Here is a 57,671-nt window from a genome sequence, read left to right on the forward strand (position 1 = left end):
GACCATGGAGTTGCATGAACGCCTGGAAGGCCACGTGGCCGAGCGCAAGTCGAATGCGGTGTATGCCATGTTCTGGCCGATTGTTGCGCAAATTGTCGTGCTGGACGCGGTGTTCTCCCTCGATGCCGTGATTACAGCGGTGGGCATGGTTGAGCACTTGTCGGTCATGATGATTGCTGTGGTGATCTCCATCGGCCTGATGATCATCGCTAGTAAGCCGTTGACCAAATTCGTCAATAGCCATCCGACCGTCATCATGCTTTGCCTGGGCTTTTTGATGATGATCGGCTTCAGCCTCACGGCGGAAGGTTTGGGTTTCCACATTCCCAAAGGCTATCTGTATGCGGCAATTGGCTTCTCGATTCTCATCGAACTGTTCAACCAGATTGCCCGCTCACGTCGCAAACGCAGCTTGCAAGGCCTGCGCCCCATGCGTGAGCGCACGGCACATGCGGTGATGCGTCTGTTGGGCGGCCGTAAGCTGAACGAGGATGAAGTGGGTGAGGAAATTGCCGACATGCTCGAAGGCGGGGAGGCTGAAGAAGTCTTCCATCGACGTGAACGGATCATGATCAGCGGTGTGCTGCAATTGGCAGAGCGCCCGATTCGCAAGGTGATGACTCCGCGTGCCGAGATTGATCATATTGACCTGACAGATTCTGAGGAACAGATCCGCACCAAGCTGATGCATTCTTCGTACTCACGATTGCCATTGATCAGGGGAGGGCGCATCGATGAGCCGTTGGGCTTCGTGCATAAAAAAGAGCTGTTGAAGGAACTCTTAGCCGGTCATCAACCTGACCTTGAAGCGATGGCCCGCAAGACCATCAACTTGCTCGACAGCTTTACCATCCTCAATGCCCTGGAGCAGATGCGCAAAGAGTCGACCCATATTGCGTTTGTGATCAACGAGTTTGGCGACTTTATCGGCATCCTGACCATGACCGACATTCTTGAGTCGATCGCCGGTGAGCTACCGGATGCCAGTGAAATTGCAGGCCCGAATATTCAGGCCGAGGCGGGTGGTTTTCGGGTGAGTGGCGGTTTGAACCTGAGCCAGATCAGCCAGCACACGGGTTTTCCTGCCAGGGCAACGGATGACTACCAGACATTGGCCGGCATGGTCATGAGTTTGCTGGATCGTTTGCCGGTGATTGGCGACACACTGTCGTGGAATGGCTGGCGCCTGACCGTGGTTGAAGTCGAGGAGCGGCGGGTGACGCGGGTGTTGTTGACGAAGGAGGGGTGATTACCCCGTTACGTGCTTTTGAATAAAAAGACCCGCCTGATCAGGCGGGTCTTTTTTTAGCGGCTTACTCGTTGTCAGGCAACGCGTAGGCAATCACGTAGTCGCCGCGATCAGGGGACTGACGCGCGCCCCCAGCGGTGATGACCACGTACTGCTTGCCGGTCTTGGGCGATACAAAGGTCATCGGCCCCCCTTGGCTGCCCACGGGCAGGCGAGCTTTCCAGGCCTCCTCACCGTTGGCCGAATTGAAGGCGCGCAGGTAGTAGTCCTGTGTGCCGGCGATAAACACCAGGCCGCCTTGAGTGGACAGCGTGCCACCGAGGGTTGGCATACCGATCGGCAGTGGCAGCTTCATCTTGATGCCCAGAGGGCCGGTGTCTTGCACAGTACCGACTGGCACCTGCCAGGCGATTTTGCGAGTTTTCATGTCGATGGCAGTCAGAGTGCCAAACGGCGGAGCCTGGCAAGGGATACCGGCTACAGACAGGAAGCGGTTTTTGTTCACTGCATACGGTGTGCCCTTGAGCGGAACCGCGCCCATACCAGTGTTAAGGGCTTCACCGCCTGATGATGCTTTGGCGTCTTTATCCTGAGGCACCATCTGGCTCCACAAGCCCAGGCGCATGTCGTTCACAAAGATGAAGTCGTGTACCGGATCAGTCGACAGGCTGCCCCAGTTCATGCCACCGAGCGATCCCGGGAAGCTCAACGAAACATCAGTACCCGGCGCGGTGTACAGGCCGTCATACCGCATTTTCTTGAAGGCGATACGGCACAGCATCTGGTCAAACGGGGTGGCGCCCCACATGTCTGACTCAGTCAGTGTTTGCGCGCCGATCTGCGGCATGCCCACCGATTTTGGCTGAGTTGGCGAGTACGGTTCGTTCGGGATGTTCGAGGCCTTGACCGGAACTTCCTTCACTTCTGTCAGTGGCTGACCGGTGTGGCGGTCCAGCACATAGATCTGCCCGGCCTTGGTGCCGATCACCACGGCAGGTACTTTGGAGCCGTCGGCCTTAGTGAAGTCGATAAGGCTTGGCTGCATCGGCAGGTCAAAGTCCCATAAGTCATTGTGGACGGTTTGATACACCCATTTTTCATCGCCAGTGGTGGCGTTCAGGGCCAGGATAGAGGCGCCGTAGGTGTGGTCCAGTGCTGTACGCTCGACACCATAAATGTCGGTCGACGAACTGCCCATTGGCAAGAACACGGTGTTCATCAGCGGGTCATAAGACATCGGCGCCCAGCTGTTAGGCGTGCTGCGAACGTAGGTTTTGCCGTCAGCCGGGGCTTGTTTGTCCTGCGGATTGCCCGGGTCGAACGCCCAGCGCATAGCGCCGGTGACCACGTCGAAACCACGAATCACGCCGCCGGGCATGTCGGTCTGAACGTTGTCGGCAACACGGCCGCCAACCACCACTGTGGTACCCGCCATTAACGGTGCGGACGACAATTGATAGTAGGAGTCGGGCACATCGCCCAGGCCGGCCTTTAGATCTACCTGGCCGTTGTTGCCAAAGTCTTCACAGAGTTTGCCGGTATCGGCGTCGACGGCAATCAGGCGGGCATCAATAGTGTTGGTCAACAAGCGACGCTGGCAAGCGGCCCCCGGAGCAACATTGACGGCTGCGGCCGGGGTGCTGCCATCGGTCGGTGCTGCAATGGGAGCCGTGGCATCAAAGTAAGCCAGGCCACGGCAACGCTGCCACACCGCTGACTTGGCGTTGATTTCGTTCTTCCACAGCTCTTTGCCGGTGTCGGCATCCAACGCAATGATGTTGTTATGCGGGGTGCAGATGAAAACCTTGTCGCCCACTTGCAGCGGGGTCATCTGGTCCTCAGCGCCGTTGCCGTCACTGAACGCGATGTCACCGGTGTGGTAGGTCCAGGCCGGAACCAGTTTGGACACGTTGCTGCGGTTTATCTGATCAAGCGCAGCAAAGCGGCTGCCGCCTTCATCGTTCCCGTAGTGTTCCCAGTTTTTCTGCGCTTTGGCCGGATCAACCTTGGTCAAGCCAGGACCGTCGCCGGTTGGAGCAACCGAAGCGTGGGGCAGAAACATCCCCCAGAAGCCGGCAACAATGGCCACCGCGAGAGCAGCGCTCAACGCATAGCCACCGTTGCCATGCAGGCCATTAGCCTTGCGCAGCGTCGGGTAAGCCAACGCCACCACCAGACTCAGCACGGCCAAGGCAAACAGACGTGATACCAGCGGCCAGAACACCAGCCCGGCATCCGCCACCGCCCAGATAACCGATGCCACCATCACCGCTGCAAACAGCCAGGCACCGACCACACGGCGTTTGAACATCAGCACCGAAGCGACGAGCATCCCGATACCCGCGAGCACGAAGTACAGACTGCCGCCGAGAGTGGCCAAATAACCGCCGCCGGCGATAAACAGCAAACCGAAAACCAGCACGCCCAAAGCGGCGACCCAAATGGGCCAACGGCGCACAGAGGCCGTAGGTTGAGATGTATTCATGGTGCTTGACCCTATTGATGCATGAAATGGCGAGGAGATACGAAGTGATCAGCCTTCAAACACTAGCTCTGATTCCCGAAACAGAGGCTCAACGTTGAGACGCAATGTCTGATCGGGAGCAGAGCTATGTATGTTTGAACTAGATAGTTAATTAACAATAAGATACCAAAAAAAATCATCCTGCGACAAATTGTCAGCGACCGTGAGCAAGAAACACTCTTGTGGCAGGCGTAATAATCGGATGGGAGAGCAGGGGGCGTAGGCGGGGAAAACAGCGTAACGCTAGGGTATTTTCCCGCTGACAGTATCAATCGATGCACGCGTACAGCGAGCTGTGGAGGCAGGTAAGGTGCAGGGGGCTGATCTTAAAGGTGGGCATTGGCTGCACACAGCGTTGAAATCTTCAAGCGATTGGCACATGTAAATCCGCAAGGTATCTGCATGGGCGAAGACACCATAGGAAGCCAACAGCATCAAAATCAACCATCCCGAGCGAAGTAGCTTAGACATTGACAGTGCACACCACTGGGGGCAAGTGTGGCAAATAGCCGGAGGAGTTTTTAGAAATAGTAGTGCTCGAACAGGGGGGGAAGATGCCGGGAAATGTTCGGTGTTTATAGGTTGCTATTAATAACTCAACTAAACAGACATTTAGTTGAGTTATAACCATAGAGAATAACAAAGAAGGGGTTATCTGCTTGTCCGCCCAACTACTAGAAGAGCATTGAAGGCAATCTCAGCACCTGTCTCGGCCTCCTTGATTTGGTTGAGTACGGCCATTAAATGTACGTCAATCAGCTCTTGTGTCTCTTGATCTGCCAGATCCCCTAACAAGCCTACCATTTGTTTCAGGCGATTTACTTGAGAGAAAGCGTAGGCCAAACTGCTGCTCAAACTTTCACTGAATAAATCTGCTTTGTCCAAGAACTGAGGTGGAAGCTCGATTGTAATAGCCGATACTTTTTCGACTAATTGCTTTCGAGCAGATTCGTCTTCTCGCAAAGTTGCTATCAGCTTATCGCTGCCATTTGGAACAATATCGCTCCTGAATTTAGTAATTTGGATATGTGCAGCACCCACTGGAGTCGTCATGATCTGGGCTAAGAGCCTAGCGCTAGCATTGCGCTCCAGCTTTCGTTGATGCTTATCGAAAAGCCATACGGAAATTGCAGTTAATGCCGCTGCAGCAGTGGCAACTGCGCTGATTGCGTTCCAGTCAATGTTCCAATCCGTACAAAGCCACATTCTATTTCTCCGGCGCCGAATGAAGGCAATAGCATTGCTAATGGCTGGCATTCAATCATGCAGCAAAGGTATCGCCAAGCATTGCCAGTCTGCCTGTTGAAAAGCAGCCCCCACTGACCCTGACGCTCCAATACGAAGGTTCGCATAATGTATATTATGTTAAATCATGTGCTATATCAGATACGTTCATGAGCGTGTTAAACCACTGATTCGACAAACCTGCTTCTGCACCAATCGCGTTTTGAGTGGAAAGTCCCCCTCCACCCCCTCAAGCCCTTATATCCAGGGGGCTCCAGCACATCATCCCCCCTGATTTAGCCGGATTTTTAACGAAATAAGTGGAAAAATTCCTCGACCATGAAATAGTAACTCCTTGATTTACAAGGATTTTGTAGAAGCCACCCCAAATGGAATAGCTCCCTTGGCCAAGGAGAAATTAGTGGAATCCGTGTTCACGCTGCGAAACCCCACCAACCCTGGAGCCCTTGTAACACAAGGCCTCCAGGGCTTTTTGAAGAAATAAGTGGAAATTCCAAGCTACCAACTCCTGAGACGAAATTAGTGGACATTCCATGCAAACACCGACCCTCTCAATATTTTCCATCCGGCTCCCAATGGCCTTGTGCCGAGGTTAAAAAGAGCGCCCTGAACACCCGTCATCTACTGCAGCGAAATCCCCTCAGAGCCCCGTACTCCCTGGCCCGAAGCCTATCCGGCTGATCGCGAACACAGCTGCTCGCCGTCGATCCCGCCAACCGAAAACACACTCAACGACACGCGAATCGTCACGATGGCGTTGTACAGCCCGATCTCCGTTTCCTCAGATTTTCCGGCCATCCTTTAAAACAATTAGTGGAAAAACCATACGCCCATTCCCCCCAAAACGCCCTGAACTCCCCCGAAAACCGGGCACTTCCCAAAATTTAAAGGAATTAGTGGAAAATCCGAGTGGCTTTTCCATTTAAATCTTTGAGTGGAAAAACCATTCGTGATTTTCCACTCAATTTTTAAAATGTGTCCTCGAGGTGACCTTCAGCCAATCGCGCGAGTTAACCAACAATTGCCACCGAGCGACTGCGTCGAGCCGGTGCTAACAGCACCCTCAGCCCACACCAACCATCATCAATACCCGGAACCCCGGTCAAACCGGTACCTCCCACCAGGCCTGAGGCATCGGCCAAAATTTGAAAGCAAACCATACCCTGACAGCAGGCAATATTTAATTAAATGCTTATCAACTGAAATGCAGGCCTATCGACCAAAGTTGAGTAGACATTGCAAAATGGTGGCCGCAGTCATGCACGCTTACAAATATTTCGACCAGAGCCGCACTTACTCGACGAATAGCCCGGAAACATGGCTAGCCGAGCTATTCACCGTGTAGTAGCTTTCAGCCATTATACTTTCCATTTCTTACGGCAGTGCGCTCCCTCAGCACAGGGCAAACGACCTCCACTGCCTGTATTAGAGCTGCCCACCACTCCCTCTTTCTGATACGGAAGTCAAATGCCTAATCCGATTTTCACCGTCGAAGTCGATGACGCCCTGATTGATCAATTCTCAGCCGAAGGCACTGGGTTCCCTGACCAGACAATCCTGAATCCCCAGACAGGAAAGCCAGACATCTCGGTGCTCGAAAAAATGATTGGCATTAGCCGTGCGATCCGCCGATTGGAGTCGAAATTAAAGCCAGGCTCACGCTTGTCGGATTTTCAAAAGACATCCGCTGGACGCTTCAAGCTTCTACTCAACGACCTCCACAACCTCCATGTGCTTTCCCAAAAGAAGGCCAAGAGAGTAGTCGGTGTGCGCAGCTGGGAAGGCGTCATATTCAGCGCGATCGACTCAACTTGGCTTGAGCCCACAAGCGCAGTCGCTCAACGGTTCAATGCATTCACCCAGGAGGATCGAGAAGCGCTTGAGGCCATGCTCTCCAAACGGCTGGAGTGGGCGGAGTCGGCTAAAACCCTGGAAAGCGAAAAACGTGAATACGTCAAGCGCCGTGAGTACTTCAAGCCTCTGGGTGGGATGGTAGGTGTTCTACTGGATCAGCTGGAAGGATGGGACTCGCTTAACGATAGTCAGAGACAACTGCTGGCAGACGGTGCCTATGCTGCAGCGACGCCATTTGGCAATGAGTTGCTGGGGATATTCGTGACTCGTCAGCCAGGCTTGATGAAGTATTACTCCATCATGCTGGAAAATGAGCGCCTAGCAAGGACGGCGGATCAAGCGGGGGAGGCCACCATAGAGGCGACCGAAGACTCGCGGGCATGTTCAGAAACGACTGCCAAGCCCCTTAGCCTCTACGATCTCTACAGCGAACTTTTCCAGCTCGCGCAGCAAGCGAAAAGCGATTCCGGCAACCTGCTGTATGCCGAGCAGATCGAGGCGCTGATCACTTCAAATCTGCCTCGCCTGAGGCAGGAGTATTCACTCAGCGAGGACGCCGTTCGCAAAATTCTCAACGAGTGCGTCGACGTTCTGATCGGAATCGGGCGCGATCTCTCCTTGCAGATTTTCGCTGATGAAGAATTCCTGGTGGCTTTCAGAACGGCCTGGCTGGAATACCTCGACGAGTGCTTGCAGGAAGAGGTCACTGAGACGCTTCTTGGCGACCTGACCGAGCAGCGAGAGTCTGAGTCGCTGAGCGTCAAAGCCCGGCTCGTGGAAACAGAAGCGCTTCGCGGCCAAATCGAAAGTGAGCTAGTTGATCTTGGCGAGAAGCTTAACGCTGCCAATTTCCGTGAAAAGAGCGAGATCCGCAATAGCATCACAGCTACTGAGGAAGCGCGGGTAAAGACCAGAAAACAGCTGCAAGAGGTTGAACAGGAAGGTTGCAGTTTACTGTTGCCGCCCGGTTACGATATTGACACCCTGGCTACTGACGGCCATGAAGCCCTCCTCACTGTCACCGCCTATCACCCATCCGCAAAGGCGGCGATCCAGGCATGGTCAACACCTAGTGCCACCGAGGAGGAAGTCGTACAGCACACCGTCGCTCACGAGACCGATACGGAACTCGAACCGGAGACACAGTCGACGGCTGAGGTTGATGAGGTAGCTGACCCGGACAACATTGAAGACTGCACCACTCCACTCGACCAGCCTGAGGAATCGCAAACGCTTGCCCTCATAGAGCCCGAAAGCCCGAATGAATCAGAAGCCGATGACCACCTCGAATCTGAAATGGAAGCAAGACTTGAGCCTGAGCTCACGCACACTGCAGAGACTCTAGAGCCGCAAGATATTGTCCTATCAGGCACCATGGACGACTACGTAATCCAGCTCGATCAATCAGACACCCCCGCTTCCCCTGAACCAGCAGATGAGGAAGTCAACGTCTCCGAATTTTTGAGCGCTCCAGATAAGGCTCGTGAACGCCTGGAGCACTGCCAGCAGACCATGGATGTCATGCCCGCGATCGCGGTGGAAAACATAGCCCTGCTGTGGATCAAGCAAGGACAGCTTCCGCTGGCGAGTAAGATGCTGGAGCTGGCCGGGCGAATAGGCGTCGCAGGTGATTTGCTGTCGCTCCCACTGGTTCAAGCAGCCTATCAGGGCATGCACGTGTGGCGCGGCGACTCAGCAACCGTCACCCGGGTTCAGCAAAGCATGAACCAGCTTTCCTCCGAGATTATCGAGAGCTGGATGGATCGACGTCGGGGTGGACGTGTCGCCCCCTACCTGGTGTTTGCCGCCACACTGCAGCCGACGCTTTTCTGCGGCACGATGACCAACGCACCGCGTTTGCTTTCATCCGTCCTCCACTACTTCGACGGCGCGACCGCCAAGCTCATCGAAGAAGTGGTCAACTTTGCCAGCCACAATACACGTCTCGACCTCGACACATTGCGTGAGCAACCGACGAGCCATGACAAAGAGGCGCGCAGCAAGCTGGCGGGTCGCCTCGTGGAATGGCATGACCGCATTCTAAACAAGCAGACTGGCTGGGCTCCGGCGCGCAAGGCGATGAAGGAGTGCCTGGCACGCGATGACTTTGAGCTAACCTACCAAAGCATCACCAGAGATGACGCCAGTCGAGTAGATGAAGTACGGGCTTTTGCTGACTTCTATCGTGAGAAGGAAGAGCAGAATCGCCTCATGTCATCTGAGATCCACAAGGTGATGAACGAGAGCACTTCCGTCCCGCAGATCGAGGGCAACGCTCGAAATTGGTTCCTGCGATCCATGGATGAAATTGTGGGGATTGCAGACCTATGGGTAGACGGTCACAACCTTCAAGGTCGGCGCAGCAGCGAAGTCAGCAAATTCGCCCCGCGCCTACTTACCATGCTCTGCGCAGCTGCCAACCACCTGACAGAACGCGCAGGCCGCACGGCAGACCTAGAGCATCACGCCGGCCTACGAATTGCCATCAGCGCACTGGAGCGCATCACCAAAGTTGCGGAGCGGCACGACGATACCGTTTGGGACATCTCACGGGTCAGTGGCTGGCTTCAGTGGCCGACTGAGTGGTTGGCGACGTCAACGGACGATGACGCACAGCATCAACTCGCCTCCCTCACGGGAATGCTTGAGAACGGTATCGACAACTTGGTGCTCGCCGAGCAGGCGCTGGAACGCAAGAATTTTCGACACGCCCTGCTCTTGACCCTCAATCACCAGGATGAACACAAAGGGTCGGTGACAGACAACATCAAGGCGATCAAGCGCTTGTTCTCGGAAGAAGTCTATCAATGCAACACCCGCAGCGTAGAGATGCGCGGTCTACTTGATGACGCGAACATCGCCTCCCTGATTGATGATGAACGTCACTATCAACTCACCGGTGAGCTCGAACACCTGCAAGATCAGCTCAAGAACCTTCGGATGCTGGACGACCTGAGCGAGATTCACGCAAGCCTCGATGAGCTGCAATCCAGCATCATTGCCAAATTCAGCTTCAAAAGGGAGGAGCTTGAAAGATCGTTGGAGGCTCTGACCAAGCAGGCGCTGGTCGACCGAGGCGTCGATTGGGTGCCTGCCGCCTGGCTGGCTCAAATCCGCTCAGCGCTGAGCACACACGACACCACAGTCGCCGAGGAGATGCTTGGCCATCTCAAGTACTCCCTGGAATCGGGATCCGCCTTGGAGAGCGACACCGAAAGTGGATCCGAGCTGCTCAAGCGCTTCCTGACACTCGAACCCAAGCTGCACTCGGTACTTGCCGAGAGTCGAAACAAGCGAGAAGTCGTCCGACACCTTGCAAGCGAACACATCGATGGACTGTCCTTGGAGTCGCTGCCCTCCTACTTCAAATCGGCTATTGAAGATCTGGTTGGTCTGCGCCGCCGAGTCAAAGCGCTGGACAAATCGACCTACGAAGAACTGGTGAAGATCTTCTACGCTCTGGGTTTGGAGGCTGTTCACCCTACCTTTACTAGCGACACGCCGAGGCGCACAGGGTTTACCTCCCACGGGAGGATCTCACACCTGAGCATGACCGTAAAACCACGCGACACTGGGCGCGGGATCGTGTTCTTCAACGAAAAATCGGAAGCCCAGGCCGTCAATATCCTGCTGGCAACGACGGATTGGACGATCGAAGAGCTTCGCGCGTTGGTTACAGAGCAAACCCACTTCCTCTACGACCGCACGATTCTCATCTCCGGGCGGGAGCTTTCCAACGAGGAGCGAAACGGGCTGGCAAAATTCTCCAAGCAGCAGAAGCATACGCTGCTGCATGTCGACCCCGTTTTGCTGGCCATGCTTGCCGGTCTTGGGGTACCCGAACAATTCCGTCTCAAGACGTTCTTGCAACTGAGTTTACCGTGGACATTCAGCAACCCGTACACCGGAAACCAGATGCAGCCTGCGCCTCCTGAAATGCGCTACGGTCGCCAAAGTGACATCAAGTCGCTCATAACCATGCGCAACGGTGCTGCCATGATCTTTGGGGGCCGTCAGCTAGGCAAGACCACCCTTCTGAACGAGACGCGACGGTGCTTCCACAACCCTGAGCAGCATCGCCATGCGTTCTTGCACCAGATGGATGGCAACCTCGACCGGGCGAATCTGTCGGGCGATGAGCTGGACAAGCACCGCAAGCATGTCTGGGGCAAGATCTACAATGACGCCGTTTCGAGCGGGCTGATCAAGGCTTCTTACGGGCTCGATACGGCGGCAATGGTGACTGCGCTTTCGGATTATTTCCGCAAGGACAATCCCGACTCTCTGATGGTGTGCCTGGATGAAATCGACCCCATCCTAGGTCTTGATGCCGCCAACGGTTTCCGGATCTTCCGCGAGCTGAGCGGCTTGGTTAACAACAGCAATGGCCGCTTCAAAGTCGTCATTGCCGGACTTGAGAACGTTCGCCGATTCGCGGATGCACCGAACTATCCGCTGCATCAACTTGGCAGTGCGATCCAGGTCTCAATTATGAGCCCAGCGGAAGCCCTGCAGCTCATCCGCGAGCCGCTTGGCTACCTGGGCTATGAATTTGATTCGCCCTTGTTGATGAACCGGATCCTTGTCGAAACAAACCGTCACCCTGGATTGATTCACATCGTCTGCCATGAGCTGATCCATATGCTCAGCGCTCGACACGATCGACGGATTGGCTCGACCACTATCACAGCTGACGATATTGAGCAGATTCGCAAGGATCCACTCATCCGTCAGCTGATTTGCGACCGGTTCGACATCACCCTTAACCTCGACCTGCGCTACAAGCTGATCGCCTACAGCTTGATCGCACAGAGCACGAGCAGCTTCTCACCGAGCCGAGCGAAGGCAATCGTTGAAGAGTGGGCACCTCAACTGTTTGAACCCATGACCGAAGCCCAGTTCGAGGCCTTCCTCGATGAGCTTTGCGGCCTGGGTGTTTTGCAGCACATGCGACGCGCTGAGGGCGGTAAGGAATATGCGCTGCGTAACGCCAACATCATGAACCTCGTAGGCGGGCCCCAGAAGATCGCTGACAAGCTCTTTGCAGCCGTAGACGCGATTCACGAAAACGATCCCCTGTCAGCTCACGCTTATCCTGAAAACGCCACCCGCCCCTCTCCGCTCACGCTGCGAGATGAGAAGCTGCTCATCAGTGAAGATGCGCGAGAGAAGCCTCTGGCAGGAGTGATCGAGGCACGCTCCTCGAATTACTCGGTAGGCGTTATCACAGGCTCTGAAGCCTTGGGCTTAAACCCACAGTGGATGGAAGAATCGTTGCTGGCGATCGGTGAGGAAGAGCCCGTCATCAACAACAATAACTACGGTCGCTATCACGCATTTCAGAAGAAAGACACGGAGCTGGGATCGTCCAGCGACTTCAAGAAGCTGTTACATGAAAGCGTGCTTAACGTTCAGTCCGCTCACAAGCACATCATGCTGTTCGTGGAGCTTACGGGTGATCGTCCTCTGACCAACACTCTGGACTTGCTTGATGTTGCGCATGAGGCAAGGCTGCACAGCAATGCCAAACGCAACCGAGTCCGGCTGGTGTTCCTGATGACGCCGCGCGCGCTTTGGCAATGGGAGTCGCACCCAGAGCTGATCGCCGGGCGAGAGTCCCAGCAGCCGTTCATCGCACTGGATGTGTGGAAGACAACGGCCCTGGCGCACCTGCTCAACAAGCTTGAGCTAGAGAACACCTCCACATCGGTGGCGACCCTGGAGAAGTACAGCCAAGGTTGGTACTTCTCGCTGGACAAATTGCTCACGGCCAAGGACAAAAAATCCGATGTGGTGCGTATCAGCTCATTTGGCCAGGCCTACACCTCTTTACTGAATGCCAAGCCCAAAAGCATGGAGGAATTCCTGCAGAAGGCCGGTGTTTATGCAGTGGAATGGGCAAAGCCTGTCCTGAGCGCGCTATGCGAAGAGGAGCGATTCGACGAGGACGATCTTGAGCTTCAACTCATGGAGTCCTATGATCACGTCAACCCGCAGCAAGCTCGTCATTGGCTGTCTCGTTTGCGCTTGATTGTGCCCTGTAAAAGTAGCTCGAAGAAGAGCCTCTACTGCGTTCCGGAGAGCATCAAGGCCGCCCTTCTCGTTAAGTCACCTCAGGAAGCCAGGGCATGAACATGTCCAAAGCGATTGCAGGCCAAGGAGACTGGGTTCAGGCAATGAAAGATGCCTGGGGCTCTGTCCCGGCCAGTGACCTGCTCAATCCGGATTCCAAGTATTGGGGCGTGATTAACCTGTCCGCACCGGACAGCGCCGAGTGCGCAAGTTTCGCCATGGCCGGCAGAGCACTCAAATATGGCCGTTCAATGGCTATAGCGCTCCCGGTGCTGGGTGGGGAAGCCCTGACCCGACTGATGGTGTACCTTCACCGCATCCGTATGGACGCCCTGCAGGGAGGCATTCGCTCGCCTTGGCTGAACCCCTCGAACATGGAGCAATCGCCACACGTCGTGTTCATCTCACGCCCTCGGGCCGGATTCCATGACATTTCACGAGTGGCTGATTTGCGTGCTCGCGTGCTGCGAGGCTCGGATACCAAACGCACCAAGGCATCGACATCTCAGACCCTCGTAGTCGATGGTTCATCCGGCGTGATGGATCTGGTTGAAACCATAGGCAGAGGTAGCAAGCCTTTCATATTCGTCATTGACGGCACCCGAGGGGGCAATGACAACGCTGCTGCCGTTGATAGCGCGCTAGAAGAGAGCTTTCCGCAGGTTCCCAGAATTACTCTGCTCTCCCTGGGGGACAACGAGTCCCTGGGCAAGATGCGTACAAACGGATCACGTAGTCACCTTTGGCTCATGAGGATGGGTGACAAGCATTTGCTGCACCCTCCTGCCATACCTGGATGCCATTTTGCGTTGACGGTAATTCAGGATGCCAGAGCCAACGCTGAGCTGGGACAGATAGCTGATCGTTTCTTTGGACTAAGGCGAGAGCTTGAACGGCAAGACGTGGTGCTGAAAAACCGCCTGGCTGTCATCGGAAAAGTCTTCCGCAGCTTCAATGAGTTGCCCGTCCCACTGCGGTATCTGGAAAGCACTTTGCAAGCGGCGACACGCCCGGGCCTCTATCCCATTCGCTGCCTGGAGCGATGGCTGGAAATCGCGGGACAAGGAAGCACGCTGTACGCGCAGTCGGACATGAACTCCCGCAACCTGATTAACCAAATGACGGGTGTGCATCAACTCTTTGGGGAGTCCACCACTGGAAAAGCGGCATGGCTGCTGAAGCATCTCCAGGGGGCCTTTGCTGAGCAGCGTGCCACATTGGTGTTGTGTGGTAGTCCGCATGAAGTAACTGCCCTACAGGACTGGCTCGACAGTGAGCTTGATGAGGGATGGAACGGCACGATCCAGATCAGTGCCATGGATGGCGTGAAGGCTTATCGGCAGTATGGTGGCCCCGTTACGGACGTGATTATCACAGGGATGCTGTGGCCCAGCAGACAGCACTGGCTTGCGACGCCCTGCAGGCGGTTGATGATCCCTTCCTATGAATACGAGAAACCTTACCTTCAGCGGATGCTTCAGCTTTGGTGGATCAACCATGGCGCCGAGAGCTACAGAGACGGCGACAAGCTCACGCAGTGGCAGCTAGGTTGGACTGACCGCCGTTGCGAAGATCTCGAAACCGATTCGCAATCACTGGCCCTTGAGCCAACCTACTACCCGGATTGCAGCCAATACCCGCCCCGCGTACGCCACGTGGCGATACCACTCGATATGGAGTATGAGAACTGGTTCGACTTACTGGTAGAGCAACCCGTAGAGCCCAAGGCGTCAGTCCAGGGTGGAGAGGCATTAGCTCCCGACCTGGTGTGGATCTCCATCGAAGGGGCAGATGCAGAGTTGCCCTGGAGCAAAACTCGTCCGGTGCTTGTGCTACGGGAGGAGGAAATACACCCGACCCAACCGGATGATCTCGCTGCCGGTGACCAGATCATACTGCTCAAGCACACAGACGAGCGAATCGCTACACAAGAAACACTTTTCGAGATGGTGGCTGTCTCGGAAGGCCTGCAGCAATTTCTTCGTGCCGCAGGCCGCTGGAAAACAATGGTAGACGGCGTCAGTGCTCGAATGTCAGTAGCGCAGGTTCAAATCCACCTACGCAAGGAAGGTGTGACGGTAGGCGATGCCACGGTTGCCAGTTGGTACCGTCACAAGGTCTACGGCCCCCGTGATCGAGCAGCGGTCACAGTCTTTGCCCGGCTCTCCGGCACAAAGCAACCCGAAAAAGCTTCGGTCTATGTGAGCAACGGCATCGAGCAGTTACGTGTAGCTCACCAAAAAATTGGCAAGGAGCTTCGCAAGGCGATTCTGGAACGCGGTAAAGGTGCGACGACCATCGAGATTGGCCAGCTGAAGGTCGATGGCCATGCTTTCGACGACATGATCGAATTCGCACGGGTATCGTCAATACGCGCCCCCTCCGTTCACGTTGTCGCGTCAAAAGATGAGGCACTGATTGATATCGCGAACGACATTATCCAAGCCCACCCGGGACGCATCTGCCTGACCAACCCGGCAGTCAAATCGATGCGAGACTCGGTGTACGCGAATGTCACAAGGTTTAGGACGTGCTTGTCGCTCATGGCCACGCAGCTCTATGACCATTACAACAACAGGACGATCCGGTTTAACGAAGTGCTCAAGCATTTCGAACAGGAGCTTATCGTTTTCAAGCCCCAGATGTCCCCCGTAACGATGGGGATGTATGCGGACGATCGCAGGTACAAGGGCAAGCCCGCCGACATGAACAAGCACTTTTGCCTGGGCAATGCTCGCGACCCGGTACGCACCCTGCGCATTCATTACGAATGGGACGCCGATGACAAGCTGCTCGTGATCCATCACGCCGGTAAACACCTGGAAACCACTCAATCTTAAGGACGAATGATGGATCTCACTTATCGGCAGAAGATGGGGCTGACGGCAGCTTTTCTGAAAGAGATGCGCCTACGGCTTAGCGACAAGGATGTGGATGTACTACCTCCGGATGGCAAGCTGTATGACGGCATCGAGCCCAGTCGCCTCAACTTGGTTGGCTGCCTTGGCCCAGCCCCTGATCCTGACTACACCGGGCCGCAACCCCCGAACTCGATTGGTATTGTGTTGCTGGTCTCTCCCGATGAAGAGGGTGTGATCAAGTGTGAGTTGGGTGGCCAGTTCGACGTAGTTCATCGCTATATCCCTGATCTGCGCAGCATGGAGGAAAATCTCGTGCTGGAAGAAGGTTCGCCTAAGAAAGCTCAGACCCTTCCCATAGCGTTCAAGCGATACTCCATCAGTTTCTCTTCGATCATCCTGGATCTAGACCCTAGGAAACCAAACGAGTGGATATCGGCTAGAACTGAGATGTCGGCCATTCTCAATGATGAACAACAACGTTGGATGAGCGACCCAAGAGTCATGCGTCGCTGCCAGACCAACGCCAACGGTAATGCGCGCTTCAATTTCGACTGGAGCGAGACCGCCCTTGTCGATCAGGTGAGCCTCAACCGCACGGTTCATGAGCAAATCATCAGCGACCGAAGCGCGATCCTGAACTATGGAGTCAATCTGCGAGGTCGCCTCCGCCCTACTCCTTCGGCATTCGGAACGAGTGCCAACGGTAGCTTCTTGTTGGAAGTCTTTCTGGAGAATCAGACGACCACTGAGCATGCTCGCGCGTTTGGTGTTGATTCGCCCTATCTCCTGGATGCCCGTTTGGTGGTGAAGCTCACCGCAGGCCAGAGCCACAAGGTTCCACATCGGCTGCAGCCCGAGGAATACAGGTACCGGGATGATGATGGTCTTCCAGGCTATGGCATCAGTTGCGCAGTACTGGAGGTCGACAAGAACCAATTCATGACAGATGGGATGCCCACCTTCGCTCAGCCTCGTGTTGAGGCGCCATCGCCGGCTGACATGAAGATGGAGTATGCCCCAAGCTATGAGTTACTCGCGCGTGACCCTCTACTGGTTTGCGACAGCCTTTTGAAGGCTCAGGAACGCTATCTGGGAGAGTGGGCGCAACGCATCAGTGCGCTGGAGTCCGCTGGACTGATGGCCGACCGAGACGTTGCACTGGCTGATCGGGACGCCTTCCGCCAGGAAACAGCCCGGATACGCGATGGCGTTGATCTTCTGCGCGAACATGGCGACCTGCGCCAATGCTTCCAGTGGATGAACGAAGCGATGGCAGCCGCCATCAAGATCCAAGGTAAACAATTCACCGGTTGGCACCTGTTCCAGCTAGGGTTCATTCTGACTCAGATCCGATCAGTCTACGAACGCCATGCTCCTCTGGATGAGCTACGAGGGAGCATGGAGACAGCCGATGTGCTTTGGTTCGCCACCGGCGGTGGCAAGACTGAGGCGTATCTCGGCATCATCAGCATGGCGCTGCTCTACAGTCGACTGAAGGGGCGCGAACACGGCACAACTGCCTGGCTGCGCTTTCCCCTGCGTATGCTGTCGGTGCAGCAGTTCCAACGCCTGTCTTACGTGCTGGCTCAGACCAACAAGATCCGTCATTGCGAACGGCTCGGTGGATGGCCGCTCACCATTGGCTATTACACAGGGGAAGGCACGCCTAATCGCATCAGCAGCACCTACGGGGAAGACATATACAAAGGCTTCTTACCATCGCTCAGTGGGGATCGCCTCAAGTCGTATCAATTCATCACCGACTGCCCATATTGCGGTACCGTCGGGTCGATCAGCATTGAAACGGACATGGCGCAGGCCCGCATCAAGCATGTGTGCAACAACCCTGAGTGCTGGTCTAACTGTGATGCCGACCCTGGCGAGCATGGCCAAGGCATCAAGGGCGAAATAGGAATCTACGTATCAGACGAAGAATGCTACCGGTATCTCCCCTCGGTGCTGGTCGGTACCGTCGACAAGCTGGCCGTCATCGGCCACAACCACCGGTTCGTCAATTTCTTTGGCGGCGCCCGGTTCTTCTGCCCAGAGCACGGATTCTCTCAGCGATCCAAATGCGAGCATCGCCGCATCGGGAAGCAGGGCGAAAAATCGGAAGCGGTCGAGTGCGGCAATAATACCCGGACAAGCACCATCAGAGTGGTGCCTATCGGCCTCATGAAAGACCTAGGATTTTCATTCCTGGTACAAGACGAACTACACCTGCTGCGCGAGTCGTTGGGTAATTTCGACGCTCACTACGAGACGCTGCTCAACGCGCTGCAGATCAGCCATGGCGGTCGTGCGCCTAAAGTGCTTTCGGCAACGGCAACGATCAAAGATTTTGAAGACCACATTCATCATCTGTACCTGCGCAATGCCGTTCGGTTTCCAGCCCCTGGCGTGAACCAGGGCGAGTCTTTCTACGCCCGTAAAGCGAAGGATGTTGAAACAGGCTCAGCGCTGATTCGTCGATGGTTCACAGGCATTCTCCCAATCGGTCGAAGCAGAGTCGCCATGAAGGCGGTGGCAGAGGCAAGCTCCCGATTCCTGGATCAGGTCGATGACTGGCGAACCAAGCTGGCAAAAAGCGATGGGCAACTCCTTCAAGCCATTGGCCTTGGCAGTGACCAAGCCGAGGACGCCCTGCGTTACATCGAAAAAAACTTGAACACTGATCTCGTGTACGCCAACAGCAAACGCAGCATCAGCGAAATCCAGCGGTACATGGAGGAAGTCAACTCCAGAACTGATGTCGAGCGAAAAGCCCGCTTGCTGGATGGTGAGACACGGCTGGACATGATCCTCGACGCCATCCGCCATGTTGAAAGCAAAGACGCGGACGATACCTGCCGGCACATCATCGCCACCAGCGTTGTGTCGCACGGCGTCGACATCGCGGAACTGAATTTCATGATCGTCGCAGGCTGGCCGAAATCGACAGCCGAGTATATTCAGGCTTCTGCCCGAAGTGGTCGCGTTCATCCAGGAATCGTCCTGTGCGTGCTCTCCTCTCATCAGCTTTTCGAGTCCGGCGTATTCATGAACTTCGGCGACTACCACACCTTCCTTGATCGCCTCGTGGACTCGGTTCCCATCAACCGGTTTGCCCCGAACATCATCGACCGCACGCTCCCCGGGATCATGTCTGCGGTGCTTCTCAACTGGGCGCCTCAACAACCATGGGGGGGCGGGTTGAACCACCAGGTAACCCACCTGGTTGCGCTGCTGCGCAGTGATATTGGAAAGACTGCAGCAGAGCAAATCAAGACCGTGGTGGTTAACGCCCTGCGTATCCCGGCAGCCTTGAACAGCAAATTCGATTCACGCGTCATAGCAGGCTTCAACGCGGCGCTGATATCACGTGTGGACAACGCGCTCTATGAGTTGGCGCGCTGGCCCGGCAGTAAGAACGATCAGAAGCTGAGGGATGCACTGGGCGATATTTTTGGATTTGCTCCGTTCCGCTCGTTCCGGGACATCGAGAACCAGATTCTGATCAAGTCGGTCAACCCTTCGGCAGACCAAGTCTTCATGGCCCTGGCCCGGTGAGGAAGTAGCAATGGATAAGGAATATGTGAGTCGCAGCCGCCTCTTTAGGGAAGCCTTCCTGCCCGGGGCGTACACGCGGCTTCGAAATCAGGCTTACGGTCAGGTGATGGGGGTCATCAACAGCGGATCCGCTCTGGACGGGGTCGACAAAGAGCAACTGCGTGAGGCTGTCTTGAACTTCGTCATCGACTGGGGGCACGCGGGGGGGGCAGTCGACCCCGCCTTCATGACCGCCGCCGAAAAAAAACGCCTGGAGATCCAGTCACCCTCAGAAATTTCGGTTTCGCCTGCCCCACTGATTCTCACCTGCAGGCTGTGCAAAGTGCTGGACTTTTACGACTCGCGAGAACCCGAAGACCGAACACTTGCAAAGATGCAGGCTCGAATCAAGGCGCGCAACGGCAGAAGCTTCATTGCATGCAAGCGTCCAGGTTGCTCGGGCGAAATGATCCAGGTTCCGTATGTGTCTGTTCATCGGTGCGGACTGGCGAAGCCCATTCACATCCATCCTGCCGCGCGCCGCTCGACCAATATCGGCTATCGCGACGAGGGCTCGTTCTTCCACTCATCTTTCTTTGATGTGGAATCGGGCAACAAGCTTTCCGGGTCAACCCAAGACAAGTGCCCGGCCTGCAGCAACCAGTACCAGGACGAAATCCAAAAACGTGGGACACCTCTCACGAGCGGCGAATCCTTTTACGCACAGAGCACGCAATACATCGCACTGAGCGAGGAGCTTGGAAAACTCATTGCTTCTCTCCTACAAAGCTTGCAAGGCAGTCCCGAAGGGCCTGAGGGGGTGGGCAAGGACGTATCCGAAGGGGTTGCGCTTGCATTACTGAAGCTGATGTCGGGACGTGAGCTGCAGCAGAAACTGGATCTGCTGCTATCAGCGAATGTGGGCGATGCTGAGGAGCAGACAGCACTGCGTGCAGAGCTAGAGAGAAAGCGACTGAGCATCGCCAAATACGAACTCCAGGCCGAAGATGATGATTTCTTGGCTGAGTTACTCGACGCAACTCGCAAGCAGGCCGCCCTAATCGAGTCCCAGCTCGCAGCGTCATCAGGATGCTTCAGCGCCGCTCGAAAATTCATATCAGACCCGGGCAGGCTCATTGACCTGGTCAGCAATCGGCGCACGTTGGAAGCCGTATTCCTGCCTCATGATGTACAAGGCAGAACGATCGCTCAAGAGATTGCTGAGACCAACGACAGCGTGCAAAGAGATCTGCTTGCAACACAATGGCAGAGCGTCCAGGAGCGGTACGGCATCGACTCGGTGACCCACATCCCAGACCTGCGGGTGGTCTTGACCACGTTGGGCTATACACGCGAAAAAGGTACGCCGTCGGTAAATCCCGGTACCCCGCCTGTTCTGCTCAACGCATTCGCAGACCGTGTCGATGAGGCTATGAAAGGTAAAACCTCCATCTATGCAATGTCTGCAAAAACCGAAGCCTTATGGATCCGACTGGATCCTCGCAAGGTGTTGCGTTGGTGCGTCGACTCTGCCTTTTTGGAGCCGCCGGGCGAAGAAGTGTTTACCGACAAAGCCCGCAGCCATGCCTACCTCCTGAGCCATTACTACGTCTTGTCCATGCTGCCTGGCAAAGCGGCGAGGGAAATCCCATCCCGAAACCCTGAAGAAGGCGCCCCTTTTAACCTGCTACACACGATCAGCCATGCACTCATGCTGACCGCGCGGCGCCATACGGGGTACGACTCCAAGAGCATCCAGGAGTACCTGATCCCGATGGATCTCTCGGTAATCCTCTATGTGTCGTCGGTTCAGAATTACACCGCTGGCGGGCTCCTGACCCTGTTCCAACACTACCTGCAGCCGTGGTTTGACGACGCTAGCATGTTCGCCTTCAACTGCGCGTTCGACCCCGTGTGCACGGATGGCGGCAACTCCTGCAGTGGTTGCGTTCAAATCGAAATCGGCTGCGAGACATTCAACCAAGGCCTCTCCCGTGCATACATCCACGGGGGCCCTGCGAATCATGAGGGTTCACTCCTGATCCAAAAAGGCTTTTGGGAGAGGTGAGTTGGATCACCTGCCTAGGCAATACAGAAATCGCTTATGAGGTTAGCCGCCAGGATGATTTTACAGGCACCTGGAAGGAAAGCGGCTTCAAATAGGGGCTACTAGGACGGGGACTCAGGGGCACGGTGTTGGGGGCCATTGGCGTAGGCAGCTACGAACGCGTTCGTATTAGTTGATGATCTCGGAGTTCACAAATGGCACATCGCCAAGCTGAACTCATGCGTTTTTAGCTTGAGTGAGCAGTTTGTCCACAAAAGCGTCGGCCAATACCCCAATACCAAAGTCGAACTCCCGGTCGTGATCCAGGTGGCTGAGGTGATTCGCGACAAGGGCAATGTTCGGTAACCCTAATTTCACAAGCGCCGCCTCGCGCTGCCCAACTATAGCCGAATCGCCAGCACCCAAGGTTAGTCCGGTCGAGGCTTCGCGAATCAGGCTGCCGCTGATGAATGCAAGCGTGGCACGTAAAGCATGGACTGCCCACTCGGGTTCAGCTGCGGCTGACATCAACACTGCAAGAGTGGCCTCTAATGGCATGACATGTGCCGACGACTCAATAGGCCTGCTCAGCACCAGGAGAGCCGCCTCCCTGTGCGAAGACATCGCGGCAGCCCTGAATGCCTGGGCGATAGCGATGATGTCTGCGCGAAGGTTTCCGGACGGAGCGGGCACGACCAGTCGGGAAAGGACATGTCCAGCTATAGCGTCGAGCAGCGCGTCCAGCGTGTTGCGAAATGCGCCGCACGCTAGAAAAGCGCACGTGAATGGCAACCTGCTATTGACTGAGAGACTTTCGGCCACTTGGCATTCACAAATGCAGCCCACAGCATAGCAGGGTACGATTTTTACACTCGCCACCAGAAAATCTGTGGCGCGGCAACTCGCGGTTATAAGCGCTGGAGGACGATCCAGATTCTAGTTGGCCGACCGGCGATTTCCGGCTTGTTGTCTGCGACTCCAACCAAGGACTAGGAATAATGTCCATTCAAGAAGAATTGCGCACCAAGCCGGCTGAGCTATTCGATTAGTCCAACTTCGTCTTCTATATTATTGCCTGCCATTACAGCGGATCGATACTATCCACGTGAACAGGCGCTTTTCGACATGAAGAAAAATCTATCGTAATGAGGCTCAATGGAGGTCAACCCTCCTCTCGGGAGCGTCAACCATGTCAGCACTTTGAGCTTTCCATTTAAAGTTTGAAAGAGGCTTCAGCTCACCTATCACCGCGCTAACGCTATATCCTTAGCATAGATGAACCCCTGCATCGTAGTGATCGGAACATTATACGGACTGCAAAACACATCATGCTTGCCAATATTATTTTCGACTCTATAAGACCAATTCAGATCCTGAATCACCTTCTTCTCTTGGAGTTCCGGAATTTTACGACACTTATCGGCAATAATATTCGTAATATTGAAGACAAATTTATATATATCCAAACCAAGCTCATACACCACGCCATCAAGCCTTAAACTAGGCTTGTCGCAGTACATATCGAGATGCTTCATAAGATCCGCGACATAGTCGAAAATCTCGGCAATATCATCCATCTCTTTCTGCACAAAACGAACTTTTGCGTCGTAATTTTTATTAGCCTTACCAGGAACAGTATTACCAATGAATGATTTGACACTTTTCGCGAGCACTTCCAACGGAATCAATAAATGCTGCGAATGGCTGACCATGACATTCTCGCCAGCGACGACGTGCAGTCGAATTTCGTCCACATCTCCGACATGACAGATGAAGGCGCAGAGAAGGAAGACACCTCAGGTACCAAAGTGGCTATCGCAGGTCACCTGTACAAGGTGCTGAGGGGGCATAACAACCTGATCTTCCCCAACAGGCGCCAAGAGGTTGAATTGTTTGCCGACCGTCTGCGCTCACTGTGCGAGAACGATGGTGTTCCGAACGAGTTCTGGCCGCATCACGGTAGCTTGTCCAAGGAGCTACGCCAGGATGCCGAGCGGGCGTTGAAAGCGGGAGATCCTCCAGCTTCTGCCGTATGCACTACCACCCTGGAACTGGGTATAGACATCGGTAGCATCAGGACGGTCGCACAGATCGGCTGTCCACCCTCTGTGGCAAGTCTCAGGCAACGGCTTGGCCGCTCTGGTCGCCGACCCGGTGAGCCTGCGATGCTCAGGGCGTACTGCCGGGAGCGCTCTTTAACAGATAAGTCGGATCTCTCCGATCAGTTACGTGAGGGCCTTGTCCAAACGGTCGCTATGATCCGATTGCTGATCAGTGGATGGTTTGAGCCGCCTCGATCGGGAGGCCTACACGCCTCGACACTGGTGCAACAGTTCCTATCCTCAATTGCTCAGCTCGGCGGTGCTTCTGCGGCGCAATTATGGGCAAATCTCATCGCAAGCGGCAGTTTTGCGAGCGTCACCAAGCCTGATTTCCTGGCTTTGCTCAAGGGTATGGGTGAGAAGGAATTGATCGTCCAGGACAGCTCAGGACTTCTGCTACCAGGCGAACTCGGGGAGCGGTTGATCAACCACTATGAGTTCTACACCGCCTTCACAAGCGATGAAGAGTTTCGTTTGCTCCGGGATGGGAAGCCACTTGGCTCGCTGCCCGTCAGCAAACCCCTTACCAAGGGACAACGCATCATCTTCGGCGGAAGGCGTTGGCAGGTTCAGGATGTCGACCTCGAAGCAAAGGTGATCGTGGTCACACCGGCGCGGGGCGGCGAGCCCCCTCAGTTTGATGGGCTTGGTGCCCAGGTGGATGATCGTGTCAGGCTTGAAATGCGAAACGTGTTGATGGAGACCACATCTTGTCCCTTCCTGGACAAACATGCTCAAGCGCTCCTCGATGAGGCTCGGAGTAACTTCCATGCCCTCGGCTTGGGTGATGCGGCGATTATTGGCTCTGCCAGCGTAAGTCGTGTGGCAACCTGGCGAGGTGATTACACCAACGATGCGCTGGCGTTATTGCTCAAACATGTGGGCATTCAGTGTGAAAACACCGGGCTATTCTTGGAAGTTGCATTTGGCAGGGAGGACACGTTGCGAGCGTTGGGCGTGATCGGCCAGATGGACATCTCAGATGTAGAGCCGATCTTGGAAAATGTCGAAAACATGATCCGAGAGAAGTGGGATTGGGCTCTTCCCCGCTCGCTCCTCATGAAGTCGTTTGCCTCAAGCCATCTTGATCTCCAAGCCGCGGTCACTACAGCGCAACGTCTAAGCGAGAAACCGTAGCGCAAGGCGAATGCCCAAGGCGCTCTTCTCCCAAGATCTGTCCCCCTTTTCGAGGTGAACTGATGGGCAGGCGCTGACTACCTGCGCAGTATGATTTAACAATGCCTCACGATACCCGCCCCCTACACCACCCCATTACCCCCCATACAGCACAAATCCCTCACGCTCACTCAAACGCTGGTAATAATCCGCCACAGCCGGCAATGCCGGGTGCTCAAACGGTGTGTCGAACCAGCGATTGACCGACAGCCCCACAGGAATATCGGCGAGGGTGAAACGATCACCGGCTACATAGGCCCCGGTCTTGGCCAGTTGCTGATCAAGAATCGTCATGAACCGTCCCCACTCCACAATCCCGGCGTCCAGTGCCTTGGGGTCCTGGTGCACTGGGGAATGACGCACCAGCGACATAGACGGATAGCTCTAGGAGCGATTGAGGTCCGACGCCTGCCAGTCAATCCACTGGTCGATTCGCGCCCGTGTCTGAGCGTGCGCTGGATAGATGGCGGCTCCATCATAGTGGTTCGCCAAATATCGAATGATGCTGTTGGATGCAGGCAACTGATCTTCTGTCTCAACTAAACCCAGACAATCACCATTCGTCGCCCACAGCCCCACAAGCACCCTCTTCGCCTAGCCTAATTCCCGATCGCCTCCGCAGGCTCTGCACCAACTGCGCTGAATACATGCGAAACACAGGATCTGCACAATTGATCCTGCGTGCTGTTTCACACTGTCACCCCCTATTCATGATCGGAGTTTTCATGACAGGCAAAACCGTCCGCGACGTAACTTATCAGTTGCTAAGAGAGCTAGGCCTTACGACTCTGTTCGGCAATCCAGGCTCGACTGAAGAGACCTTTCTCAAGGATTTTCCAGCCGATTTTCGCTACATCCAGACCTTGCACGAATCTTCAGCGGTCGGCGCGGCCGATGGGTTTGCGCAAGCCAATCGCTCACCGGCAATCGTCAACGTACATACCAGTGCAGGGCTGAGCAACGCCATGAGCAATATTTTGACGGCCTTCCAGAACAGAACGCCGTTGATTATCACCGCCGGTAACCAAACGCGGGACATGCTGCTGATGGAGCCGTGGTTGACCAATATTGAGCCATCTGTATTGCCCAAACCATGGGTCAAATGGAGCTATGAACCGGTCTGCGCGCAAGATGTACCGGCTGCATTCATGCGCGCCTACGCCATCGCCATACAGCCACCAGCCGGCCCGGTATTTTTATCGATTCCACTGGATGATTGGGACAAACCTGCCAGAGGGCCTGCACTGGTACGTAAAGTGGCCACGCGGATTGCTCCAGACCCTGATGTGCTTGGCGAATTTGCTCAAGCCTTATCAAAAGCCAGTAACCCGGCGCTGATTTATGGTTCTGCCATCGCCCGTGGTCAGGGCTGGCCACAAGCCATTGCGCTGGCTGAACAGTTACAAGCGCCTGTATACGCTGCGCCGGCCTCTGAGCGGACTCCCTTTCCAGAGACCCATCCGCTCTATGCAGGCGGCTTGCCCTTTGCCATTGAACCCTTATCGAAGAGGCTTGCTGGCCATGATCTTGCGATCGTCATAGGCGCGCCGGTGTTTCGCTACTATCCCTACGTTGCGGGCGACTACTTGCCTGCGGGCTTACGCCTTTTGCATATCACCGATGACCCGAGCGAGGCGGCGCGAGCCCCGGTCGGCGATAGCTTGCTGGGTGATGCCGTATTGTCTCTCGAAGCGCTGGCTGCTCAGGTCAAGTCACGCCCGAATGGGAGTGCCAAGGTCGAGCGCCAGGCACATGGGCTTGCTCCGCACCCAGCCGCGCCTGAGCCTGCAGAGAGCGTCGATGGGCTTTTGTCATCATTGAGTGTGTTCAAGGCTCTGCGCGCTTCAACACCGGCAAATACCGTGTTGATTGAAGAGTCGCCCTCAAACCTAGCAGAGCTGCATAGCGCTTGGCCTGTGGATCAGCCTGATTCGTTTTATACCTTTGCCAGTGGCAGCCTGGGCTGGAACCTGCCAGCCAGTATCGGGGTTGCCCTGGCCGAGCGCGACAGTGGCCGCAATCGCCCGGTACTCGCGATCATCGGCGATGGCTCGTTCCAATACTCCATTCAAGGCTTATGGACTGCGGTGCAACACGAGTTGCCGATTCTCTTTGTCGTGCCACGTAACGGGCAATACGGCATCTTGAAGTCCTTTGCCGTGCTTGAGCAAACGCCTAACGTGCCGGGACTGGACTTGCCAGGATTGGATTTTGTCGCGCTGGCAACAGGGTATGGGGCCTACGGGGTACGCGCCACTACCCTTGATGAAATTCGTGCGGTTTGTGAAGAAGCCTTCACCCGTAAGGGACCAACGGTGCTGGAAGTGCCGGTGCAGGCGACTATCCCGCCGCTTTTATAGCCCTGGCGTCGGGTTTCAGTCAGAGCTCCAGGTCTTGAGGGCTCTGACTCATCAACAGCTTGAATGCATTCTCGGCAGAGTTGATTAAGCGCCGAGGTTGCGATACTGGCCCTTGAAATACAGCAACGGCTGCGTACTGGCCACATCTTGCAGATCCAATGCCTTCACTTCCCCGATCACAATCACATGATCTCCAGCAGCATGTTCGGCGTGTATTTCGCAATCCAGCCAGTGCAGGCTGCCTGCAATGATGGGATTACCCAAGGGCGATTCATGCCAGTCGATACCGTGCCATTTGTCGGTGCCCTTGCGGGCAAATTGGTTGGAAATGCTGACCTGCTCACCGGACAGGATGTTAACGACGAACCGGCCGGCCTGGCGGATTTTCGGGTAGCTGGCCGAGCTGGACATGACACTGAAAGACACCAGTGGCGGGCTCATCGACACGCTGTAGAACGACTGGCAAGTGAAGCCAATCGGCTCGTCTTCAACTTTAGAAGTAATGACTGTAATACCGGAAGCATAGTGCCCGAGCGCTTCGCGAAAGCGCAGTGGCTCGATAGCCGTGCTGGCAAGTGACATAGGAGGTCCTGAATGGTGGAAGTATCGGCAGGCTCAGGGAGTCAGTTTTAGCCGCTCCCTTTGCCTGCCCTGCCCTCAATCGAGTGCTGCAATGAATCGAGCGTTAGTTGGCAAGCTCTCTACGGATGATTTCAGCGCCAGCACTCAAGGCATTCAATTTGCCGCGTGCAACGTCTCGCGGTAACGGGGCCATCCCGCAGTTGGTGCAAGGATAGAGCTTGTCGGCATCGACGAACTGAAGTGCCTTGCGCAAGGTATTGGCGACTTCCTCAGGGGTTTCAATGGAGTTAGAAGCCACATCAATAGCCCCAACCATCACTTTTTTGCCGCGAATCAGTTCCAGCAAGTCCATTGGGACATGGGAGTTGTGACACTCCAGCGAAATGATATCGATGCTCGATTGTTGCAACTTAGGGAAGGCTTCTTCGTATTGCCGCCACTCTGAGCCCAGCGTTTTTTTCCAGTCCGTGTTGGCCTTGATGCCGTAGCCGTAGCAGATATGCACCGCCGTTTCGCATTTAAGGCCTTCGATTGCCCTTTCCAGGGTGGCTACCCCCCAGTCATTGACCTCATCAAAGAACACGTTAAACGCAGGCTCATCAAACTGGATGATGTCTACACCTGCCGCCTCTAACTCTCTGGCTTCCTCGTTGAGGATCTTGGCAAATTCCCAGGCCAGTTTTTCGCGGCTCTTATAGTGGTTGTCGTAAAGGGTGTCGATCATGGTCATAGGACCCGGCAGTGCCCATTTGATGGGTTGACTGGTCTGTTGACGCAAAAACTTGGCATCTTCAACAAACACGGGCTTTTGCCGACTCACAGCGCCTACTACCGTCGGTACGCTGGCGTCATAGCGATCGCGGATTCTGACCGTTTCACGTTTCTCGAAGTCCACCCCATTGAGGTGCTCAATAAACGTGGTCACAAAGTGTTGGCGAGTCTGTTCACCGTCACTGACGATATCGATGCCTGCCAGTTGTTGCTCTTGCAACGCCAGACGCAACGCATCTTGTTTGCCCTCAACCAATTCCTCACCGTGCAGTTTCCACGGTGACCAGAGTTTTTCGGGCTCTGCCAGCCAGGAAGGTTTTGGCAAGCTGCCTGCAGTTGAGGTTGGTAACAGTTTTTTCATAATGAATGACCCAGTAATTTTTGATAGTTAAAGCGCGTAGTTTGCGGACCACTGATCAAGCACTGACTGATAGGGCTTGATAAAGTGTTCTTCAACAAACCGTCCCTGCTCTATAGCCAGTTGGCTACGTTCCTCTCGGTCATACACTATTCGAGTCAGTGAATAATCTTGGTGTTTTAGACTTGGCTGATAGGATTTGCCAGCAGCTGAATTCGCATTATAAATTTCAGGTCTGTAAATCTTCTGAAACGTGTCCATCGTACTGATGGTGCTGATCAGTTCCAGATTGGTATAGTCGCCCAGCAAATCGCCGGCAAAATAAAACGCCAAGGGCGCAACACTGTTTGGCGGCATAAAATATCGAACTTTAAGCCCCATTTTCTTGAAATACTCATCTGTCAGAGAGTATTCATCCTGCAGATATTCAAAGCCCAATACCGGATGCTGGTTTTCGGTCCGATGGTAGGTCTTACTGCTCGAAACGCTCAAGCAAATAACGGGCAATTTGTTGAAGTGTCGCTTGTACTCATCAGAATTGACGAAGCACTTGAACAGTTTTCCATGCAGGTCCCCAAAATCGTCTGGCGTGCTGAACCCGGGCTTGCCTTTATTGTGATCAAGCAACCGCACACTGAAATCATAATCGCGCACATAAGAACTGAAGTTATTACCAGCAATACCTTCGATACGCTCGCTGGTCTTGCGATCGACAATGTTCGTCTTCAGTATTTCGATCAAAGGAAGGGCATTACCGCTGCTATGAGCATCCATGTTCATTTCTACGGAGATGATTTCAAGCTCGACCGTATAACGGACGCCCTTGGGGTTATCCCAGTGCGCCAGAGCATTAAAGCGATTGTCGATCATCTGCAAGGTGTTACGCAGATTTTCTTGGCGGCTCTTGCCCCTGGCCAAATTAGCAAAGTTGGTAGTGGTACGAGTATTTTCGGATGGGCGATAGTGCTCATCAAAACAAATACTACTGATAGTAAACGTGAATGCTTTGCTCATTATGGTCTGACGCCTTAATTATTTGAGACAAGCCTGAATGTCCGTATCCCGGATCAGGCTGCTGCCCCAATAGAATTAATATTCTCTTTAATTAAGACGTATTTTAGGCAGGGCTAATGCTTGATGGAAAATGAATTGATTTCACCGCAACATTAGCGCTACTCATGAGGTCAGATGAGCTACAAACATGCTCGTGCGTTAAGGTAGAACCCGATATTCCCCTTGGCCATTTATAACAATTTCATAACGGATCGCTGCCGTGTCAGAAAGTGCCGAACCAGCATCGTTGCCCAGTAAAAGCGCCTTAACAGGATTGACGATGTGAGTATGCACATCCAGCGGGCTATTGATGTCAGTCAAGCGAACGCTGTAGCACCACTCGCTCTCGAATTCAGGGTACGTCCAGCGAAACAAGCGCTCGCCCTCAAGTGCAAGCTCGTAGCCTAGTTCTATGTGCAGCGGGAACCCCATCAGGGTTGAATCAAAGTCAATGGCGCTGCCCCACCACCCAATGTGCACCAAGGGCTCTTGATTACCCTCCGCGTTTATTCCCGGACCCGTCAGGCTGATTTGGACGATCAGGTATCCACCTATCGATCTTTTGGGTTTTATCACCAGCGCCAAGGACGAAGCGATCTCGTTGGTGACCCAGTTGTGTTCGTCATTGATGTAGTCATTGATCCAGTTGCCTTCAGCCCGGAAGCGACTGGCCAGTGCCGGCTCAAGCAACACGGTACTTAAAGCCTCCCTGACCATCTTCATCAGGCGTTGCATGCCCGATTACCTCAATCCTTGTAATCCGGAGCGATCCGATCCAGCAGGCGCAGCAAGGCGGCCCAGGCCATTGAGACTGCGTCCGGGTCTTTCAATTCACCTTCTTTGGTTGAGCGCCCCGGATTGTTGAACTGCTGCTCCGTGTGCGCGCAAACAGTTGCAGGGGGCAGCAGCACTTCACCACTGGCCTGGGCTGCCAGTTGAATTTCACACGATTTTTCCAGGTAGAACATGCGCAAAAATGCTTCGCCCACCGATTGCCCCACGGTAAGCAAGCCATGGTTACGCAGGATCAATGCGAAGTTGTCGCCCATGTCTTCTACCAGGCGCCGCTGCTCGTCCAGATCCAGGGCAATACCTTCATAGTCGTGGTAAGCCACTCGCCCATAAAACTGCATAGAAATCTGATTGATAGGCAGCAATCCATCCTTCAAGGCCGCCACTGCGCAACCGGCCTTTGTGTGAGTGTGCAGCACACATTGCGCGTCATCACGGGCGCCGTGGATGGCACTATGAATCACAAAGCCGGCCGGGTTGACCGGGTAAGGCGATGCCTCGACTGCGTTCCCGTCAAGATCGATCTTGACCAGGTTGGACGCTGTGATTTCCTCGAACAACAGCCCATAGGGGTTGATCAGGAAGTGGTGCTCAGGGCCGGGCAAGCGCACCGATATGTGGGTGAAAATCAGATCGGTCATCCGGAAATGCGCGATCAACCGGTAACAGGCTGCCAATTCTTCACGCAAATGCTGTTCGACGTTCGTAGGGGCGTTACTCAGGTTCATGTGGCTAATCTCGGTCATTGTTTTTTTATCCGGACTGGACGCCCAAGACGTCCAAAAGCTTACCGCTATTTAATCGCCCAGGCATTGAACCGTTCCTCGATTTCAAGATGCTCGCCTCAAAATTCACGCATTCATGGCCAGTGCGCCCTTTAGATATTTTTTGCGTCTGTATCCACTGGGCGAGATCTGAATTCAGTTTCTATCAGTGGCTGTACCTCAATTGATCCAGCAACAAGCGAAAGGCAGGTTTGGGTTGGTGACGGCTCGAATAGTAAAGATGGTAGCCCGTCACCGTCGTGCACCAATCATCCAGTACCCGCACTAATCGGCCTTGGTTGACGTAATCGGCCACGGTATCTTCAGGTAAATGCGCAAGCCCTATCCCTGCCAGTGCGAAATCAATAATCAGTGAAACGCTGTTACCCGCAACATGCCCCTGTGGCCGAACTTTAACGACATGCCCGTCTTTGTCGAAGGGCCATCCCCACAAACCTCCGGAAGTCGGTAAACGTAAATTGATTCCGACATGCTCCGTCAGATCATACGGCGTCAACGGAATGGCTCTGTTTGCAAAATAGGCCGGCGCTCCCACTACAGTCATTCGAAAATCAGGCCCGATACGCTGGCTGATCATGTCCTGAGCCACTTGTTCGCCCCATCGCACACCCGCATCGAAGCGCTCTGCAACGATATCGATCAACTCATAACTGTTACTGATTTCGACGTTTATCTGTGGGTACTCAAGCATCAACTTGCACACGGCTGGAGCGAGAATCCCCTTAGATGCGTGCTCCAGCGAAGTGATTCGCAAGCTACCCGCGGGCTTGCCGCTCATTTCTGCCAGATCTGCTAGCCCAGCTTCAATACCGTCGAAATGTGGGCCCAAGGTTTCAATCAATCGCTCACCAGCATCCGTTGGCGAGACACTGCGCGTACTGCGGGTAAGTAACTGAGCGCCAAGCCGCGCCTCAAGTTTACGAATGGTCCGGCTTAAGGCTGGTTGCGAAACGCCCATCTGCGCAGCCGCTCTGGTAAAGCTACGCAGGCGCGCAACCGTCAGAAAAGCGATCAAGTCATTGACTGAACTAAGCACAATTAATGCCTCAGGGTTATAAGTGCATTCCAATCATACCGTCTAATCATGAATAGAGAGCGCTGGTAGATTGCTCGGCAACGAAAGGGGTTCACTCCCCTTTCATGGTTTTGCGTATTTCCAAGGGTGAATCATGACCAACGTATTGATACTGGGCGCTACGGGTAACCTGGGCATTCTCACTGCTGAAACACTGACTCAAGAGTATCCAGCTGTGAAGCTACGGCTTGCCAGTAGCCGACCGGAAGGGGTTACCAAATTGAAGGAGCGTTTTGCCGATGCCGACGTCGTTCAAGCTGACTGGTACGACCCTGAGAGTTTGTTTAAAGCAGTCAATGGCGTAGATAAAGTATTTATCGTTACGCCAGATTTTGTGACGGATGAACTGCAAGTCACGCCCAATATCATCAACGCCATCAAACGTGCGGGCAGTGCTTGCCAGGTCATACGCTTTATCGCCATACCACCTGGGTTGACGTCAGCAGACCTGACTCCAGAGTTCCTTGCCACCCGCTGCGGGGCGAATCTGCACACACTGGCAAAACCACTGCTGGATGCCAGTGGCTTACCGGTGACTTATATCAATGCGGCCTGCTGGATCATGTTCAATCTTCCCTGGTTCGTTGCGGCAGATGTTAAAAACAAGCGTGAGTTCGTGATGCCGTCGATTAGTGATGCTCCGCGGCTGCACCTTTCAGAGCACGATATTGCAGCAGTTGTAGCCAAAGTTATTTCCGACAATATCGAGCAACATGCCGGCCAGCATTATTTGATTACAGGCACTGAACGCCTGGACTACCGGCAAGTGACAGACCTGATCAGCGAAGTCATCAAAGACAAGGTGACTTACGTCGACAGTGACCAATCACTGCGGGTAACCCTTGGTGAGTATTTTGAGCCAGTCATGACGTATTACCGGCATGAGGTTGAGGCCTACAAGAATGTGCCCGTCACAGACACAGTGCAGCAAATTACCGGGCGCCCCACGACAACGCTGCGGGAATATTTGATGATGAACAAACATTTGTTTGTCTGATCGCGCAGGGTACATGCGCGTATGAACCCTGCCCCGCAGGATTTGAGTTTCATTCCTGCCCCAATACCCACTCCCTAAACACCTCAGCACAGGGCGACAACGGCCGATGCTTGACCGACACCAGGTACTCGGCACGCCCTGTCACGCATTCAAAGCCGGTGACTCGCTGCAGTTCGCCTTTGGCGAAAACTTCGTCGCCCATAAACGTCCAGGCCAGCCCAATGCCCATGCCTTGTTGCACCGCTCTAAAAGCCAGTGTCAGTTGGTTGAAGACCGGAGCTTTTTCCGGGGCGGTGTAGTCGATGTCAAAGTGCTGGAACCACTGCTCCCAATCCAGGCAATGCCAGGCCGAGGTGTCGATCTGCACAAGGTTGGCCTTGGCCAGTTGTTCAAGGGTTTCAATGCCGGTGGTATCCAGTGCCGCATGGGCAACCGGAAACACGATTTCCGGGATCAGGAAGTCGCTGTTTAACGCGCCCCACTCACCGTTACCGTAAAGAATGCCCAGATCGTAATCCTTGAGGCTGGCATCATCGAATTCATTCATCGCGTGCACATGCACAGCTATGTCGGGATAAGCCTTGTTGAACTCGATCAGCTTAGGGAACAACCAGAACTGTGCCAGCGCATGGGTTGCGAGAATCGAGACGGTGTTGGGTTGATGGACATTTCGAATCCGCGTGACGCTCTGGTGCAACGATGTCAGGAGCGTATTGACGGTAATCAACAGCTCTTGCGCTGCAGTCGTGAGGGTCACGCCCCGTGGTTTTCGCTCGAACAGCGGCACGCCGATGCACTCCTCGAGTTGACGCATCTGTTTGCTCACGGCGCTTTGAGTCAGGAATAACTCCTTGGAAGCGCCGGTAAAACTGGAGTGACGGCCAACCGCCTCAAAGGTGATCAACGTTTCTAATGGCGGCAAGGCACGCAGATAACGGTTAATGGGACGACTCCTGATGACGATATGCCGTGGCGGAATGGGTGACTGATTTTTTATCGCAGGTGGCGTTGAATTGCTATCGATACAATCACGCCAAAATCATTATCTGAGTTGTCGTGATGAAAAGTGGGATGGTGTTTGCATTGTTGGCGGGAGCGATTTGGGGAGGCGTGATCCTCAGCCCCTCTTTGCTGCCGGAATTTAATGCGGTGTTGATCAGTAGCGTTCGGTTTGCCTTGTATGGACTGATTTCCCTGGCCGTTGCGCTGCCCATGGCATCACGCTTGTTTGCCAAATTGAACCGGTCGGATGTCGGCATGCTGGTACGCCTGTCATTGACCGGGAACGTACTCAACTATGCGCTGCTGGGCGCGTCGGTTCAGCTCAGCGGAGTCACTACGGCCTCCTTGATCAATGGCGTGATGCCGGTGGCCATCACCTTTCTGGGACGTGCCGATGCGGGCTCCCTGCCGATCAGCAAACTCAAGTTGCCCTTACTGATGGTATTCCTTGGAATCGTATCGATCAGTCTGGAGCATACGGGCAGCCACACCTCGAGCACCGCCTTGACTACGCAACTGTTGGGGATCGCTTGCGGTTTCTGTGGCGTAGTCAGTTGGTCATGGTACGCCACCCATAACGCCCGCTACCTTAAACAAAGTGCGTTCAACAGCAGCGAATGGTCAACCCTGCTGGGAATTACCACCGGTACGGTAGCGGTGGCGTTTGGCTTCGTCGCCTGGTTACTGTTCCCGAACCTGGTACCCGTCCACGTTGAAAGCAGCCGCTGGATGGACTTCCTGTGGGTGTGCCTGTTCCTGGCGCTGTGCGGTTCATGGATCGCCAACGGCCTGTGGAATGCTTGCTCGCGGCGCATGGCAGCATCACTCAGCGCACAACTGATTGTCTTTGAAACGCTCTTCGCCTGCGTCTATGGCTTCTTTTACGCCCAACGTCTGCCCAGCGTTATTGAGCTGGTGTCGATTTCATTACTGGTGGGCGGCGTGGTGTGGGCGGCAAGACGGCATCGGGTGCCAAGCGTGAAACTGCACACTCCTGCCTGCTGAGATCCCAAGTCGGTGGATATCAAACGATATCCACCAAAATCCCCGTTACCAGCCCAGGGATTTGAACAACGCGGGTACGTGGGCCAGATTTGGCAGGACTGCATCGGGGGTGTAGTCCTCTGGCGCCTGACGGCCGGTACCTCGATCGATCCATACACAGCGAAAGCCAATGTCTCGAGCCGCAGTCAAGTCCAACAGTGGCGACGCGCAGATATGCACGACCTTGCTTTTGTCGACTCCCAATTGCCGATAGGCGTGATTGAACAGTGTTGGGGACGGCTTGTAGGCCCTGGCCTGCTCTGCGGTGATGACCCGGTCGATAGTGCCTCCCAGTTGCGCAACATTGCCGGCAATCACTGAGTCTTCGGTGTTGGAGATGATGCACAACTTGAAGCCCATTTGCTTGAGTTCGGTCAGCGCGGTAACCACCTCTGGAAAAGGCGGCATGGCAGAGATGCCCTGGAGGAGAGTGTCGAAATCAGCTTGATCGGTGCTGACACCAAAGTGGGCCATGGCTTTACCCAGGCTCTCAGCCACGATCTTGCGAAACGTCATGAACGGCACAGATTGCTCAAGTTCATGTTCAATGTTGTCGTGCCAGGCGACGATGTCTTTGATATCGACGTCGCTACGACTGTACTTTTGCAAGATGTGCGTTAACGCCTTGCGTACTCCTTCATCCCACTGGATCAGGGTCCCGTAGCAATCAAACGTCAACCAGAGCGGTTTTTCTCCACTGAGCATTTCGACTTCTCCTTATCGCGCATAAGACCCGAGATTGACTCGGGCCTTTCAAAAACTCGCTAGAGGTTTGTTCGCGGCGTGCTCAAGCATGCCAGCATCGATACCAACCATCGTTCTGCGAGACTTGCAGCTTAGTTTGATAAAGCGCCGAAAGTTTTTCGCTGGTCAAAATTTCGTTCTTCGGGCCATCGGCGATCAACTGGCCCTGGCTGATGAGAATCACCCGGTCAATCTCTGGAATGATCTCGTCGATATGGTGAGTAGTGATGATCATCGCGCGGTCTTCGCCGCAGAAATTGCGCATCAGCGACAGCAATCCCAGGCTCGCGCCCATGTCCAGACCGCTGGTGGGCTCATCGAGGATCAGCGCTTGCGGGTGATGCACCAATGCACGGGCCAACAGCAAGCGACGCTTCTGCCCCGTGGACAAACGCTGAAACATGCGTTGTTCGTCAATGTCACTGCCCAATTGCTGCATCAGGCTGCGGGCCAGGGCGATCTGCTCTTCGCTAGGCTGCAAATGCGCATGCGCGCCCATGGCGCCGAAGAAACCGGACACCACCACATCCAGGGCGGAGGTATACGGCGTGTAGTCTTCCTGCATGTCCTGGGATACGAAACCAATCTTGCTGCGTAAAGCCCATAGGTTAACGGTTTCATCGCCAAACAGTTTCAGGTAGCTGCCCTCCCGTTCAACCGGGTAAATCTCGCGATTGATCAGCTTTAACAGGGTACTTTTACCAGCGCCATTGGGGCCCAGGATAGCGACGCGCTCGTTATAACCAATGTGCAGCGAGACGCGGTCAAAGACCTGGGTTTGCTGTTGGAAAGCGCTGACCTGGTTCAATTCGATCATTGTTATGCCTTGGTTGACCGTGGGTTCGTGCCGTGGATTTCTACTGATTTCTATGTACGATTGCAACGTGATGCTCGCCTGCTTTTTTCAGCATGGCCCTTAAGCAAAGTTCCACGAGCGCCTCTCAATGGGCGCCGGACGCACAAAGAGATGACAATGGACACCGACAAGCCAACTGAAACGGTCGTACTTTTTGATGGTACCTGCCGCCTTTGTAACGGATGGGCGCATTTCATCATCAGCCAAGACACCGCGCGGCGTATCAGACTCGCCACGGTGCAGTCAGTACAAGGGCAAAAACTGTTGGCGTGGGCAGGTTTGCCTCAAGACAATTTCAATACGATTGTACTCATCAGTAACGGTCTGTTTTACGTGCGCTCAGAGGCGATGTTTCAGATAGTCAAACGCCTCCCCTGGTACTGGCATTGGGTAATGTTGGCGCGGGTGATTCCGGGACCGTTACGGGATTGGCTCTACGACAAAATCGCTTTGAACCGTTATCGGCTGTTTGGCCGCTATGATTCATGTCGGTTGCCGGCTGCTGATCACACACATCGTTTTTTAAACACTGAGTCACACTCATCAGCCCCTTGAGTCAGGATGCTCACTCAGTGCCGCGATAAGCTCTGCTTTGTTCATCCTCGAACGCCCCGGAATCTGCTTGCTCCTGGCCTCTTTCATCAGGCTCACCTTGGTTTGGCTTTCCAGTGATTGCCGAGACGTCCGGCTATGGCCTTTACGGGTCTGGGCTGCACGTTTGGCGGAATCGGATCGGACCGTTTTTTTCTCATGGCTTGAGGTGCGCTCGCCGCCGCCCCCAGCCTTTTCACCGCCACCTGACTGCTTGTTAACCGTTGCCCAGGCGCGCGCTTGAGCTTCATCCTTTGGCACACCCTTATCTTCATAACTGTGTTCTATGTGCTGAGCCTTGCGTTTTTGCTTGGCCGTATAGTTGTCCTTATCACCTTGAGACATGACAGTTCCCCTAAGTCAGTGAACAGTTAAGAACTGCAGACGCAGCACCTGATTTATCTGTCTGGGACGCAGAGTTAAATGTTCAAAAAATACCTCATGGACTGACCAGTGGTTCTGATAACCGCCGCAATAAGAATCTGAATGATCGAAAAACCCAGGTCTTACCGTTTGGTCACTCCAGTGTGAGGGCAAGATTGCGTCAAGAAGTTTCTCGCGCAATGAGGGCAACCCTCTATGAATGGAAACATTTCTCATTTATATTTGCTGCCGTGCTGCTTCCCCTCAGGCCGATCATGCCCTTCGATCCCGTCAAACCCTCACTGCTCAGTACGCTAGTGCGTCATTACGACGAGCTGGTGGACCACGTGCGTCGGCGCTTTGGTGACCGGGGGTTCGCGCGCGAAGTGGTGCATGATGTCTGTGTGCAATTGCTGGAGAATCGCGAAAAAGATAACGTGCGAACTCCCTTGGCACTGTTGCGCAAGATCTCCCACGATCAGGCGATCAATCGCTATCGCAGTGAGCGTCGCAGCCAGTCCTGGCTTATAGAAATGCCGCAGCCGCTGGAAGCGGTTTGCACAGCCCCTTCGCCGCCACGTCAGTACGAATCTGCCCGGGAGCTGGAACTACTGACCGAAGCCATCAGCCAGCTACCGGAGCGTTGCCAGATGGTATTTGTCATGCACAAGATTCACGAGTTGCCCCAGGCTGAGGTCGCCGAACGCATGGGCATATCGCTTAAAACCGTTGAAAAGCATCTGCGCCTTGGGCTGGCCGCCTGCCGCGCCCAACTGGATCGTCCACATACCCATTCATGAACACACCCTCCTCTCCCGACCAACCACTGTCTGCCGAAGACGAAACCCTGGCACGCCATCGTGAAGAGCTGCGCAAGCGCTTCCCGATGCCAACACCCAAGCCTCGCAAATCTCGTACACCTGTGATCGCAGGTGCGCTATTGGTGCTGGTGGGTGTCGGGTTGTTCTGGACGGACCCCAGCTATCGTGTGGAGCAGTACACAAGTGCGATCGGTGAGCGGCGCGTGCTGGATCTGGCGGATGGCAGCCGGGTGGTGCTCGACAGTGGCACGCAGGTAGAAGTCAGTTGGCATCTGCGTTCGCGTCGTGTGGAACTCAACGCGGGCCAGGCCCTGTTCGATATCAGTAAAACCGTGTTCCGGCCATTCCAGGTGGACGCCGGTGCCGCCCGGGTGACGGTGCTGGGTACACTTTTCAACGTGGCCCGTGAGGAAAAAGCCGTACACGTAGCATTGCTGCGCGGCAGCGTCGATGTGCAATCGATTACCGACCCGGCCCAGCAACGGCGACTGATTCCCGGGCAACAGCTGGCGGTGCTCAATGGTCAGTTGCAGCCAACAGATAACGCCGATACGTCCAGAGTGCTGGCTTGGCAAGATCGCAAGCTGGTGTTTTCACGTACCCCTCTGTCACAAGCCATCGCGCAGATCCAGCGCTACCGTCAGGCGCCCATCCGCCTTGACGATCCGGGCCTGGCTGACCTGCCGATCAGCGGCGTGTTCAAAACCGACAACGTTGAGGACCTGCTCGACTTGTTGCCGCATATCCTGCCACTGACTCTCGCACGGGATGCGGACGGCACGTTGCACCTCATGCATCGGGCCGGAAAAAAATAATTCGCGGACGAGGTAGGGTTTTGCCGCGCTCGTAACGGCAAGTCAGTAAACCCCAATGTTCCCAGGAGCCCCGTCCATGAAACATCGCTTGCCGGCGCGTCGTCAGTCGCTGTCAATGTCTGTACTCGCCACCAGCCTTCTGTTAGCCCTCTCGGCCAATGCCCAGGACACGTTCGACGTCGACTTGCCGAGCAGCAACCTGGAGCAAGCGCTGAATACGCTGGCGCAACAGTCCCGCGTGCAAATCATTTTTGCCAGCGATGTGGTCGGCAACAGCACCACGCCAGCGCTCAAAGGCCGCTACAGCGCCGAAGAAGCTTTACACCGCCTGCTCGACAAGCACGGGCTGCAAGTGCAAAAGCGTGATGAGCAGACGTTCTTCATTGTCGCGAAAGATGCCCAGACCGCCACCCAAACGCCGCAACCACCGGCAGAGTCATTGGCATTGGGCACGATGGTGATCAAAGGCGATGTACTCGGCAGCGCCACCGACCCAGAGGTGCGCACTTACGCCGGTAGCCGGACGGTGATTGGCAACGAACAACTGCAAAAAGCCAGTGTTCGAGGTGTCGACGAAGCCTTGCAGCGCGTGCCCGGGGTCAAAGTGTTTGACGAAACCGGCACTGGCGCGCTGCCGCAAATTGCGGTGCGTGGCCTGTATGAAAGCCGCAGTGGCCGGGTCCAGGCGTTGTCCGACGGCATTCCGCTGGCCCTGGCCCCTTATGGTCAGACCGGCCTGTCCTTGTTCCCGGTAACGATGGCGACGGTTGATCGCATTGACGTGGTTCGCGGCGGAGCTGCTGTGCAATATGGCCCGAACAACGTGGGCGGTGTCATCAACTTCATCAGCAAACCGATCCCCCGCGAGTGGCAAAACACCATTCAAGAGCGCACCACCTTCAACCCCGGTGGCCGCCAGTTATGGGACACCTACGTCGGAACGGGCGGTTACCTGACCGACAATTTTGGCCTGCAACTGGACCTCAACAGCATCAACGGCGAGACAGGGCGCGAGCACTCCGACACCGATATCCAAAACTACCGGCTGCGTGGCCAGTGGAATATCGACGATGACCGCGATCTGAGCTTCGGCATTCAGCACTACCGGGCCGACATGGACCTGCCCGGCGCACTCAGCGTGCGCGACTATAAAGACAACCCGCGCCAGTCGACTCGCCCGCTGGACAACTTCGAAGGCAATACCGACCGTGTATGGGGCACCTACACCCAGCAACTGGGCGCTATTGGGCCATTCGACTCGGTACAGTTCAGTTGGACCAACTTTGCGCACAAGAGCTATCGCAACTTTGTCGTGGGCCTGCCCTTCACTCCCGATGGCACTGCCGTTACCAAACAAGATGGCCCGCGTGACTTTAAGGTCTGGGGCACCGAGCCGCGCTTGAGCATGAACATCGACGGCGATCAGGTCAGCCAGACCTGGTTGGTGGGCGCCCGCTATGTCAAGGAAGACATCGACTACAAGGTGGATCGCGAAAGCGTTGCCACTGGCAAAACTACCCCCTTCCGCGACTGGCAATTCAATGATTCGGCCAAAGCCTTTTACATCAGTAACGCCATCGGTCTGCTCGATAACCGCCTGACCATCACCCCCGGTGTGCGCTATGAAAACGCACGCATGGACTACGACGATGGGATCACCGGTTTCACCAACGAAAACGAATCCCGGGAATGGTTGCCTGGCCTGACCGTCGGCTTCCAGGCCACGGATGACTGGTATGTGTATGCCAACGCACAGAAATCACTGCGTCCCCCGCAAGTCACGCAGATCGTTAAAGAAGGCCAGGTCGGTGCTGAACTGGCGTGGAACTATGAGACTGGCGTGCGCTATACGCCTTGGGATGGCCTGCGGGTCGATATGGGCGTGTACCGCATCGATTTTGATGACCAGATCGTCTACAACGGCACCACCGACCGTTTTGTCAACCTGGGCAGCACCCGCCACCAGGGTATCGAAAGTGAAATTTTCTGGACCCCGCAAGCCCTGCCCACGCTTGACCTGCACGCCAGCTATGCCTATCTGGATGCCAAGCAGCGCAACGGCCAGTACAAAGGCAACGATGTACCGTTCGCCTCGCGTAACCAGTTCAGCGTTGACGGTCGTTATCACTTTGCCGAGAACTGGACCTATAACCTCGATGGCTTGTACGTGAGCAGCGCCTACACTGACGCCGCCAACACGGTGGATGAAGACGCCATTGCTTCGGTAGGCAGATTGCCAGCGTATTGGCTGTGGAACACCGCCATCGAGCGCCAGTTCAAGCTGCAAGACCACAGCGTGTTGACCGCGTCTGCGGGGATCAGCAACCTGTTCAACCGTGAGTATTATTTCCGGGGTATCGACACCAGCCCATGGGGTCGTCAACCTGCACCGCAGCGTTCATTGACCCTGGGCTTGAATTATCAATTCTGATCAACACTCTGCCTGACTGCCGACGGCTGTGGTCTTTTGCTTCCCAAAAGATCACAGCCGCGGTTCTCGGCAGTGCCTACAGCCTGGCGAACATCTGCGACAAACCGACTGGTGACGGAAACGCTTCAGCCTCAGTAGCGATCGCACATGATGAAATTTTCTTCATTTAAGCTACCCTCCTGCTTCACCCTATGCAGATCCGGCATAACCCATTCTGAAACGTCATATTTCTGTGTTTTGCTGCGTGGTAGTCTCAATGAACCATGAACAGGCATAGATCGTATTTCGATGATGGCCAGAAACAGGAAAGATCATGCCCAAAAAGTCCCACACAGCTCTTCGTAATAACTTCCGCCAATTGCTTGCCACCCCTGCGTGCTTCGAAACGGCCTCGGTTTTTGACCCGATGTCTGCTCGCATCGCTGCCGACCTGGGTTTTGAAGTCGGCATCCTGGGGGGTTCAGTAGCCTCGCTGCAGGTCCTGGCAGCCCCCGACTTTGCCCTTATCACCTTGAGTGAGTTCGTCGAGCAGGCCACCCGTATCGGCCGCGTTGCCCAACTGCCTTTTATCGCGGATGCCGACCACGGCTATGGCAATGCCCTCAACGTGATGCGCACCGTCGAAGAACTCGAACGTGCCGGCGTTGCTGCACTGACGATTGAAGACACCCTGCTGCCCGCGCAATTTGGCCGTAAATCGACTGACCTGATTTCTGTCGAAGAAGGCATCGGCAAAATCAAGGCGGCCATTGAAGCCCGTGTCGACCCTTCACTGTCCATCATCGCGCGCACTAACGCCGGTGTACTCTCAACCGAAGACGTGATCAAGCGCACCCAGGCTTACGAAAAAGCCGGTGCCGACGGCATCTGTATCGTTGGTGTAGACGATTTCGAACAGCTCGAAAAAATCTCTGAAAAGCTCACAGTGCCACTGATGCTGGTGACCTACGGCAACCCGAAACTCAGTGACAGTAAACGCCTGGCCAGCTTGGGCGTGCGGATTGTGGTAGCCGGTCATGCCGCCTATTTTGCTTCGATCAAAGCAACCTACGACAGCCTGCGTGCACAGCGTCACCTGACCAACAGCACCGATAACCTCAGTGCTACCGAACTGACACACACCTACACCCAGCCAGAAGACTACGTGGCTTGGGCCAAAGAGTTCATGGATGTGAAAGAGTGACGGTCACCCGGTTGGATAACTCAGTCGTTATCCCGCCACGTTGAATCACCTGTGGTTGGATAACGACCGCATCAAAAGCGTTACTTCAGACGATGTCATCCACGACACCGCCGTCTACCCGCAGTGCCGCCCCCGTCGTCGCAGACGCTTGAGGCGAACACACATAGACGACCATGTTGGCGACTTCTTCTACCGTTGCTGCGCGCTGAATGATCGAGCTGGGCCGATGTTGTAAAACAAATGCAGTCGCCACCGACTCAAGGGTTTTACCCGTATGCTCAACCTCGTCTTTCAGCATGTTTGCAACGCCTTCAGACAGCGTCGGCCCCGGCAACACACTGTTGACCGTCACGCCACTGCCCGCGACATGCTTGGCCAGCCCCCGCGCCAGCGCCAGAAGCGCCGTTTTCGACACCCCGTAATGAATCATGTCAGCCGGGATGTTGCGCGCCGACTCTGACGACATGAACACCACGCGGCCCCAACCTTTCTTGACCATGGCCGGCAGCAATGCCCGGCTCAAGCGAACCCCGGACATCACGTTGGTTTGCCAATAGCTGTCCCAGACCTCGTCATCAGCGTCGTAAAAGTCCTTTGGGCCATAAATACCGGCATTGTTGACCAGTATGTCGACCGCACCGGCTTCGCGAACCAGCGTCGAAACACCTTCAGCGGTGCTCAGGTCCGCAGCTACGCCTTGCACCGAGGTGCCCGGTACCGCTTCTGCCAACCGGGCAACAGCGTCGGCCACCGACTCCATGCTGCGGCCATTGAGAATGATGTCAGCACCCGCCTCAGCCAGGCCCTGGGCAATCGCAAAACCGATACCGCCTGTTGACGCTGTGACCAGCGCGCGTTTGTCATTGAATTGGATGTTCATCCTGTCTCCTGTTCAAGATTGATCGTCCGGCTGCGCTGACAGACCCCTGCGTGAGTCCTTGTGCGAAGCGAATCAGGCCACTCGTGTCCCGTCTGGCACGCTGATGCGCTTCTACAGGCGCCCTGCCTCGTCAAAGCCGAACTTGCGATACAGATGGATTGCGCGCTCATTGATCACACGCACACGCACACGCAGTTCGACCTTCAGCCAACCGGATTGATTCCCCGTTCATTCCGGCAGCCGCGCCATTAACGTTGTCATTGACGTGCGCAAAGAATCCCGCAAAACATTGACGCGCTATATATCTAGCGCTTTCGCACCTTGCGGCACGCTCACACTGCTCACCTCTTTATCGCCCCCGGCAGCCTGTCTGGCAGCACCGTTCAGCCCGGGTCACATAAGCTTTCGTGAGTTAAATCTATGAGTGATATTTTTCATTTGTCGGACAGCCTGAGCGCCGAACTGGTGGCGCTGAGCAGCGTGACGGAACAACAACAGATGCAGCAATGGATCGGGCTGGATGCCGATATTCAAAGCTTGCTGGAAGATCAACCTAGCTTTAAATCCGTTCTTCAAAACGAACTTAACCGGGCGTTTCCTGAGGCGGGAGGTGCGCTGGACCCGGAGCGCGTGATGGTCGAGCTCAAAAAGGACAGCGCGCCCGCAACCCTCGACGCGGTACAACCTTTGACAGTGATGGACACCGTACTCGACAGCTTGCGCACAGGGATCTACTTCCCCTTTTACCCCAAAAAAAACCTGAGCGTCTCAATGCCAGCTAGCCCCGCTGCGATTGCACTGGATGTTGCGCGCTTCCAGGTGTTTGCCGAAGACATGCTCGTCAATCTGAAAACCCATGTCATCCAACAGAATGTCGAGTACTGGCAAGAACAAGGCCCATTGACCGGGACACAGTCCCGAAAAGCCTGGTTATTGGACAAATTGAGTAAAGTCTTGCGCGCCGAGGCGCGACTGCTGACCAATGACAGCACTTTGCCTGCCGAACACGTCTTGATGGTCGATCAGGTGCTGCGCTACACGACCCTGACCGCCCGTGGCGCATTGCCCACCCATTCACGGCCTGCGGTCTACGCTATGGCGCTCAAAGCCAAGGAGCAGGCGCAACCCATCCCTTTCGCAGGTGCTTTGGTCATCACGGAACAAGATGGCAGTGGGAGTAGTGATCAATTTGGTGCGTTTACGATTCCACTAAAAACCTCCACGGTGCAGATCAGCAGCAGCGCCAGTGCCGGCCGAGTAGTGCTGTATACACCCTCAGGTGGCCTGGTGGGCTTTGACTCCTTGCAGGCCTTGAACAGCGAAATCGAGCGACGCTGGCAGGGCATCATCGAGTTCGAGTCACTGCTCGAACTGCTCTCGACAGAAGATCTGGAGCGCGTCCAGAAATGGCCGCGCGGGCCACAATCGCCGCTCGAACTGGTGTTCACGGAAATCCAGGAATCATTCCTGGAGCATGTGTTCACCGCGCATGACAACCAGCGTCAGCAGGACATGATCTACACCGTGCTGCGTTGTGCGAAAGTGCCCTCAGCCGTGTTCACAGAAGACCTGCGACACACCCTCGATTATGTTCGGCGCTTCAAACAGGCCAACGCTATCAGCGCGCGCGCCTACAAGCACATCGCGAAGAAAACCCGCGACTGGCTTCAGAAGGCCAGCAGCGAAGACCGCGAGGCCTGGCTCAACGCTTCTGAGCAATACCGAGCCCTCAGCCTTATTGCCAATCAGGACGGCGAGCCTGCGCCTTATCAATTTGGTGACCGGACGTTTGTGTTGCGTTACGCCCGTGAACAGCTCAAGCGACATATGCAACTGGAGTATGGGCTGGAGGTCGATCCAGACAACATTCTCATTACCGTGTCTGCCGGCGAGCGCGGCGCGGGGCCGATCATTCCGATTACCCCGTGGGCACCGTCGTCCTATACCGCCGTCAACAGCCTTTCGCGCACAGGCCCACCGGTCAGATTGATCAGCACCACGCGCAGCATGTCTGAACTGGCACTGGAGAATGTCAGCAAATTTGATATCGACTACGCCCTCACCGCACGGGTCAGCACGCGTACCGGCACTGAACCGGCCCTGGCACCGCTCAACGCCGACCAAGTCAAACAGATTATCCGCGCCGTCAATATCGGCGATAACTACGAGGCTTTTCTTCAAGACAGCCTTATCGACTCCCCCAAAGCCAGCGCGCGCCGTGAAACTGCCATCCAACAAATGATCGCGCAAATGCGTGTCGATGCGCTGGAAGCCAAGATCTCCAGTGATTATTCCCCGGATCGCCTGGACCGTGGCTATCGCTGGGTTGAAGCTGTGCTCAACGAGGCCGAGGACCCGTCCAAACCCGCCAGGGTCGAAGGACACGCCCTCAGCGTTTTCCAACTGCTGATCAGCCAGGCCACGGTACGCGGGGTACTGGTCATAGGGACCCCGGCGGTGCCAAACGCCACAGGCTCGCCACTGGAGCTGGATATCCTCGCCCCAGCGGTTCATTACCCTATCTCGTCGCTGGTGGTCTATACCCCAGAAGCCCCAGACGGCAAGCGCTTTCGCGAGTTCGAAAACCGTGGGCATATGGCCCGGCGGTTTATCAACGAGGTGTCGTTTAAAGAATACTTCGTCAACCGGGTCGGCCAGGGCGACAAGGAACGCGTTCGCTCGTTGCTCAACGATGGAACGCGTGCGCCTGATGTGCGGCTATCACTGATTCCGGGCAACGTGATCGAGCAGGCTTGCCTGGCCGAGGCTCGCCATGCCATTGCCAATGCCGACGCGCTCATTACGTCCACTTCTGAAATCAATCATCTGACCGTGTGGAACAGTATTGAAACCACGGTCGACACCGTGACCGCGGTGTTGCCTTTGAAGGTCACCGCACCCATAGCACTGGGTCGCAGTCTGTTGTCGCTCTGGAACTTCGCTGATGCCCTGAAACGTGATAGTCAGCGCGAAGCGTTGGGGCACATGGTCGGCATGGTTGCGCATTGGGTAGACGCCGGGGTGGATATCGGCGTGGCGATTGCCAGAGGCGCAAAAGTCACCAAGCCGGCGGTATCGGCGCTAGATACCAAACTGAGCTACAAGCAAGATCTGCCAGAGCTGACACTGCGCACAGATGGCATTTATGCCGGTATTTATGAAAAGGCCGCCAAGGGCCCGGGTTCATCGCTGTACTTTATTCAGCAGGAAAACCACTGGTATCAAGTCAAATTTGATTCGGTCAAACGCGTGTGGCGGGTTCTGGACATGCGCAATCCGCAGGCCTGGTACCACTCGCCCATTTCCAGGGACAGCACAGGTCTATGGCGAATCGGTGCCCTTGACCTGGGCCTGCGGGGTGGCGTCAAGTCGACACTTGCGCCCTTTCGTATACGTGTTGCTTTTCAAAATTTCAGCTTGGAGGAAGCCAGAAAGCTGTTGGATAAGTTTGATTTCCCGGAGGTCAATCAACAATCCTTCGAGTTGAACCTGGCTGAATACCTGGTCAAGCACAAAGAGTTCCCCCTTTGGTCCAACCCGTACTTCCGGTCAGGTCCAGGGCCAGATCTGGATCAAGTGGTGCCGAGTTCGGTCGCCAGCAGGCTGAGCAATAAACGCAAGGCCCCTGCGGCGCCCGAAGAGCAGCCGGGCCCCAGCACCCGCCAGCCTGTTATCTCAACCACCATAGCTGTGGTTGAACCGCTGAATGAAGGGAGCTGGAAACATTGGGGCAAAACGTATGATGCAGCGCAATTAAGCACAGAGAGCATCACACCGCCTATCTTCAAGGTGACCGGACCTCAGGGCACCTACCGCGTCATTGAGATAGACCAGTTGTATTACGAAATCTTGCCTCAAGGCCAACTGACTCAAGGCAACCGGGTCTTTATCAAGTACCCGGACAAGCCGTGCGATAGCTATGAACAGCTTGGGTTACTGCTTCAGGAGAACAAATACCTGCAACCACGACTGGCCCAGTTCAGCAATCAGGGATGGCACCTGCACAGCCCCTTTTTCCATATGCCTCTCAGCCATTTCGTAGGCTCCATCCTGCCGGCCTTGAAAACCAACTCCAAGAGAGCGCTGGCCAAGCGTTTGTACACCTACGCCGATACGTCCAGCCGCTCCCTGACACACACGCGCATGCTCAACATAAACAACACGCTGCATGGCTGGCGGGAAGGCAAAGCCAAACCGGCCAGCATTCTGCTAGGCGATCCGATTGCCTTGTTGGCGCAAGGGCCAAGGCTCAGCGATACCCTGTACAGGGTGGGGCAATATACGCGCAACAGCTTGTTTGACCGTCTGGATTTGAACCTGTCGGCGAGCGAGCGCCTGCTGCTCAAAGAGCCTGATGGCCTGAACAAGATGATGCGTCAACTGTTGCAACGACTCGGCTACGAAATCTATCCCGAAATAGCGGGAGGGATCGAGTTGGTCTTTCGCAGACGCGCCTCACAAACCATGAATTACATGCAGTTGCACCAACTACGTTCATCAAATATTCCATTGGTTAAAAGCCTGTCGGAATCTGTCGATGAATTAATTAAGCGCAATCCGCTGTCGCCGCTGTCACTGGCTATGACCACGGCAAAAGCGGAGGGCAAGTTATTCATGCTCTTGGGAGGCGTGCAAAGCACGCCGTCAACTGATCTGCCGACCGGATTCATTTACCGGCCGTAATTTAACCCCTGCATCGTCAATGTCCGCGCCGACCGAAGGGTGCGTCGCGGGCATTGCCTGCATTAACTGAGCCCCACCATGGCCGCCGTGAACTCAGTGGCCGTAGAAGTCACTCATGAAGCGCCACATGGCTTGCGGATTGGAATACATAGGGAAGTGTCCGCAGGCAGGGATCTGCGCCAGCTCGACGCCTTCAGCCTGAATAAACGATAAATATGACAAGGCGGCGTTCTGTTCGCCATACATGAACATTCGCGGGCAATTGAGCCCCAGGAACGTGTCCATCAGGCCAGCGTTATCGGACAGGTCCACAATCGATTCAAAGATTGCTCGCACCGCCCCGGCCCGGACCTTGTGACGCAAACTGGCCGAATAGAGGGCACTGGCGTACGCTGGGGCATGCCGGGTGCGCTCGATAAATGCGTTGAAAAAAGCCTCGGGGTCCGTGTCCGGGAAATCAAAGATCTGCCGGCTGAGGAAGCAGTCTTCGGGGGCAATATTGCCCTCGATATTGACAAAGCTCAGCACCCGATCAGGGCATTGATGGGCCAATAACAGCGCGGTCAGTCCGCCCATGGAATGCCCCACCGCATGGAAGCGCTCGATACCGAAATGGTCCAGCACCTGGAGTGCGGTCTTCAGTAAAAAAGGGATACTGATGCCCGACAGGTCATCGCACAGGGTTTCACCACAACCGGGTGCATCGAAAGCCAGAAACGGATGACCATCGAACTGCGTCTGCAACGTGATGTCGGCATAGTCCTCTTTTGTTGAGCCAAAACCATGCAGAAACACAATCGGGGCTAAAGTGCCCTCACGGTGGAGGCTGGCGACTTTCAATGACACGCCTTCAACGCAAATAGGCAACAGGCTATGGGTAAAATTGGCAACGGCTGGCACGTAAACCTCTACAGCAAAAAGAATGCGCCAATGTCTGGTCAATTTGCCTGCGTGTAAATTCCTTATTGAGTTAGGCGATGATAGGCCAAACCTATCCAACCCCCAGAATTGGCCTCAAGGTCTATCCCTAAACCAGGCAATGATTTCGTCGATCAGCGGGTTGGGACGTTCAGCGTTCCAGGCCACCGCAGTGGTCACCACATTGAGCCTCTGGCTCAGTGGGCGAAAAACCACATTGGCGGGGGCCATTTTTTTCATCGACGCCGGTACCAGCGCTATCCCCTGTCCATAACTGACAAAGGCAATCTGCGAGGCCACCGAGCGGACCTCATGCAACACCCGTGGCGAGAATCCGCTGGCCTTGCAGGTGGCGATCAGGTTGTCGAAATACACCGGGCTGACCTTGCGTGCAAACATCACCAGCGGTTCATTGGCCAGGCTCGACAGGCTTATGCGCGAGCGCGAGGCCAGCGGGTGATCCGCGGCCATGGCCACCACCAACCGATCCTCGAGCAACGGCAAGGACTTGATCGAGAGCCCCAGATCACCGTCCAGCCGGGCAAAGGCCAGATCAATGTCCGAGGATTCCAGTGCCGGAATGGCCTCGACGCTGTCAATTTCCCGAACCGAAACCGTCAGGTGCGGGTAATCGGTTTTAAGGTGTTCGATCAACCCGGGCAGCACATCGAACATCGCCGTGGATATAGCACCGATGGTCAACACCCCGGACTGCCCCGCCACGGCTTCTTCAACGGCCAGTTCGAGCCGCTCCAACTGTTCAGCGAATTTGCGCACGGCCGGGAGGATCGCCGCGCCCACCGGGGTCAATTTTGCGCCGCGCCGGGAACGCTCGAACAACTTGACCTTGAGCGCTTGCTCAAGCACTTGAATCTGCTCGCTCAAGGGCGGTTGCGACATGCCCAGACGTTTGGCCGCGCGACCAAAATTTTGCTCTTCGGCCACCGCCAGGAACAACCAGAGGTGACGGATCAGACGGAAATTGATCATGAGATTTCCATAGGTTTGGCGTATAAAAGGCTTATTTGAATCGTAATATACCTATCAAACTGAGTCATCGACACTGGGCGCCTCCATCACACAGGGGCAAACCCATGCAGCAGCTTTCATTGCTCGACCGTTTGGCCGCGCTGGATACCAATACGGTGTCTGACGCACTTGACTTCCTTGGTCTGAAGGGCGCAACCACCGGCTTGAGGCCCTTGTGGAACTGCCCGAAAATCGTCGGTCGCGCCAGTACTGTATTGCTCGGTCCCAAAACCGATAAACGACCAACTGTGCACCTGATTACGCCGGTGGTTGAGCAAGTCCAAAGTAACGACCGGATTCTGGTGATTGCCGGCGGCCTCGAAGGTATCTCATGCTGGGGCGACATCCTGGCCAACGCCGCGCTTAGCAAGGGCATTCGCGGCACCGTCATCGACGGTTGCAGCCGTGACATCGACGGCAGTTCATCCATCGGCTACCCAGTGTTTGGTCGTGGCGTGACCATGATCAGCGCGCGTAACCGGGTGGTCCAGATTGATTCGGCAGTGACCATCAATGTTGCGGGCGTTCAGGTTAGTGAGGACGATTACGTGATTGCCGATAACTGCGGCACGGTCTTTGTCTCTCAGGCCTCCATTGAGCAGGTTCTGGCGCTCGGTGAGCGCATTAATCACCGTCAAAACGCCATGGTCGAGGCCGTGCGCTCTGGCCGCTCAGTGGCCGAGGTGATGCATGACACGCAATTCGATGCCATCCAGACGGAGCACGCACAATGAATGATCAGCAATTGGTTGCCTTGTTCGAGGGCCTGGATACACCGGGTGTGTCTGATGCGCTGGATAAACTCGGCTTGCCAGGTCAATGCCTGAATATCGCCCCCTTGGCCGACTACAGCACGGTCGTGGTCGGGCCAGCATTCACAGTGCAGTACGTATCGGCCAGCACACCACCCGGTACGGTCGGCGATTTTATTGATGATGTTGCCCCGGGCGATGTCGTGGTCATTGATAACGGTGGGCGTACCGACTGCACAGTATGGGGCGACATCATGACCCAGTACGCGGGCAGCCGTGAGATTGCCGCCACCGTCATCGACGGCGTGTGCCGGGATGTCAGTAAAGCGTTGAATGACGGTTACCCCGTGTTCAGCAAAGGCCGCTTCATGCGCACCGGCAAAGACCGTGTGCAGGTGCAATCGGTGAATCAACCCGTGTCCATCGGCAGCGCTCGAGTGTGCGCCCGCGACATCGTCGTGGCTGATGCCAACGGCGTGGTGATCGTGCCACGTGATCGCGCAGCAGAAGTCGCCGCCTGTGCTCGTCAGATTGAGTCGGTAGAAGCCCAGATCCGTCAGCAGATCGCCCAAGGCAAATCCTTGAAAGACGCCCGTGAGGCGCTGGGCTACCATCATTTGCAGAGTAAGCGCTGATGAACTTCAGTACAGACATCCAACGCCTGAACCAACGCCTGGCCAGCGCCCAGCCCTCTGCTACCTACCGCATCATGGACCGCGTGGCAGAACGCCGGGCGCAAGGTGCCAAGATCATTTCCCTGTGCGCGGGCGAGCCGGACTTCGACACTCCCCAACACGTGCGCTCGGCAGCCATCCAAGCCATTGAGGCTGGCCATACTCGTTACACCCAAGTCGCGGGCGTGCGTTCATTGCGCGAAGCCGTCGCAACCAAGTTCCAGCGTGAGAACGACTTACCTGTGACCTGGACAGACACCTTGGTGTGCAGCGGTGGCAAGCAAGTGATTTACAACGCCCTTGCCGCCACCTTGAACGAAGGTGACGAAGTCATCGTTCCGGCGCCCTACTGGGTCAGTTACCCGGAGATGGTTCAGCTGTGCGGCGGCGAAGCCCGGATTGTGACGTGCGACGCCGATGCCGGGTTTAAATTGACACCGGCCTTGCTGAGCAACGCGATCACCCCTAAAACCCGTTGGCTGATTCTCAATTCGCCGTCCAACCCGACTGGCGCGGTGTACAGCCGCGAGGAAATGCAGGCGCTGGCACAGGTGCTGCTGGACAACCCGCATGTGCTGATCCTGGCGGACGACATCTATGAGCACCTGATTTTTGATGATCAGCCGTTCTTCACCCTGGCTCAGGTTGAACCCCGCCTGGCCTCCCGGACCCTGACCATGAACGGCGTGTCCAAGGCGTATGCCATGACCGGGTGGCGCATCGGCTTTGCCACCGGGCCTCGCTGGCTACTCGACGCCATGGAAAAACTGCAAGGCCAGCAGACGTCCGGGGCGTGTTCTGTGTCGCAACAGGCAGCGCTGGCGGCACTGGAAGGGCCGAAGGATTTCATTGCAGACAGCCGCGCAGCGTTCCAGCGCCGTCGGGACAATCTGGTCGAGCAATTGAACACCATTGAGGGCCTGAAGTGTGACGCACCGGCGGGTGCCTTTTATGTGTTCGCCAACTGCGCAGGCCTGTTAGGTCGAACCTCTGCTGGAGGCCGCGCGCTGCACACCGACGAAGACGTTGCTCACGCCTTGCTCGACGAAGCCAATGTGGCCGTGGTACCGGGCAGCGCCTTTGGCCTGGCGCCGTATATCCGGATTGCCTACGCCCTGGATGACGCCTCACTGTATGCGGCGGGTGAGGCGATTCGCAGGTTTTGCGAAGGCATCAGTAACTAGGTTTTGTACTAACGCCTTGAAACATCGGCTCCGCAAGGCCTGTAAAAATTTACCTGTAACCGATTATGCGGCGTTGAAAGCAGGCTCGGAATGCTCATTTACACCCCGTAAATTCTGCATTCCTGCCTGCTTTCAACTTGCCTGATCTTCGCTCGAAAACATCCGAAGCAGCCCCTGGAATCCGCCGCCATTAACGCCAGAAGGCCGCAATGGCGAAGCGGTATGAAAACGGGCCTTCGCGAGTGACTGATCGCCTGATGCTCAACAGCGATCTTCGCATCCTTTATTGCATTGGCCTGTACCGGGCGGTATTGGTAACAATATTTTACGTGCATACCAAATATTGCCTAGTACCAATAATTAATAATGATCACAGCGCAAGCGCGCAAAGTTATACCGAACATTGCGACAGCTGGAAATTTAATAGACCGCACACTAAGGTTGTTAAGTGCAAAGTGACTTGCACTTAACAATAAGGATATTAGTGATGACCCGCGAAACTTTTGCTGAATCGGAAGAAAACAAGCAACCCCCTATCAACTCTCCCCGCTCCATTAACATGAACGGTCAATGGTCTGCACCAACAACTGGCCCTTATAAATATGATTTGGGACCTTGCGCAGTTGTCAACAAGGGGCAGATACAAGTGCTGCAACACTTCAAAAGAGTGGGGCCTGTGATCAACCATGATGTGGTGTTCTGCAATGGAACGTCTATTCAGGAAAAGCACACACGACTGTTAAGGAACGTGGTCATCGAACCGAAGACCCGTTTTTCAGCGATTGCTTACCAAAATATCTTGTACTGCTTTTACCTAAACAATCAGCGACAGATCAAAGGCGTTCAAGTGTATGGCAAAGACGATTATGAGCGGATGCCCGAACTGGGCGTTGTAGCAGCTGACCGCCCCGCCATCGCTGTTTATAAAGACTCGCTTTTCATGGTGTTTCAAGGCGCTGAGAATGGTCAAATCTGGTACAAGGTGTTTGACGTCAATGGTTGGCACGATCATATCCTCATTAAAGGTCCCCTTATGGCTTATGCGCCGAGTCTGGCCGTGTACAACGACAAGTTGTATTGCGTGTTTCATGGTTACAATGACAATTCGATCTGGTACATGACCTATGAAGCCGGTGGATGGTCACAACATAGACGAACGTCGATGACGGCAGACGGTTCGCCTTCACTGTGTATTCATAACGATAGATTGTATTGCGCCTATGTGGGACAAGGGACTGGCGAACTGAGTGTCTCATTCTTGTTTGCTGATGAATGGGTGGGGCATGAGCGCTTGCAGGGACATCGAACGACCCAAGGACCGGATTTAGCCAGCTTTAATGGCGCACTGCATTGTTTCTATCTGAAAGATGAGTTATTGAACTGCACCTCCAACAAGCATCTTTAATTTCCAGAGCAAAGGCGTCTGTAAATTAACTTTTGACCTGGACTTGTTCTTGAGTTATTCACCTGCAGCAAAGTATCTGTTTGTTCAGACATCGAATTCGGTAGTACGTGCGGTGCTAGCACGGTTGCCCCCTTGTCCGCTGCGAATAAGATTTGAACCTGTCCGGACACCTCAGGTTTGGACGCAGTCATAGCGCCCGGTTGAAGTGTCCAGAATCATCAGACCAGTTCGGCGTGCTCGCGATTAAACCAACACGCTGTCACCGGCAGATCGTATTGGTCCGCATCGCCAGCAAGCCGACTCCCACAATTGCTTTGAGGATGGCGTTAACGCACAAACAGCTGGGAGGTTGTAATTGCCATATCGCCACCCGGCAACTGGATATTGGCCACTTTTTTCATGCTGTCGGCGTCAAATACCGCCACATCGTTATAAGTCCCGGCCAGGTAGATTTTGCTGCCGTCCTTGTTGAACGCTATGCAGTAGTAGGAATGATCCAGGGGCGCCGACTGCAAGAGTTTTTGCTGCTTGATGTCGTACTTGGACAGGTTGTTCAGCACGCCAAACATCAGGTTCGGGTCTTTCGGCGAGCGCATGCCACTGAAGTAGATCTGGGTGAGCGGCCCGAAGTCGGTGGTGGAAGGCTTCCCGGTTTTCAAGTCGACACTGAACTGCCCGTACACGTAGTCGGCTGTGTCCGGGTCATGCTTCTCGTCTTTGAACTTGGCTGCGGTGTAGAGCAGTGAAAAGTCATGCAGATAGCTCTGGTGGTTCCAGAAGTACAACACGTCCGGTGCACCGTGGTCAGGGCGTTTCCAGTGTCGGGCCGGGATCAGCACGTCGAATGTGCCGGTCTGCGGGTTGACCTTGTAGATGTCGGCTCCTGCGATGTACAACGTGCCATCGTCGCCCGCTTGCATAATGGTTAGCTGCCGTGGGGCCGGGAAGCTGCGTATCGGCTTGGCATCCAGTCCGGCATCGGTGGCGTACACATCAAGCCGGGGCGGTTGCACTTCGTAGTGGTCGTTGAGCATCAGCGTCGGGTTGGCAACGGTGTACAGCTCCTTGCCGTCGGGGCTGAGGGTGAAGCTGAACATCGAGCGCGCCTTCTCTCCCGGCTTTTGCGAAATGCTGGCGTGGAACACCTGCTTGCAGGTGTCCAGCTCAACGCCATAAACATCGGCGTAATGGTTGTTGAGCACATAGGCCACAGTGTGGTCCGGGGAGATTTGCACCGACCCCGGGCCGAATGCGTCCGGCATCTTGCAGGTTTTAAACAGCGTATCGGTGGCCGCATCCACCACGTGCAGGTTGTTCGGGTAGTTGGTGAGCACCATGTACTCATGGCCGGTTTGCAAGGCGCGATTGTCATCGGCCAACACGGTCAGCGAAAAGGCGCTGAGTACGGCAAGCGCGGCCTGGCCGCAGGTTTTGATGCTTGGCATGCTGGAATCCTTCTTATTTTTTGCCCAGGCAGGTCATTTGTCTTTTGGAAAGACAGTCCCAAGGTTGCGCCAGTTGTCATTGGATGCCTGGGCGTCCTTGTTCCAGTCCGGGTAGGTGCTCATCATGTCGGGCACCTGGGCTGGCCACCAGCATGGGTCTGAGCAGCCGTACAGATCAGACTCCATGGGCTGGCACAACGACGAGACGCCGCCAAACGCATCAATTTCCCAGCCCGGGTCGGTGGTCGAGGTGCACCCTGCTACCGAGTTCATCGCCACCACTTCTTCGATGCGGTTTTCAGCCGCAGCCTCATCCAGTTTCAACGCTTTATTATTGATTGCCTTGAGATGTTTCATATCAGTGAGCCTTGCGCGAAGTGATGTAACTGCTGATGAACGCAGGGTTTTGGGCCATGATCCGGGTGTACACCTCGATACCGAAGTCGACCCAGTCACGCATCAGTTCGCAGTAGTGATAAGTAGGGTGCGTCGCATCACCATAGCGGGCGTAACTCTCGTGGTAACAGCCGCCGGAGCATAGGTTGCGGATCTGGCAGTCTTCACAGCCCGTATTAGTCCGGTCCAGGCGTTGCGACAGGAAGTCGTTGAGCTCCACTTGTTTCACCGCACTGTGCACATTGCCAAAGGTCGGTAAGGTCGAGCCGGTAAAGCGGTGGCACAAGTTGAGTTCGCCCTTGTAGTCGACGGCCAGCATTTTCAGGCCCGCACCGCATGGCAGGGCTTTTTTGTGGCCCTCATGGATGTCGGTGATCAACTGGTGCAGGTTGGAAAAACCTATGTTGCGATGCTCCAGTGCGGCGGCTAGATAACGCCGCCCCAGGCGCTTCATGCTGGCGAATACTTCAATCAGTTCGTCGTTGCTCAGGTTGAAGCTGCTGATGTCGCCGGAAGTCACTGGGGCAAAACCGACTTCGGCAAATTTCAGCTCGTTGAACAGGTGATCCCAGATGGTTTCGACATCGGTGACACCGGTGGTCAAGGTTACCCTGGCGCCCACAGGGCGGCTGTTGTAGCGCGACAACAGCATTTGGGCCTTGCGCCGAACCACGTCATAGGTGCCCTGCCCGCCCACGGTGATACGGTTGCGGTCGTGCACGGTTTTTGGCCCATCAATGCTCACGGACAAGCCGAAGCGGTGGGCGTTGAGGTAGTCCACCGTGTCTTCGGTCAGCAGCGTGGCATTGGTGGTCATCACGAACTCCACCGACTTGCCCGCCTCGGCAAAGCGCTTCTCGCAATAATCGACCATGTGCTCGATCAATTTGCGGTTGCTCAAAGGTTCGCCACCAAAGAACACCACGGTAAAACGCTCTTCGTCCGGGGACTCGCGCAATAGCATTTCAACCGACGCCACGGCGGTGTCGATGTCCATCTTTTTGCCCGCGGACGGCTTGTCCAG

Annotated in this window: 38 protein-coding genes and 2 pseudogenes (2 of these 40 running past the window's edge); 19 read left to right on the plus strand and 21 right to left on the minus strand. The window is 55.2% G+C overall.

The features are described 5' to 3' along the window. Positions 1–1,249, plus strand: partial view of a TerC family protein gene (locus NTD86_RS10315; protein WP_262202099.1) — the 3' portion only. The gene continues 302 nt to the left of window position 1, outside the view; only the last 1,249 of its 1,551 coding nucleotides appear in the window; its start codon lies beyond the left edge, outside the window; the stop codon is at positions 1,247–1,249. A 64-nt stretch (positions 1,250–1,313) separates the two neighbouring features. On the opposite strand, the gene NTD86_RS10320 is transcribed toward NTD86_RS10315, so the two are convergent. After that, positions 1,314–3,734: a glucose/quinate/shikimate family membrane-bound PQQ-dependent dehydrogenase gene (locus tag NTD86_RS10320; RefSeq protein ID WP_262202100.1), complete on the minus strand. Its 2,421-nt coding sequence runs from the start codon at positions 3,732–3,734 to the stop codon at positions 1,314–1,316. Between the two features lie 690 nt (positions 3,735–4,424). Then, the gene (locus NTD86_RS10325) at positions 4,425–5,030 is read right to left on the minus strand and encodes a hypothetical protein (RefSeq protein ID WP_262202101.1); all 606 of its coding nucleotides are present in this window, start codon (positions 5,028–5,030) and stop codon (positions 4,425–4,427) included. Positions 5,031–6,485: 1,455 nt separating this feature from the next. Here NTD86_RS10325 and NTD86_RS10330 point away from each other — a divergent pair. Genes NTD86_RS10330 through NTD86_RS10345 form a run of 4 tightly spaced genes read left to right on the plus strand, consistent with a single transcriptional unit; the run spans position 6,486 to position 21,401 of the window. Next, complete coding sequence (locus NTD86_RS10330) at positions 6,486–13,004, plus strand: hypothetical protein (protein ID WP_262202102.1); 6,519 nt, start codon at positions 6,486–6,488, stop codon at positions 13,002–13,004. After that, positions 13,001–15,784: a hypothetical protein gene (locus NTD86_RS10335; RefSeq protein ID WP_262202103.1), complete on the plus strand. Its 2,784-nt coding sequence runs from the start codon at positions 13,001–13,003 to the stop codon at positions 15,782–15,784. The genes NTD86_RS10330 and NTD86_RS10335 overlap by 4 nt, the downstream gene beginning before the upstream one ends. Positions 15,785–15,793: 9 nt before the next feature. Further along, complete coding sequence (locus tag NTD86_RS10340; protein ID WP_262202104.1) at positions 15,794–19,354, plus strand: DEAD/DEAH box helicase family protein; 3,561 nt, start codon at positions 15,794–15,796, stop codon at positions 19,352–19,354. A 10-nt stretch (positions 19,355–19,364) separates the two neighbouring features. After that, a complete protein-coding gene (locus NTD86_RS10345) occupies positions 19,365–21,401 on the plus strand; it encodes a hypothetical protein (RefSeq protein ID WP_262202105.1) in 2,037 nt (678 codons plus the stop codon). A 216-nt stretch (positions 21,402–21,617) separates the two neighbouring features. Here NTD86_RS10345 and NTD86_RS10350 read toward each other — a convergent pair whose 3' ends face one another. Beyond that, a complete protein-coding gene (locus NTD86_RS10350; protein WP_315974738.1) occupies positions 21,618–22,259 on the minus strand; it encodes a TetR/AcrR family transcriptional regulator C-terminal domain-containing protein in 642 nt (213 codons plus the stop codon). 365 nt (positions 22,260–22,624) lie between these two features. Beyond that, the gene (locus NTD86_RS10355) at positions 22,625–23,092 is read right to left on the minus strand and encodes a hypothetical protein (protein WP_262202106.1); all 468 of its coding nucleotides are present in this window, start codon (positions 23,090–23,092) and stop codon (positions 22,625–22,627) included. Positions 23,093–23,161: 69 nt separating this feature from the next. On the opposite strand from NTD86_RS10355, the pseudogene NTD86_RS10360 reads away from it, so the two are divergent. Next, a pseudogene (locus NTD86_RS10360) lies at positions 23,162–24,619 on the plus strand (helicase-related protein); the annotation flags it as partial. Positions 24,620–24,754: 135 nt separating this feature from the next. Here NTD86_RS10360 and NTD86_RS10365 read toward each other — a convergent pair. Beyond that, positions 24,755–25,171: pseudogene (locus NTD86_RS10365) on the minus strand (glutathione binding-like protein); the annotation flags it as partial. A gap of 212 nt (positions 25,172–25,383) precedes the next feature. Here NTD86_RS10365 and mdlC point away from each other — a divergent pair. Next, the gene (gene mdlC, locus NTD86_RS10370) at positions 25,384–27,018 is read left to right on the plus strand and encodes a benzoylformate decarboxylase (protein ID WP_262202107.1); all 1,635 of its coding nucleotides are present in this window, start codon (positions 25,384–25,386) and stop codon (positions 27,016–27,018) included. Between the two features lie 84 nt (positions 27,019–27,102). Here mdlC and NTD86_RS10375 read toward each other — a convergent pair whose 3' ends face one another. The 6 genes from NTD86_RS10375 to NTD86_RS10400 form a co-directional block, all read right to left on the minus strand. Further along, positions 27,103–27,600, minus strand: a complete 498-nt coding sequence (locus tag NTD86_RS10375) for a flavin reductase family protein (RefSeq protein ID WP_262202108.1) — start codon at positions 27,598–27,600, stop codon at positions 27,103–27,105. Positions 27,601–27,703: 103 nt separating this feature from the next. Next, entirely contained in the window at positions 27,704–28,732 is a 1,029-nt protein-coding gene (locus tag NTD86_RS10380; protein ID WP_262202109.1) for a methionine synthase, read from the minus strand. Positions 28,733–28,759: 27 nt separating this feature from the next. After that, complete coding sequence (locus NTD86_RS10385; RefSeq protein WP_262202110.1) at positions 28,760–29,743, minus strand: DUF1852 domain-containing protein; 984 nt, start codon at positions 29,741–29,743, stop codon at positions 28,760–28,762. Positions 29,744–29,941: 198 nt separating this feature from the next. Beyond that, positions 29,942–30,517: a hypothetical protein gene (locus tag NTD86_RS10390; protein ID WP_262202111.1), complete on the minus strand. Its 576-nt coding sequence runs from the start codon at positions 30,515–30,517 to the stop codon at positions 29,942–29,944. Positions 30,518–30,528: 11 nt separating this feature from the next. Then, positions 30,529–31,320, minus strand: coding sequence for a class II aldolase/adducin family protein (locus NTD86_RS10395; RefSeq protein WP_262202112.1), 792 nt, complete (start codon positions 31,318–31,320; stop codon positions 30,529–30,531). Positions 31,321–31,504: 184 nt separating this feature from the next. Next, positions 31,505–32,398 carry a LysR family transcriptional regulator gene (locus NTD86_RS10400; RefSeq protein WP_410016973.1) on the minus strand — a complete coding sequence of 298 codons (894 nt, stop codon included), beginning with the start codon at positions 32,396–32,398 and terminating at the stop codon, positions 31,505–31,507. A gap of 130 nt (positions 32,399–32,528) precedes the next feature. On the opposite strand from NTD86_RS10400, the gene NTD86_RS10405 reads away from it, so the two are divergent. Then, complete coding sequence (locus tag NTD86_RS10405; RefSeq protein ID WP_262202113.1) at positions 32,529–33,431, plus strand: NmrA family NAD(P)-binding protein; 903 nt, start codon at positions 32,529–32,531, stop codon at positions 33,429–33,431. Between the two features lie 49 nt (positions 33,432–33,480). On the opposite strand, the gene NTD86_RS10410 is transcribed toward NTD86_RS10405, so the two are convergent. Next, the gene (locus NTD86_RS10410; protein WP_262202114.1) at positions 33,481–34,353 is read right to left on the minus strand and encodes a LysR substrate-binding domain-containing protein; all 873 of its coding nucleotides are present in this window, start codon (positions 34,351–34,353) and stop codon (positions 33,481–33,483) included. 134 nt (positions 34,354–34,487) lie between these two features. Between NTD86_RS10410 and NTD86_RS10415 the strand changes: the two genes are divergently transcribed. Beyond that, positions 34,488–35,438 (plus strand): DMT family transporter, encoded by a 951-nt coding sequence (locus tag NTD86_RS10415; RefSeq protein ID WP_262202115.1) that lies wholly within the window; start codon positions 34,488–34,490, stop codon positions 35,436–35,438. Positions 35,439–35,483: 45 nt separating this feature from the next. Here NTD86_RS10415 and NTD86_RS10420 read toward each other — a convergent pair whose 3' ends face one another. Then, positions 35,484–36,182, minus strand: a complete 699-nt coding sequence (locus NTD86_RS10420) for a haloacid dehalogenase type II (protein WP_262202116.1) — start codon at positions 36,180–36,182, stop codon at positions 35,484–35,486. Between the two features lie 82 nt (positions 36,183–36,264). Continuing rightward, the gene (locus NTD86_RS10425) at positions 36,265–37,038 is read right to left on the minus strand and encodes an ABC transporter ATP-binding protein (RefSeq protein ID WP_262202117.1); all 774 of its coding nucleotides are present in this window, start codon (positions 37,036–37,038) and stop codon (positions 36,265–36,267) included. Between the two features lie 156 nt (positions 37,039–37,194). Between NTD86_RS10425 and NTD86_RS10430 the strand changes: the two genes are divergently transcribed. Then, positions 37,195–37,632, plus strand: a complete 438-nt coding sequence (locus tag NTD86_RS10430) for a thiol-disulfide oxidoreductase DCC family protein (RefSeq protein ID WP_262202118.1) — start codon at positions 37,195–37,197, stop codon at positions 37,630–37,632. Here NTD86_RS10430 and NTD86_RS10435 read toward each other — a convergent pair. Continuing rightward, positions 37,621–38,013 carry a termination factor Rho gene (locus NTD86_RS10435; protein ID WP_262202119.1) on the minus strand — a complete coding sequence of 131 codons (393 nt, stop codon included), beginning with the start codon at positions 38,011–38,013 and terminating at the stop codon, positions 37,621–37,623. The genes NTD86_RS10430 and NTD86_RS10435 overlap by 12 nt on opposite strands. 293 nt (positions 38,014–38,306) lie before the next feature. Here NTD86_RS10435 and NTD86_RS10440 point away from each other — a divergent pair, with 293 nt between their 5' ends. The 4 genes from NTD86_RS10440 to NTD86_RS10455 all read left to right on the plus strand — a co-directional run bounded on the left by NTD86_RS10440 (position 38,307) and on the right by NTD86_RS10455 (position 43,281). Beyond that, a complete protein-coding gene (locus NTD86_RS10440) occupies positions 38,307–38,831 on the plus strand; it encodes an RNA polymerase sigma factor (RefSeq protein WP_262202120.1) in 525 nt (174 codons plus the stop codon). Then, the gene (locus tag NTD86_RS10445; RefSeq protein ID WP_262202121.1) at positions 38,828–39,667 is read left to right on the plus strand and encodes a FecR family protein; all 840 of its coding nucleotides are present in this window, start codon (positions 38,828–38,830) and stop codon (positions 39,665–39,667) included. The genes NTD86_RS10440 and NTD86_RS10445 overlap by 4 nt, the downstream gene beginning before the upstream one ends. A gap of 76 nt (positions 39,668–39,743) precedes the next feature. Continuing rightward, positions 39,744–42,098: a TonB-dependent siderophore receptor gene (locus NTD86_RS10450; RefSeq protein ID WP_262202122.1), complete on the plus strand. Its 2,355-nt coding sequence runs from the start codon at positions 39,744–39,746 to the stop codon at positions 42,096–42,098. A gap of 313 nt (positions 42,099–42,411) precedes the next feature. Further along, positions 42,412–43,281: an oxaloacetate decarboxylase gene (locus tag NTD86_RS10455; RefSeq protein WP_262202123.1), complete on the plus strand. Its 870-nt coding sequence runs from the start codon at positions 42,412–42,414 to the stop codon at positions 43,279–43,281. 85 nt (positions 43,282–43,366) lie between these two features. Here the strand turns inward: NTD86_RS10455 and NTD86_RS10460 are convergent, their stop codons facing one another. Then, the gene (locus NTD86_RS10460) at positions 43,367–44,161 is read right to left on the minus strand and encodes an SDR family NAD(P)-dependent oxidoreductase (protein ID WP_262202124.1); all 795 of its coding nucleotides are present in this window, start codon (positions 44,159–44,161) and stop codon (positions 43,367–43,369) included. A gap of 420 nt (positions 44,162–44,581) precedes the next feature. Here NTD86_RS10460 and NTD86_RS10465 point away from each other — a divergent pair, with 420 nt between their 5' ends. Next, positions 44,582–48,844, plus strand: a complete 4,263-nt coding sequence (locus NTD86_RS10465) for a dermonecrotic toxin domain-containing protein (RefSeq protein WP_262202125.1) — start codon at positions 44,582–44,584, stop codon at positions 48,842–48,844. A 93-nt stretch (positions 48,845–48,937) separates the two neighbouring features. Here the strand turns inward: NTD86_RS10465 and NTD86_RS10470 are convergent, their stop codons facing one another. Beyond that, on the minus strand, positions 48,938–49,744 hold the full coding sequence (locus tag NTD86_RS10470) for an alpha/beta fold hydrolase (RefSeq protein ID WP_262202126.1): 807 nt from the start codon (positions 49,742–49,744) through the stop codon (positions 48,938–48,940). A 114-nt stretch (positions 49,745–49,858) separates the two neighbouring features. Continuing rightward, positions 49,859–50,752, minus strand: coding sequence for a LysR substrate-binding domain-containing protein (locus tag NTD86_RS10475; protein WP_262202127.1), 894 nt, complete (start codon positions 50,750–50,752; stop codon positions 49,859–49,861). Between the two features lie 104 nt (positions 50,753–50,856). Between NTD86_RS10475 and NTD86_RS10480 the strand changes: the two genes are divergently transcribed. The 4 genes from NTD86_RS10480 to NTD86_RS10495 all read left to right on the plus strand — a co-directional run bounded on the left by NTD86_RS10480 (position 50,857) and on the right by NTD86_RS10495 (position 54,806). Further along, a complete protein-coding gene (locus tag NTD86_RS10480; protein ID WP_262202128.1) occupies positions 50,857–51,525 on the plus strand; it encodes an RraA family protein in 669 nt (222 codons plus the stop codon). Beyond that, positions 51,522–52,178: an RraA family protein gene (locus tag NTD86_RS10485; RefSeq protein WP_262202130.1), complete on the plus strand. Its 657-nt coding sequence runs from the start codon at positions 51,522–51,524 to the stop codon at positions 52,176–52,178. Before NTD86_RS10480 ends, NTD86_RS10485 begins: the two co-directional genes overlap by 4 nt. After that, the gene (locus tag NTD86_RS10490; RefSeq protein WP_262202131.1) at positions 52,178–53,401 is read left to right on the plus strand and encodes a pyridoxal phosphate-dependent aminotransferase; all 1,224 of its coding nucleotides are present in this window, start codon (positions 52,178–52,180) and stop codon (positions 53,399–53,401) included. Before NTD86_RS10485 ends, NTD86_RS10490 begins: the two co-directional genes overlap by 1 nt. 487 nt (positions 53,402–53,888) lie before the next feature. Continuing rightward, entirely contained in the window at positions 53,889–54,806 is a 918-nt protein-coding gene (locus NTD86_RS10495; protein WP_262202132.1) for a hypothetical protein, read from the plus strand. Between the two features lie 326 nt (positions 54,807–55,132). On the opposite strand, the gene peaD is transcribed toward NTD86_RS10495, so the two are convergent. The 3 genes in view from peaD to peaB are tightly spaced (at most 33 nt apart) and all read right to left on the minus strand, a layout consistent with a single transcriptional unit that may run on beyond the window. Continuing rightward, complete coding sequence (peaD, locus tag NTD86_RS10500; RefSeq protein WP_262202133.1) at positions 55,133–56,251, minus strand: quinohemoprotein amine dehydrogenase subunit beta; 1,119 nt, start codon at positions 56,249–56,251, stop codon at positions 55,133–55,135. Positions 56,252–56,284: 33 nt separating this feature from the next. Next, entirely contained in the window at positions 56,285–56,608 is a 324-nt protein-coding gene (gene qhpC, locus NTD86_RS10505) for a quinohemoprotein amine dehydrogenase subunit gamma (RefSeq protein ID WP_262202134.1), read from the minus strand. Between the two features lies 1 nt (position 56,609). Continuing rightward, a protein-coding gene (gene peaB / locus NTD86_RS10510) for a quinohemoprotein amine dehydrogenase maturation protein (protein ID WP_262202135.1) crosses the window boundary here: on the minus strand, positions 56,610–57,671 show its 3' portion. The gene runs 369 nt beyond the window's last position; only the last 1,062 of its 1,431 coding nucleotides appear in the window; its start codon lies beyond the right edge, outside the window; the stop codon is at positions 56,610–56,612.

The organism is Pseudomonas sp. 7P_10.2_Bac1, from assembly GCF_025465935.1.
GTDB lineage: Bacteria > Pseudomonadota > Gammaproteobacteria > Pseudomonadales > Pseudomonadaceae > Aquipseudomonas.

Bases quoted from the DNA above. Each gene is read 5' to 3' on its own strand.
- NTD86_RS10320 (WP_262202100.1), bottom strand. From the start codon at position 3,734: ATGAATACATCTCAACCTACGGCCTCTGTGCGCCGTTGGCCCATTTGG.
- NTD86_RS10325 (WP_262202101.1), bottom strand. From the start codon at position 5,030: ATGCCAGCCATTAGCAATGCTATTGCCTTCATTCGGCGCCGGAGAAAT.
- NTD86_RS10330 (WP_262202102.1), top strand. From the start codon at position 6,486: ATGCCTAATCCGATTTTCACCGTCGAAGTCGATGACGCCCTGATTGAT.
- NTD86_RS10335 (WP_262202103.1), top strand. From the start codon at position 13,001: ATGAACATGTCCAAAGCGATTGCAGGCCAAGGAGACTGGGTTCAGGCA.
- NTD86_RS10340 (WP_262202104.1), top strand. From the start codon at position 15,794: ATGGATCTCACTTATCGGCAGAAGATGGGGCTGACGGCAGCTTTTCTG.
- NTD86_RS10345 (WP_262202105.1), top strand. From the start codon at position 19,365: ATGGATAAGGAATATGTGAGTCGCAGCCGCCTCTTTAGGGAAGCCTTC.
- NTD86_RS10355 (WP_262202106.1), bottom strand. From the start codon at position 23,092: ATGGTCAGCCATTCGCAGCATTTATTGATTCCGTTGGAAGTGCTCGCG.
- mdlC (WP_262202107.1), top strand. From the start codon at position 25,384: ATGACAGGCAAAACCGTCCGCGACGTAACTTATCAGTTGCTAAGAGAG.
- NTD86_RS10375 (WP_262202108.1), bottom strand. From the start codon at position 27,600: ATGTCACTTGCCAGCACGGCTATCGAGCCACTGCGCTTTCGCGAAGCG.
- NTD86_RS10380 (WP_262202109.1), bottom strand. From the start codon at position 28,732: ATGAAAAAACTGTTACCAACCTCAACTGCAGGCAGCTTGCCAAAACCT.
- NTD86_RS10385 (WP_262202110.1), bottom strand. From the start codon at position 29,743: ATGAGCAAAGCATTCACGTTTACTATCAGTAGTATTTGTTTTGATGAG.
- NTD86_RS10390 (WP_262202111.1), bottom strand. From the start codon at position 30,517: ATGCAACGCCTGATGAAGATGGTCAGGGAGGCTTTAAGTACCGTGTTG.
- NTD86_RS10395 (WP_262202112.1), bottom strand. From the start codon at position 31,320: ATGACCGAGATTAGCCACATGAACCTGAGTAACGCCCCTACGAACGTC.
- NTD86_RS10405 (WP_262202113.1), top strand. From the start codon at position 32,529: ATGACCAACGTATTGATACTGGGCGCTACGGGTAACCTGGGCATTCTC.
- NTD86_RS10420 (WP_262202116.1), bottom strand. From the start codon at position 36,182: ATGCTCAGTGGAGAAAAACCGCTCTGGTTGACGTTTGATTGCTACGGG.
- NTD86_RS10425 (WP_262202117.1), bottom strand. From the start codon at position 37,038: ATGATCGAATTGAACCAGGTCAGCGCTTTCCAACAGCAAACCCAGGTC.
- NTD86_RS10430 (WP_262202118.1), top strand. From the start codon at position 37,195: ATGGACACCGACAAGCCAACTGAAACGGTCGTACTTTTTGATGGTACC.
- NTD86_RS10435 (WP_262202119.1), bottom strand. From the start codon at position 38,013: ATGTCTCAAGGTGATAAGGACAACTATACGGCCAAGCAAAAACGCAAG.
- NTD86_RS10440 (WP_262202120.1), top strand. From the start codon at position 38,307: ATGCCCTTCGATCCCGTCAAACCCTCACTGCTCAGTACGCTAGTGCGT.
- NTD86_RS10445 (WP_262202121.1), top strand. From the start codon at position 38,828: ATGAACACACCCTCCTCTCCCGACCAACCACTGTCTGCCGAAGACGAA.
- NTD86_RS10450 (WP_262202122.1), top strand. From the start codon at position 39,744: ATGAAACATCGCTTGCCGGCGCGTCGTCAGTCGCTGTCAATGTCTGTA.
- NTD86_RS10455 (WP_262202123.1), top strand. From the start codon at position 42,412: ATGCCCAAAAAGTCCCACACAGCTCTTCGTAATAACTTCCGCCAATTG.
- NTD86_RS10460 (WP_262202124.1), bottom strand. From the start codon at position 44,161: ATGAACATCCAATTCAATGACAAACGCGCGCTGGTCACAGCGTCAACA.
- NTD86_RS10465 (WP_262202125.1), top strand. From the start codon at position 44,582: ATGAGTGATATTTTTCATTTGTCGGACAGCCTGAGCGCCGAACTGGTG.
- NTD86_RS10475 (WP_262202127.1), bottom strand. From the start codon at position 50,752: ATGATCAATTTCCGTCTGATCCGTCACCTCTGGTTGTTCCTGGCGGTG.
- NTD86_RS10480 (WP_262202128.1), top strand. From the start codon at position 50,857: ATGCAGCAGCTTTCATTGCTCGACCGTTTGGCCGCGCTGGATACCAAT.
- NTD86_RS10485 (WP_262202130.1), top strand. From the start codon at position 51,522: ATGAATGATCAGCAATTGGTTGCCTTGTTCGAGGGCCTGGATACACCG.
- NTD86_RS10490 (WP_262202131.1), top strand. From the start codon at position 52,178: ATGAACTTCAGTACAGACATCCAACGCCTGAACCAACGCCTGGCCAGC.
- NTD86_RS10495 (WP_262202132.1), top strand. From the start codon at position 53,889: ATGACCCGCGAAACTTTTGCTGAATCGGAAGAAAACAAGCAACCCCCT.
- peaD (WP_262202133.1), bottom strand. From the start codon at position 56,251: ATGCCAAGCATCAAAACCTGCGGCCAGGCCGCGCTTGCCGTACTCAGC.
- qhpC (WP_262202134.1), bottom strand. From the start codon at position 56,608: ATGAAACATCTCAAGGCAATCAATAATAAAGCGTTGAAACTGGATGAG.